At 68.1% G+C, this 57671-nt stretch carries 50 protein-coding genes and 1 pseudogene (2 of these 51 cut by a window edge); 36 read left to right on the top strand and 15 right to left on the bottom strand.

What is annotated here, in order from left to right; translation table 11 throughout:
- Both AC5Y6Y_RS14240 and AC5Y6Y_RS14235 read left to right on the top strand, forming a co-directional pair.
- A protein-coding gene (locus AC5Y6Y_RS14240) for an LLM class F420-dependent oxidoreductase (protein ID WP_473138872.1) crosses the window boundary here: on the top strand, window positions 1–677 show its 3' portion. 244 nt of this gene lie to the left of the window's left edge; only the last 677 of its 921 coding nucleotides appear in the window; the start codon falls outside the window, past its left edge; it ends in the stop codon at window positions 675–677.
- Window positions 678–1844, top strand: coding sequence for an acyl-CoA dehydrogenase family protein (locus tag AC5Y6Y_RS14235; protein ID WP_473138873.1), 1167 nt, complete (start codon window positions 678–680; stop codon window positions 1842–1844). It begins immediately after the preceding gene.
- Here the strand turns inward: AC5Y6Y_RS14235 and AC5Y6Y_RS14230 are convergent.
- Window positions 1814–2470 carry a DUF427 domain-containing protein gene (locus AC5Y6Y_RS14230; protein WP_473138874.1) on the bottom strand — a complete coding sequence of 219 codons (657 nt, stop codon included), beginning with the start codon at window positions 2468–2470 and terminating at the stop codon, window positions 1814–1816. The two genes, AC5Y6Y_RS14235 and AC5Y6Y_RS14230, sit on opposite strands and share 31 nt — an antisense overlap.
- Window positions 2471–2758: 288 nt before the next feature.
- Between AC5Y6Y_RS14230 and AC5Y6Y_RS14225 the strand changes: the two genes are divergently transcribed.
- The 8 genes from AC5Y6Y_RS14225 (at window position 2759) to AC5Y6Y_RS14190 (ending at window position 9792) form a co-directional block, all read left to right on the top strand.
- Window positions 2759–3922: a CaiB/BaiF CoA transferase family protein gene (locus tag AC5Y6Y_RS14225; protein WP_473138875.1), complete on the top strand. Its 1164-nt coding sequence runs from the start codon at window positions 2759–2761 to the stop codon at window positions 3920–3922.
- Window positions 3923–4002: 80 nt separating this feature from the next.
- Window positions 4003–4542, top strand: a complete 540-nt coding sequence (locus AC5Y6Y_RS14220; protein WP_473138876.1) for a hypothetical protein — start codon at window positions 4003–4005, stop codon at window positions 4540–4542.
- Window positions 4543–4548: 6 nt separating this feature from the next.
- On the top strand, window positions 4549–5253 hold the full coding sequence (locus AC5Y6Y_RS14215) for an NIPSNAP family protein (protein ID WP_473138877.1): 705 nt from the start codon (window positions 4549–4551) through the stop codon (window positions 5251–5253).
- A 35-nt stretch (window positions 5254–5288) separates the two neighbouring features.
- The gene (locus tag AC5Y6Y_RS14210) at window positions 5289–6461 is read left to right on the top strand and encodes a cytochrome P450 (RefSeq protein WP_473138946.1); all 1173 of its coding nucleotides are present in this window, start codon (window positions 5289–5291) and stop codon (window positions 6459–6461) included.
- Between the two features lies 1 nt (window position 6462).
- Complete coding sequence (locus tag AC5Y6Y_RS14205) at window positions 6463–7431, top strand: zinc-binding dehydrogenase (protein ID WP_473138878.1); 969 nt, start codon at window positions 6463–6465, stop codon at window positions 7429–7431.
- The gene (locus AC5Y6Y_RS14200) at window positions 7428–8168 is read left to right on the top strand and encodes an HpcH/HpaI aldolase family protein (RefSeq protein WP_473138879.1); all 741 of its coding nucleotides are present in this window, start codon (window positions 7428–7430) and stop codon (window positions 8166–8168) included. The genes AC5Y6Y_RS14205 and AC5Y6Y_RS14200 overlap by 4 nt, the downstream gene beginning before the upstream one ends.
- Window positions 8165–8872, top strand: coding sequence for an SDR family NAD(P)-dependent oxidoreductase (locus tag AC5Y6Y_RS14195; RefSeq protein WP_473138880.1), 708 nt, complete (start codon window positions 8165–8167; stop codon window positions 8870–8872). Before AC5Y6Y_RS14200 ends, AC5Y6Y_RS14195 begins: the two co-directional genes overlap by 4 nt.
- Complete coding sequence (locus tag AC5Y6Y_RS14190) at window positions 8869–9792, top strand: alpha/beta hydrolase (protein WP_473138947.1); 924 nt, start codon at window positions 8869–8871, stop codon at window positions 9790–9792. Before AC5Y6Y_RS14195 ends, AC5Y6Y_RS14190 begins: the two co-directional genes overlap by 4 nt.
- Here AC5Y6Y_RS14190 and AC5Y6Y_RS14185 read toward each other — a convergent pair.
- Both AC5Y6Y_RS14185 and AC5Y6Y_RS14180 read right to left on the bottom strand, forming a co-directional pair.
- A complete protein-coding gene (locus AC5Y6Y_RS14185; RefSeq protein ID WP_463827944.1) occupies window positions 9780–11162 on the bottom strand; it encodes a sensor histidine kinase in 1383 nt (460 codons plus the stop codon). The two genes, AC5Y6Y_RS14190 and AC5Y6Y_RS14185, sit on opposite strands and share 13 nt — an antisense overlap.
- Before the next feature lie 11 nt (window positions 11163–11173).
- Entirely contained in the window at window positions 11174–12280 is a 1107-nt protein-coding gene (locus AC5Y6Y_RS14180; protein WP_463827945.1) for an alcohol dehydrogenase catalytic domain-containing protein, read from the bottom strand.
- Window positions 12281–12294: 14 nt separating this feature from the next.
- On the opposite strand from AC5Y6Y_RS14180, the gene AC5Y6Y_RS14175 reads away from it, so the two are divergent.
- Both AC5Y6Y_RS14175 and AC5Y6Y_RS14170 read left to right on the top strand, forming a co-directional pair.
- Window positions 12295–12762, top strand: coding sequence for an acyl-CoA thioesterase (locus AC5Y6Y_RS14175; RefSeq protein ID WP_473138881.1), 468 nt, complete (start codon window positions 12295–12297; stop codon window positions 12760–12762).
- Window positions 12763–12790: 28 nt separating this feature from the next.
- Window positions 12791–13228, top strand: coding sequence for an SRPBCC family protein (locus AC5Y6Y_RS14170; protein ID WP_463827947.1), 438 nt, complete (start codon window positions 12791–12793; stop codon window positions 13226–13228).
- Here the strand turns inward: AC5Y6Y_RS14170 and AC5Y6Y_RS14165 are convergent.
- Complete coding sequence (locus AC5Y6Y_RS14165) at window positions 13221–13922, bottom strand: GntR family transcriptional regulator (RefSeq protein ID WP_463827948.1); 702 nt, start codon at window positions 13920–13922, stop codon at window positions 13221–13223. The genes AC5Y6Y_RS14170 and AC5Y6Y_RS14165 overlap by 8 nt on opposite strands.
- Window positions 13923–14096: 174 nt before the next feature.
- On the opposite strand from AC5Y6Y_RS14165, the gene fadD5 reads away from it, so the two are divergent.
- From fadD5 to AC5Y6Y_RS14095, 14 genes are all read left to right on the top strand, one after another.
- Entirely contained in the window at window positions 14097–15743 is a 1647-nt protein-coding gene (gene fadD5 / locus AC5Y6Y_RS14160; protein WP_473138882.1) for a fatty-acid--CoA ligase FadD5, read from the top strand.
- Between the two features lie 309 nt (window positions 15744–16052).
- Complete coding sequence (locus AC5Y6Y_RS14155; RefSeq protein ID WP_463828028.1) at window positions 16053–16790, top strand: MlaE family ABC transporter permease; 738 nt, start codon at window positions 16053–16055, stop codon at window positions 16788–16790.
- Between the two features lies 1 nt (window position 16791).
- On the top strand, window positions 16792–17661 hold the full coding sequence (locus AC5Y6Y_RS14150; RefSeq protein WP_473138883.1) for an MlaE family ABC transporter permease: 870 nt from the start codon (window positions 16792–16794) through the stop codon (window positions 17659–17661).
- Window positions 17662–17665: 4 nt separating this feature from the next.
- Window positions 17666–18997: an MCE family protein gene (locus tag AC5Y6Y_RS14145; protein ID WP_499930106.1), complete on the top strand. Its 1332-nt coding sequence runs from the start codon at window positions 17666–17668 to the stop codon at window positions 18995–18997.
- The gene (locus AC5Y6Y_RS14140; protein ID WP_463827952.1) at window positions 18994–20034 is read left to right on the top strand and encodes a virulence factor Mce family protein; all 1041 of its coding nucleotides are present in this window, start codon (window positions 18994–18996) and stop codon (window positions 20032–20034) included. Before AC5Y6Y_RS14145 ends, AC5Y6Y_RS14140 begins: the two co-directional genes overlap by 4 nt.
- Window positions 20031–21593, top strand: coding sequence for a virulence factor Mce family protein (locus tag AC5Y6Y_RS14135; RefSeq protein ID WP_463827953.1), 1563 nt, complete (start codon window positions 20031–20033; stop codon window positions 21591–21593). Before AC5Y6Y_RS14140 ends, AC5Y6Y_RS14135 begins: the two co-directional genes overlap by 4 nt.
- Window positions 21590–23203 carry a virulence factor Mce family protein gene (locus AC5Y6Y_RS14130; RefSeq protein WP_473138884.1) on the top strand — a complete coding sequence of 538 codons (1614 nt, stop codon included), beginning with the start codon at window positions 21590–21592 and terminating at the stop codon, window positions 23201–23203. The genes AC5Y6Y_RS14135 and AC5Y6Y_RS14130 overlap by 4 nt, the downstream gene beginning before the upstream one ends.
- Entirely contained in the window at window positions 23200–24372 is a 1173-nt protein-coding gene (locus AC5Y6Y_RS14125; protein WP_473138885.1) for a virulence factor Mce family protein, read from the top strand. Before AC5Y6Y_RS14130 ends, AC5Y6Y_RS14125 begins: the two co-directional genes overlap by 4 nt.
- Window positions 24366–25925, top strand: a complete 1560-nt coding sequence (locus AC5Y6Y_RS14120) for an MCE family protein (protein ID WP_473138886.1) — start codon at window positions 24366–24368, stop codon at window positions 25923–25925. The genes AC5Y6Y_RS14125 and AC5Y6Y_RS14120 overlap by 7 nt, the downstream gene beginning before the upstream one ends.
- A complete protein-coding gene (locus AC5Y6Y_RS14115; RefSeq protein WP_473138887.1) occupies window positions 25895–26614 on the top strand; it encodes an Rv1363c family protein in 720 nt (239 codons plus the stop codon). The genes AC5Y6Y_RS14120 and AC5Y6Y_RS14115 overlap by 31 nt, the downstream gene beginning before the upstream one ends.
- A complete protein-coding gene (locus AC5Y6Y_RS14110) occupies window positions 26611–27588 on the top strand; it encodes an RDD family protein (RefSeq protein ID WP_463827958.1) in 978 nt (325 codons plus the stop codon). The genes AC5Y6Y_RS14115 and AC5Y6Y_RS14110 overlap by 4 nt, the downstream gene beginning before the upstream one ends.
- Window positions 27585–28136, top strand: coding sequence for an Rv1363c family protein (locus AC5Y6Y_RS14105; protein WP_463827959.1), 552 nt, complete (start codon window positions 27585–27587; stop codon window positions 28134–28136). Before AC5Y6Y_RS14110 ends, AC5Y6Y_RS14105 begins: the two co-directional genes overlap by 4 nt.
- A complete protein-coding gene (locus AC5Y6Y_RS14100) occupies window positions 28103–28834 on the top strand; it encodes a mammalian cell entry protein (protein ID WP_463827960.1) in 732 nt (243 codons plus the stop codon). The genes AC5Y6Y_RS14105 and AC5Y6Y_RS14100 overlap by 34 nt, the downstream gene beginning before the upstream one ends.
- A gap of 9 nt (window positions 28835–28843) precedes the next feature.
- Window positions 28844–29527 carry a YoaK family protein gene (locus tag AC5Y6Y_RS14095; protein WP_473138888.1) on the top strand — a complete coding sequence of 228 codons (684 nt, stop codon included), beginning with the start codon at window positions 28844–28846 and terminating at the stop codon, window positions 29525–29527.
- Here the strand turns inward: AC5Y6Y_RS14095 and AC5Y6Y_RS14090 are convergent.
- The 5 genes and pseudogenes from AC5Y6Y_RS14090 to AC5Y6Y_RS14070 form a co-directional block, all read right to left on the bottom strand.
- Window positions 29520–30642: pseudogene (locus tag AC5Y6Y_RS14090) on the bottom strand (phosphodiester glycosidase family protein). The gene AC5Y6Y_RS14095 and the pseudogene AC5Y6Y_RS14090 sit on opposite strands and share 8 nt — an antisense overlap.
- Window positions 30643–30713: 71 nt before the next feature.
- Window positions 30714–32123, bottom strand: a complete 1410-nt coding sequence (locus AC5Y6Y_RS14085) for a YhgE/Pip domain-containing protein (RefSeq protein ID WP_473138889.1) — start codon at window positions 32121–32123, stop codon at window positions 30714–30716.
- Between the two features lie 45 nt (window positions 32124–32168).
- Complete coding sequence (locus tag AC5Y6Y_RS14080) at window positions 32169–32894, bottom strand: pirin family protein (RefSeq protein ID WP_473138890.1); 726 nt, start codon at window positions 32892–32894, stop codon at window positions 32169–32171.
- Window positions 32895–32949: 55 nt separating this feature from the next.
- Complete coding sequence (locus tag AC5Y6Y_RS14075) at window positions 32950–34368, bottom strand: alpha/beta hydrolase domain-containing protein (RefSeq protein ID WP_473138891.1); 1419 nt, start codon at window positions 34366–34368, stop codon at window positions 32950–32952.
- A complete protein-coding gene (locus tag AC5Y6Y_RS14070; RefSeq protein WP_473138892.1) occupies window positions 34365–35354 on the bottom strand; it encodes a sigma-70 family RNA polymerase sigma factor in 990 nt (329 codons plus the stop codon). Before AC5Y6Y_RS14070 ends, AC5Y6Y_RS14075 begins: the two co-directional genes overlap by 4 nt.
- A gap of 72 nt (window positions 35355–35426) precedes the next feature.
- Here AC5Y6Y_RS14070 and AC5Y6Y_RS14065 point away from each other — a divergent pair, with 72 nt between their 5' ends.
- From AC5Y6Y_RS14065 to AC5Y6Y_RS14050, 4 genes are read left to right on the top strand one after another with little or no spacing between them, the layout of a single operon-like run.
- Window positions 35427–36266, top strand: coding sequence for an alpha/beta hydrolase (locus AC5Y6Y_RS14065; protein WP_473138893.1), 840 nt, complete (start codon window positions 35427–35429; stop codon window positions 36264–36266).
- A gap of 32 nt (window positions 36267–36298) precedes the next feature.
- Window positions 36299–37048: a DUF2786 domain-containing protein gene (locus AC5Y6Y_RS14060; RefSeq protein WP_463827967.1), complete on the top strand. Its 750-nt coding sequence runs from the start codon at window positions 36299–36301 to the stop codon at window positions 37046–37048.
- A complete protein-coding gene (locus AC5Y6Y_RS14055) occupies window positions 37045–37539 on the top strand; it encodes a TIGR04338 family metallohydrolase (protein WP_473138894.1) in 495 nt (164 codons plus the stop codon). Before AC5Y6Y_RS14060 ends, AC5Y6Y_RS14055 begins: the two co-directional genes overlap by 4 nt.
- On the top strand, window positions 37536–39644 hold the full coding sequence (locus AC5Y6Y_RS14050; RefSeq protein ID WP_473138895.1) for a glycoside hydrolase family 3 protein: 2109 nt from the start codon (window positions 37536–37538) through the stop codon (window positions 39642–39644). Before AC5Y6Y_RS14055 ends, AC5Y6Y_RS14050 begins: the two co-directional genes overlap by 4 nt.
- Window positions 39645–39684: 40 nt before the next feature.
- Here the strand turns inward: AC5Y6Y_RS14050 and AC5Y6Y_RS14045 are convergent, their stop codons facing one another.
- On the bottom strand, window positions 39685–42930 hold the full coding sequence (locus tag AC5Y6Y_RS14045; RefSeq protein WP_473138896.1) for a PE family protein: 3246 nt from the start codon (window positions 42928–42930) through the stop codon (window positions 39685–39687).
- 320 nt (window positions 42931–43250) lie between these two features.
- On the opposite strand from AC5Y6Y_RS14045, the gene AC5Y6Y_RS14040 reads away from it, so the two are divergent.
- Window positions 43251–45728, top strand: coding sequence for a PE family protein (locus tag AC5Y6Y_RS14040; RefSeq protein ID WP_473138897.1), 2478 nt, complete (start codon window positions 43251–43253; stop codon window positions 45726–45728).
- A 15-nt stretch (window positions 45729–45743) separates the two neighbouring features.
- Here the strand turns inward: AC5Y6Y_RS14040 and AC5Y6Y_RS14035 are convergent, their stop codons facing one another.
- Window positions 45744–46886 (bottom strand): AI-2E family transporter, encoded by a 1143-nt coding sequence (locus AC5Y6Y_RS14035; protein WP_473138898.1) that lies wholly within the window; start codon window positions 46884–46886, stop codon window positions 45744–45746.
- A gap of 47 nt (window positions 46887–46933) precedes the next feature.
- Window positions 46934–47911 carry a YihY/virulence factor BrkB family protein gene (locus AC5Y6Y_RS14030; protein WP_473138899.1) on the bottom strand — a complete coding sequence of 326 codons (978 nt, stop codon included), beginning with the start codon at window positions 47909–47911 and terminating at the stop codon, window positions 46934–46936.
- A 233-nt stretch (window positions 47912–48144) separates the two neighbouring features.
- Here AC5Y6Y_RS14030 and AC5Y6Y_RS14025 point away from each other — a divergent pair, with 233 nt between their 5' ends.
- Window positions 48145–49347, top strand: coding sequence for a lysylphosphatidylglycerol synthase transmembrane domain-containing protein (locus tag AC5Y6Y_RS14025; protein ID WP_473138900.1), 1203 nt, complete (start codon window positions 48145–48147; stop codon window positions 49345–49347).
- Here the strand turns inward: AC5Y6Y_RS14025 and AC5Y6Y_RS14020 are convergent, their stop codons facing one another.
- Window positions 49348–49851 carry a hemophore gene (locus AC5Y6Y_RS14020; protein ID WP_473138901.1) on the bottom strand — a complete coding sequence of 168 codons (504 nt, stop codon included), beginning with the start codon at window positions 49849–49851 and terminating at the stop codon, window positions 49348–49350. It lies immediately after the preceding gene.
- Between the two features lie 381 nt (window positions 49852–50232).
- Between AC5Y6Y_RS14020 and AC5Y6Y_RS14015 the strand changes: the two genes are divergently transcribed.
- Window positions 50233–53208, top strand: coding sequence for an MMPL family transporter (locus AC5Y6Y_RS14015; RefSeq protein WP_473138902.1), 2976 nt, complete (start codon window positions 50233–50235; stop codon window positions 53206–53208).
- Window positions 53205–53723 carry an XRE family transcriptional regulator gene (locus AC5Y6Y_RS14010; protein WP_463827977.1) on the top strand — a complete coding sequence of 173 codons (519 nt, stop codon included), beginning with the start codon at window positions 53205–53207 and terminating at the stop codon, window positions 53721–53723. Before AC5Y6Y_RS14015 ends, AC5Y6Y_RS14010 begins: the two co-directional genes overlap by 4 nt.
- On the opposite strand, the gene AC5Y6Y_RS14005 is transcribed toward AC5Y6Y_RS14010, so the two are convergent.
- Window positions 53720–54409 carry a hypothetical protein gene (locus tag AC5Y6Y_RS14005; protein ID WP_463827978.1) on the bottom strand — a complete coding sequence of 230 codons (690 nt, stop codon included), beginning with the start codon at window positions 54407–54409 and terminating at the stop codon, window positions 53720–53722. The genes AC5Y6Y_RS14010 and AC5Y6Y_RS14005 overlap by 4 nt on opposite strands.
- Complete coding sequence (locus AC5Y6Y_RS14000; RefSeq protein ID WP_473138903.1) at window positions 54406–55026, bottom strand: hypothetical protein; 621 nt, start codon at window positions 55024–55026, stop codon at window positions 54406–54408. Before AC5Y6Y_RS14000 ends, AC5Y6Y_RS14005 begins: the two co-directional genes overlap by 4 nt.
- 42 nt (window positions 55027–55068) lie before the next feature.
- Between AC5Y6Y_RS14000 and AC5Y6Y_RS13995 the strand changes: the two genes are divergently transcribed.
- The gene (locus AC5Y6Y_RS13995; protein WP_473138904.1) at window positions 55069–57054 is read left to right on the top strand and encodes a M13 family metallopeptidase; all 1986 of its coding nucleotides are present in this window, start codon (window positions 55069–55071) and stop codon (window positions 57052–57054) included.
- 124 nt (window positions 57055–57178) lie between these two features.
- A protein-coding gene (locus tag AC5Y6Y_RS13990) for a serine acetyltransferase (protein ID WP_463827981.1) crosses the window boundary here: on the top strand, window positions 57179–57671 show its 5' portion. Its footprint extends 80 nt past the window's final position; the window shows 493 of its 573 coding nt (coding positions 1–493); its start codon is at window positions 57179–57181; the stop codon falls past the right edge of the window.

The following is a 57671-nucleotide window of genomic DNA, read 5'->3' as shown; positions in this document are numbered from 1 at the left end:
TCGTGGTGCTGCCCTACCGGAATCCGTTCGTGGTGGCCAAGTCCGGGGCGACGCTCGACGTGCTGTCGGGGGGTCGTTTCACGCTGGCGGTGGGGGTCGGTTACCTCAGGAAGGAGTTCGCCGCGCTGGGTGTGGATTACGACGAGCGTGCGGCATTGTTCGAAGAAGCGCTCGATGTCATCCGCACCGTCTGGACCTCCGACGATATCTCCTACGAGGGTAGGCATTTCACCGCCCGGGGCATCACCGCGCATCCGCGCCCGGTCAGTCATCCGCACCCACCGATCTGGGTGGGCGGCAATACCACCACGGCCCGCCAGCGGGTGGCTCAGTACGGCGATGGCTGGTGTCCGTTCCCGGCACCGGCGGGTCTGGCCCGCACCGCGGGCACCGCCTCCATCGACTCCGTGGACAAGCTCGCCGCGGGCATCGACGATTTGCGGCGCAGGTGCGAATCCCTGGGCCGCGACTGGTCGACGGTGGACGTGACCTTCACCAACTTCGACGGCGGCAATCCGGCCACCGATGACTTCAATGCCGACGCCTACCTTGCCGGTCTGGAAAAGCTTGCCGCACTGGGCGTTACCTGGACCACGGTGCACCTGCCCGGCGACAGCCTGACGCACATCCTGGAAACCATCGACCGGTTCCGCTCTTCGGTGATAGATGTGATCTGAATGGACTTCTCCCGGGTAGCGCTGTCTGACGACGACCAGGCCTTCTACGACCGGACGCGTGCCCTGGTGACTTCGCTGGTCACCGACGAGGTGTTGCGCCGCAATCGTGAATTCGGCGAAAACTTCGACGAGAAGGTACATCTGGCGCTCGGCGAGGCGGGGTATCTGGCCGCTGACTGGAACGAGGAGTCCGACGGGGGATTCAGCCCGGTCCGCAGGCGGATCTTCAACCTGGAGATCGCGCGGGCGCACACCCCGTGGTACCACTGGGGCACCACCTCGGTGGTCGCTCACCTGGTGCAGCAGTTCGGAGCCCCGGAACTCGCCGAAAAGGTCTTGCCCGGTGTGCTTTCCGGCCACATCCGGTTGTGTCTGGGTTACACCGAGCCCGAAGGTGGTTCGGACGTCGCCACCTGTAAAACCCGCGCGGTGCGGGACGGCGAGGGTTGGATCATCAACGGCTCCAAGATGTTCACCTCGAACGCGCAGAACGCGAAATACGTCTTCCTGCTCACCAACACCGACCCGCAAGCGCCGAAACACCAGAGCCTGACCATGTTTCTGGTGCCGCTGGACACCCCGGGCATCGAGATCCAGGGCATCCGGACCCTGGACGGCGACCGCACCAACATCGTCTACTACAGCGATGTGCGGGTCGATGACGTCTACCGGATCGGCGAGGTGAACGGCGGCTGGACGGTGATGCGGGCCGCCCTCGACTCCGAACACGGCCTGACCGAGGCAGGGGACCACGGCCTGCAGGATGTCGCGGCGATGGTGATGCAGGGCATGCTGATGGCCGAAGCGCTGGACGGCGTTGCGGCGCACGTGGATGTGGACGACGACGCGGTGGCATACCGGCTCGGACGCAGTTGCGCCCAGATAGAGGCGGCGCTGTCCACCCCGGGGATGTACGGACGGGTGGCGATCGCGCAGACCATGCGGGACGTCTCCCGGGATCTGATGGAGCTGCTGGGCCCGGCGTCGGTACTGCCGACCGGCACTAAAGGGTCGCCCGATGACGGCGCGACCGAACAGGTTGCGCGGCTGGCGGTGCCGGTCGGGATCTACGGCGGATCCCTGGAGGTGTTCCGCAACATGATCGCCCAGCACGAACTCCGGCTGGGCCGGCCTGCCTACGGGAGTTCGGCTTCGACGTCGGCCTGAGTGGCGTCAAAGCTGAAAAATCCCTTGATGGGCGAGGTTTCGGGCATCGGGTCCTCGTAGCTCCACGCTAGTTCTTTGCCGGCCGCTGCCCAGTACGTCGCGAACCCTTTGTAATTGCAGTAGGTGGACGTGTCGGTCTTGTGCAGCAGGTCGGTGCGCACATGCTGTGGCGCCACGTAAAGCCGTGGCGGCAAAGCTGTTTCGAAGACCACAGTCGTATCGTCGGTATCGGCCAGGACGGTGTCGTCGATGGATACGGTGAGGCGCCGTTTGGTCGGACGGCAGTCGACACGGTGGTACGGGTTCGGCGGGTAATGGACCAGTTTGCGTCCTTCTTCGAACCAGGCGTCGACGGCGTCCCACGGCACGCGCCGGTAACCCGGCGCGTCAGGTTCGGGTTCGCTGGGCAGGTCGGTGACCGCGTCGGCGGGGAAGGCGTAACTGAGCGGGCGGTCGGGCCGGTGCACCAGCAGGGCCTGCTCGGTGTCGATGACGGTGCGGCTGTGCTTGATCGCCAGGATCCGACGCGGATGTGGCTCGATATAAACGACATTGGCGGGAATCGGGGGAACGAAACGTCCGGCCGGATCGCTGCTCAACGGCCCGCGGCCGGTTACCAGACTCATCGGTACAGCGTAGTAACAGGCGCAGCGGGATAACCCGTCCGCGTCGGGGTGCCCGTACTCGTCTGCACCGAGACAGCACACGAGAGATTGTCGGACTGATGCGGCATAATCGAAAGTATGTTCGACGAGCTGCTGGAGATGGGTCCCGATGCCCAGCACCAGCCCGTTCTGCACCTGGGTCAACGACCCCCGCGAACCCGAGGACCTCCCCCCGGCCTGGGCACCACCACCCCGAGCACCACTGCCCGACGAACCACCGTTCTGACGCAGCCGATTAAGGTCCCAGTCATGGCAGGACCGGTAGCAGGCATCAACGTCGTCGAACTCGGAGTGTGGGTCGCTGGGCCCGCGACCGCAGGCATCTTGGCCGACTGGGGTGCCGACGTCATCAAGATCGAACCACCGACCGGCGACCCCGGGCGGCTGTTCGGCCGGATGCTGGGCTGCGACCTCGGCGTGAACCCACCGTTCGAAATGGACAACAGGTCCAAACGGAGCATCGTCCTGGACCTGACGACTGACGCCGGCCGCGACACGGCATTCGAATTACTCGCCGCCGCAGACGTTTTCGTCACCAACGTCCGAACCGCGACGTTGCAGCGGCTGGGACTGGACTACGAGTCGGTGTCGGCGCGCAACCCGAAGTTGGTCTACGGCCTCATCACCGGCTACGGCGAAACCGGGCCGGACGCCGACCGCGCCGCCTTCGACGTGGCCGCGTTCTGGTCGCGCGGCGGTATCGCCCACCTGCTGACCCGGCCCGGCGACACGCCGCCGTTCCAGCGCGGCGGCATGGGTGACCACTCGGCCGGCATGACCCTGGCGGCGGCCGTGTGCGCAGCGTTGGTGGCCCGCGCCCGCACCGGTGAGGGCCAACTGGTCACCACGTCGCTGTACCGCCAGGGCGCCTACACGGTGAGCTTCGACCTCAACACCTATCTGCTCACCGGTCAGCCGATCGCGATCGGACAACGCGCCACCATGGGCAACCCGTGCATGAACAACTACGCCGCAGGCGACGGGCGCCGGTTCTGGATCGTCGGACTGGAAGTCGAGCGGCACTGGCCGGCGCTGTGCCGCGTGGTCGGCAAGGCGGAGTGGCTCACGCAATACCCCAATGCCCGCGCCCGCGCCGACAACGCGGTACAACTCATTGCCGAACTCGACGACATCTTCGCGACCAGGACGCTGGACGAATGGGCCGAACCCTTCGCCGGCGAACCGGACTTCTTCTGGTCGCCGATCAACTCCCTGGAAGACATCGTCGCCGACGACCAGTTCCATGCCGCGGGCGGAATCGTCGACGTGCCGGATGGAGAGGCGACCGTGCCGATGGTGGCCACGCCGGCGGACTTCCACGGTACCCCCTGGTCACCGCGCTGGACGGCCCCTGAGCTGGGGCAGCACACCGCCGAGGTGCTCGCCGAGCTGGCGGTTCGCCGCGACTCCTGAGCCCCACCGGGCGCTTTACAAAACTATGCAAAACTGTCACGCTGTCCACAGCCCATGATTAGCGCGACAGGTACGGATTGATGGTCATCTCAACAATCGATGTGACGAGTGCGGCGCGGCGCCCGCGCGACGACGGCCAGGTCCTGCGGCACCGGCTCGACGTATTGGCCGCCGACGCCAACGATGTGGTGCAGACGGCCGGCGGTTGGCTGTTCGACCGGGTGATGGCCGGTTGGGAAGTCAATGTGATGCTGCCCCAGGGCTACGATTCCCGGCCGCTGCGCATTCTGGGAGTCGAGGTACTGGACCTGGAATCGGACTTCGACATGGCGGGTATGGGTCACGGTCTGGCGGCCAGCGTGGCAGCTCTGACTGCCTACGACTGCGTCCGTGAGGTGGTTCGCCGCGCCCTGGACAAGCAACGCAACCGGGGCACCGAGGTCGCCCTGTGGGGTGAGGGCTGGCCGCTGGGGGTCACTCGTGGGCTGACCAGCACCAGCTATCGGCTCAGCGCCGCTGCCCGCGCGTTCAAGGGGCAGGCGTTACGTGCCGCCGGAATCCCTTGTCTCTCAATAGCTCCCACGGAAAAGTTGCTGACCGACTCGGCCTGGCTGGGTTAGTCGGGGATGAAGAAGTACTACCGGCACACGCTGCTGTACCTGCACGAGACGATCGACCTGGGCTCCGGACGCAGCGACCGCTTCACCGAGGTGTTCACCGACACCTACCAGCCGATGATGCAGGACCTCGGTGCCCGGTTGTTCGCGATCTGGGAATCCACCCCCTTCAACGGCCACTGGCCGCAGGTCACCGTGATCTGGGAGCTCGACGGGTTCTCCGACTACGCACGCATCGGCGCCGCGCAGGCCCGCGGCGGCAGCCACGAGGCGGCGGCCGGCACATGGTCGGCGTTCCTGTCCGACATCGGTGCCAAGGGGGAGGGACGCATCATGTACGCGGGCCCGAGCAACCGGAGTCTGGCGCAACTCACCGAAGCCAATTTCAGTGCATCGCTGGTGATTCAGGAGATCATGCAGACCAAGCCTGGCCGTCAGGACGACTACATCCGCGAACTGGAGCGGCTCTACGTCCCGTGGTCGGAAAGCACCGGCAAACACTGGCTCGGTTCCTTCACCACCACCTTCCGGTTCAACGAGGTGATCCATTACTGGGCGCTCGAAGGCGGCTGGGCGTGCTTCGCCAACCACTACCCGTCGTGGAAGGACAGCCCACCGGCGGAGATCGTCACCTGGATGAGTGTGGCGCCCGCACTGCGCGACGGCTGGGAGGATTCGATCCTGCAGGCGCTACCACCGTCGCCGTTGCGGTGAAGGACTTCCGCTACGACCCCTTCGACCCGCAGGTGATGGCCAACCCTCCCGCCTACTACCGCATCCTGCGCGACGAATACCCGGTGTACTACCTGCCGCAGTGGGATACCTTCGCGCTCTCCCGGTTCGACGACATCTGGCGGGTGCTGGAAGTCAACGACGGCACCTTTGTCGCGTCGGAGGGAACGTTGCCGCCGGCATCGGTGCTGGCCAGGCACAACGACGGGCCGGTCGCCGATCCACCGTTGCATCCCATGCCTTTTCACGCCGTGTTCGACGCCGATCTGTACGGCGAGATCCGCCGTGCGCACTCTGCGCCGTTCCGGCCGCGGTCGGTCACCGCCTTGCAGGACCGCATCCGCGCGCTGGCCAACGAACGCCTCGACCTGCTGCTGCCCCGGGGTGGGTTCGATCTCACCCAGGAGTACGGCGGCATCGTCGCGGCGTCGATGGTGTGCGACTTACTCGGCATCCCAACAGAACTCGCGGCGCAGGTACTGGCGGCGGTCAACGCCGGAAGCCTGGCCCAGCCCGGTGAAGGTGTCGACACCGCCGAATCCCGGCCGAATTACCTGCAATTCCTGGTCCCGGTGGTCGAACGTCACCGCGCCGGCACCCCACAAGCCCTGCCGATCGTCGACGGGCTGCTCGGTTACCGGCTGCCCGACGGCAGCGGGCTCAGCGATGTCGAGGTCGCCACCCAGATGTTGTGCGTCTTCATCGGCGGCACCGAGACCGTGCCCAAGATCGTGGCGACCGGCCTCTGGGAGCTCAGCCGCCGGCCCGACCAGATGGCCGCGGTGCGCGCCGACCTGGCCACCAACGTGCAGATAGCCCGCGAGGAGATACTGCGCTACTGTGCACCCGCACAATGGTTTGCCCGCACCGCGCGCAAACCCTTCACCATCCACGGCCAGACCATCGAGCCCGGGCAACGCGTCATCACCCTGCTCGCGTCGGCGAACCGGGACGAGCGGGAATTCCCTGACCCCGACGAATTCATCTGGGACCGGCCGATCAAACGTTCGCTGGTGTTCGGTCGGGGTCAGCACTTCTGCCTCGGTTTCCACCTCGCCCGGCTGGAAGTGGCTGTGCTGCTGGAGGAATGGCTGCGCCGGGTGCCGGACTTCGCGATCCAGGACGACAAAGCGACCCGGCTGCCGTCGAGCTTCCAGTGGGGCTGGAACAACGTCCCGGTGGAGGTCTGACGTGTGGTCCTATCGGATCATCGCCCCCTACCTGTTCGAAAGAACCGACATCCCCGACAAGACGGCGGCCGACCTCACGCGAGGTCACGTGCTGCTGCGATTTCTGGCCGCCGGCGTGTGCGGCAGTGATCTGCCCGCGTTCCGCGGCGTCCGTGGCCGCCTGCCCGGTGACGACGGGCGCAGTGCGGCGGAGAAGGACGGCTTTCCCATCCACGAAGTCGCGGGGGAGGTGATCGCCAGCCGCCACCCCGATCATCGTCCGGGTGACCTGGTGGTGGGCTGGGCATCCGGCTTCGACGGGCTGATGGAACGCGTCATCAGCAACGGCGACGGCCTGGCACCCTACGACCCGGCCCTGAAACCCGCGCAGGCAGTCGGCCTGCAACCGCTGGCCTGTGTGCTGTACGCCTGCGAACAGCTGCCGGACCTCACCGGCCGGCACGTCGCGGTCATCGGGCAGGGCTCGATCGGGCTGCTGTTCTCCTACGTCGCCAAAGCGGCCGGAGCGCGGCGCGTCACCGGCGTCGACCCGGTCGATCGCGAAAACGTCTCCCGCACTTTTGGAGTCGACGACGCGGTACGGGCCACCAGCGACCGGTGGGCGAGCCGGCTCACCGCCGCCGACCGTGCCGACGTGGTGATCGAGGCGGTCGGACACCAGGTGGCCACCCTGAACCACGCCATCAGTGCCACCGCGCCGGGAGGCACCGTGTTCTACTTCGGTGTGGCCGACGACGACGCTTACCCGATCAACATGCGCGCCATGCTGCGCAACAATCTGACCTTGAAATCCGGTGTGACACTGGATCGTCGGCGGGTCCTGGGCGACGCCGGTAAGTTCGCCGCTCGGCATCCGGAGCTGCTCGAGGCGTACCTGACGCACACCTTCGCGGTCGAGGATGTGCAGGCCGCGTTCGACCTCGCGTGCCGCCCGGTCCCCGAGCGGGTCAAGATCGCGATCGCCCGATGAGCATCTTCCAGACCGGCCTGCACCGGCCCATCTGGGGTGGCTGGGTCACCGGGCCCACCCTGATCGGACCCGAGGAATTCGCGAAGGCCGGATACGACTACGTCGGATTCGACACCCAGCACGGCTATCTCGACGACGCCGACGTCGCACGGATGCTGCGCCGCCTCGAGCATGTCCCGATCGGCACGGCGGTGCGGTTGCCCAACGCCGACCCGGCGCCGATCGGCCGGGTGCTGGACGCGGGGGCGGACGCGGTGATCATCGCGATGATCGAATCGGCGGACCAGGCCGCCGCGGCGGTCGCAGCGACCCGGTTTCCGCCCGCCGGGGTGCGCAGCTTCGGGCCGCTGCGGGCCAGCCTCGGCCACGACCCGGCCGCGCTGGAATCCCGGGCGAGTGTGTTCGCCATGATCGAGACCGCGTCCGCGGTGGCCGACATCGACGAAATCTGCGCCGTCGACGGCTTGGCCGGAATCTATGTGGGACCGGCCGATTTGGCGATCTCGATGGGCCTCGACGTGGTCGGCGCCGTCGGGAACCGGCAGGTGCAGGATGCGATCACGCGGATTCAGCGCGCGGCCATCGCCGCCGGCCTGGTCACCGGCATCCATGGCAGTGACGGCCCGACGGGTAATACGCTGTCCAGGATGGGATTTCAGATGATTACCCTGGCGGCCGAATCGCAGGCCCTGCGCCGCGGCGCAGCCGAGCACCTGCGTGAGGCGACCGCGCCATGACCCGCGTCGCGTTGGTCACCGGCGCCGCCGGCGGGCAGGGGTCGGCGATCGTGCAAAAGCTCAGTGCGCAAGGGTATTCCGTGGCGGCCTGCGATCTGCGAGCCGTCGGCACTGACACCGATGCCGCGGTGCTGGCGATCCCGCTCGATATCACCGACCCGGTCCAGTGGGAGACCGCCGTCGCCGCCACCGTCGACCGGTTCGGCGCACTGACCACGCTGGTCAACAACGCCGGGGTGTTGCATCGCGCCGCGCTGGGCGACGAAACAGTCGAAGACTTCGAAAACTCCTGGCGGGTCAACTGTATGGGTGCGTTCCTCGGCATCCGTGCCGCACTGGCGGCGTTGCGTGTGGCTGACGGCGCCGCGATCGTCAACATCTGCAGCACCGGAGCGATCCGGCCGTTCCCACAGCACTGTGCCTACGGCTCGGCCAAGTGGGCGCTGCGCGGGTTGACCCAGACCGCGGCGGCCGAGCTGGCACCGGACGGGATCCGGGTCAACGCGGTGTTCCCCGGCCCGATCGCCACCCCGATGCTGGACCAGGACATCCAGCAGCGGCTGGCCGCGGTCGCGATGTTCGGCCGGCTCGGCCGGCCGGCCGAGATCGCCGACGCGGTAGCTTTTCTGGTGTCCGAGGAGGCGTCCTTCATCACCGGGTCGGAACTCGTCGTCGACGGTGGCCAGTGTCTGCAGATCCGATGAGCACCAGGCAATTACAGGCCGTCGAGCGGCTGCATCCCGTCCTGCGCGCCGTGGCGGTCACCCGGACTGTCTTCACCGCCGAGGCGATCCCGCTGATCCGCGACTCGATGAATCAACGCCGCGCCGAAATCGCGCAGGGCGCGCCCGGGGTGGACATCGAGAACGCGGTCGCCGGCACCGTGCCGGTGCGCATCTACCGGGGTGGCCCGCGGCCGGCGCCGGCTGTGGTCTACTGCCACGCAGGCGGTTTCGCGCTGGGCAACCTCGACACCGACCATCGCCAGTGCATCGAACTCGCCCGTCGCGCACGGTGTTCGGTGGTGTCGGTCGACTACCGGCTGGCGCCGGAGGATCCCTTTCCGGCGGCGCTCGAGGACGCCGTCACGGTGCTGCGGTGGGTGGCCGGCAGTGCGACGCAACTGGAGGTCGACCCGGCTCGGCTGGCCGTCGCGGGCAGCAGCGCCGGCGCCGCGCTGGCTGCCTGCCTGGCGCACGGCGCGGCCGACGGATGGTTGCCGCCGTTGGTTTTTCAGCTGCTGCACCAGCCGGTCCTGGACGACCGCCGGACCGCGTCCATGACAGAATTCCGCGCCACCCCGGCCTTCGACGGCGAGGGTGCGCAGCTGATGTGGCGGCATTATCTGGGCGGGCAGGCGCCGTCGGCGATCTCGGTTCCCGCCCGCCGCGACGAACTGGCCGGTCTGCCACCGGCATTGATCACCTGCGCCGAGATCGACCCGTTCCGGGACGAGGCGGTCGAATACGCGCTGCGGATGCTGCGCGCGCGGGTCGGCACCGGACTGCACGTATTTCCCGGCGCATGTCACGGATTCGACTCGCTGCTGCCCGAATGGTCCTCCAGTCAAAGGCTTTTCGCGCTGCAGGGCGAGGCCCTGGCCAAAGTCTTCTACCCGGACTGAGCCGTCTCGCCGGGCGGGCGTGGGCCGGGCAGCCGCAACAGCAGCCGCGCGCCGCCGAGCGGACTGGCGTGCAGAGATGCGGTGCCGCCGTGCAATTCGGCTTGTTGTGCCACCAGGGCCAGGCCCAGACCGGATCCCGAGTGCGACGCCGTCGACCCCCGGGAGAACCGGTCGAAGACGGTCTCGCGCTCGTGCTCGGGTACACCGGTGCCGTCGTCGTCGATCGCGATCTCCACGCCCGCCCGGGAGCTGACCGCCGATAGCTGCACCCGTTCGGCGTGGCCGTGCTTGACCGCATTGGCGATCGCGTTGTCCACCGCCAGCCGCAGACCGGTGGGCAGGCCCAGCATCAGCAGCGTCGGGGACGGCAACAGCGACACCGTCAACCCGGGGTAGCTGCGCTCCGCGTCGTGCGCGGCGCGGTCCAGCAACTCGGTGATGTCCACCGGCACGAAGTCGTCGGTGGTGATCGTCTGGCCCTGGGCGAGGCGTTCCAGCGCGGACAGGGTGGCCTCGATGCGACTCTGGGTGCGCATCACATCAGCCATCACCTCTTCGCGCTGCCGGGCGGGCAACTCCAGCGTGGCCAGCACCTCCAGGTTGGTCCGCATCGCGGTCAGCGGGGTGCGCAACTCGTGGGAGGCGACGGAGGCGAAGTCGCGGGCCGAGTCCAGGGCGTCCTTGGTGCGCTGTTGTTCGTCGCCGATGCGCGCCAGCATGCCTTCGACGGCCTCGGCGATCTCCACTGCCTCCCACACCCCGCGGACCTGCACCTCGTCCGGCTTGGATTGCGCGTTGATCGCCCGGGCCTGCTGAGCCAGCAGCCGGAACGGGTTGATCATGATCAACCACATCACGCTGCCCACCAGGAAGGTGCCGACGATGACGCTGCCGCAGATCAGCAGCACCCGCAGGTGTAGCCGGTCGATCCGGTCCTCGGCCTGGGCCAGCGGCGCACCCAGGGCGACAGTGGCGTCGCCGGCGGTGAAGGTGCGCACCCGGTAGGGGACGCCGTCGATCGTGGTGGTGACGTAACCGGGTGGCAGCGCGGGCAGCACGACTCCGCTGGGCACCGACCGAATCTCGCCGCCCACCCGCACCGTGCGGGCCACCCGGTCGTCGGGCGCCGGCTGGTCGTCGTCCGGGCGTGGTGGGCTGAGCAGCGTGCTCACGTCGCCCAGACTGCTCACCGAGTCCAGCCGGCGATCCAGCTGGCTGTACTGATCGTTGGTGACGCCGACCCACACCCAGGTGCCCAGAATGATGACCAGCGCGATCACCGACATCGCCGCGACGATCACGATGGTGCGCAACGACACCAGCGGCAGCGGCAACCGCAGCAACCGGGACACCCGATCGTTGATTGACATGTCCCGCCCCGTCAGAAGGTGATGAGTTGACGCACGGCGGTGCCGTCGGCCAAATGGTCCATCGCCTCGTTGATGTCGTCCAGCCGGATCGTCGAGGACACCAGCGCTTCCACCGGCAACCGGCCCGACTGCCACAACGAGACGAACCGGGGAATGTCACGGCTGGGCACCGCCGAACCCAGATAGCTGCCGATCAGCGACCGGCCTTCGGCGACAAACCCCAACGGCGACACACTGATTCGAGCATCCGGTGGCGGCAGTCCGACGGTGACGGTGCGTCCGCCCGGCGCGGTCAGCCCGATCGCGGTCTGCAGCGCCGCGGGATGGCCGACGGCCTCGACGACTACATCGGCCTTGACCGCGGCGTCCTCGGCCCGCTGCGGTGTGTAGGTCTCATGTGCACCCAAAGCTGTTGCCGCCGAAAGCTTTTCGTCCAGTTGATCGACACCGATGACGCGCACGTCGGGAAAGGTCAACGCAGTGAGCACCGCCGCCATGCCGACACCGCCGAGTCCGACCACGGCGACCGACTGTCCCGGCCGGGGGTTGCCCACATTGAGCACCGCGCCGCCACCGGTCAGCACCGCACACCCCAGCAGCGCGGCGACCCCGGCCGGCACGTCGGGCGGCACCGCGACCGCACTGGCCGCGTTGACCACCGCGTACGTCGCGAAACCCGAGACGCCGAGATGGTGGTAGACCGGGTGACCGCTGCGGGCGAGGCGGATGCCACCGCCCAGCAGCGTGCCGGCGTTGTTGGCCGCGCTGCCCGGTTCGCACGGCGTCAGCCCCTGTGTGGCGCAGGCCGGGCAGTGTCCGCAGCGCGGCAGGAACACCAGCACCACCCGCTGGCCGACGGTCAACCCGCTGACGCCGGCACCGAGCGATTCGACGATGCCCGCGGCTTCGTGCCCGAGCAACATCGGCACCGGCCGGACCCGGTTGCCGTCCACCACCGACAGATCGGAGTGGCACACTCCGGCGGCTTCGATGCGGACCAGCACCTCGCCGGCACCCGGACCGGCGAGGTTCAATTCGGTGACGCTGATCGGCCGGGATTGCGCATACGGCCGGGGTGCACCGATCCGCTCGAGCACCGCGCCCCGGATCGCAGACATGTTGGAATACAACCATGAGTTCCGCTACGCCCGGTGTTCCGTCCGGGCGGGGAGACCTGACCAGCAGCGACTTCCCGGTGCTGTGGCCGGTGCTCACCCGCTGGGCCGACAACGACATGTTCGGTCACCTCAACAACGCTGTGTACTACCAACTGTTCGACACCGCGATCAACGGGTGGATCGCGAACGAGGCCGGCGTCGACCCGCTGACCATCCCCGAACTGGGCATCGTCGCGGAGTCGGGCTGCCGGTATTTCGCCGAACTCGCCTTCCCCGACGAGCTGTCGGTGGGTCTGGCGGTCACCCGGTTGGGCCGCAGCAGCGTCACGTACCGGTTGGGGGTGTTCCGGGCGACGGAAGCCCCGCAACCGATCGCCGCGCTGGGCCACTGGGTGCACGTCTACGTGGACCGGAGCACCCGCAGACCCGTCCCGATCCCCGAGACGATCCGGCCGTTACTGGCGACCGCCTGCACCGATTGAGCACCGCGGCCACCAGTACACTTCGCCAATGCCAGTTATGAGCAAGACCGTCGAGGTCAGCGCCGATGCCGACGCCATCATGGGCATCGTCTCCGACATCGAGCGTTACCCGGAGTGGAACGAAGGGGTCAAGGGCGCGTGGGTGCTGGCCCGCTATGACGACGGCCGCGCCAGCCAGGTGCGCCTGGACACCTCCGTGCAAGGCATCGACGGTGTCTACATCCACGCCGTGTACTACCCGGGTGAGAACCAGATTCAGACCGTGATGCAGCAGGGCGACCTGTTCACCAAGCAGGAGCAGCTGTTCAGCGTGGTGGCCACCGGACCCAGCAGCCTGTTGACCGTGGACATCGACGTCGAGCCGAGCATGCCGGTGCCGCCGCCGATGGTGAAGATGCTGCTGAACAACGTGTTGGATCAGCTCGCCGAAAACGTCAAACAGCGCGCCGAGCAGCTGGCTAGCTGAAAATCCCGGTCCGGTCCAGCACCTCGGTCAACCGCTGGGCCGCGTCGGTGAACTGCCATACCGTGTGGTCGACGACCGCAGTGGCGTCCCGGCGGCGCAGCGCGGCGATCAAGTGCAGGTGGTTGCTCACCGCGGCCTCGCCCCACTGCGGATCGGCGGCATACATCCGCGCCGGCATGTAGCGCGCGGCGTTGAGCAGGAACCAGGCCAGCTTGATCCGTCCGCTGGCCTGGTTGAACACCCGGTGGAACGCGAATTCGTAGGTCGCGATGGCCTCGGCGTCAGCCGCGCCGACGGCCGAGCCCAGCAGGTCGTTGATGCGTTCAAGTTCGGCGATCTCGAGCTCGGTGATGCGGTCGGTGGCGGTGACCGCCAGTTCCCGGGCGATGGTGGCCTGCAGCCAGAAGATGTCCTTGATGTCCTGCCGGGTCAACGGCAGCACCACATGGCCGCGGTGCGGCTCGAGCTGCACCATGCCTTCGCCGCGCAACTTCACCAGCGCTTCCCGCACCGGGGTGATGCTGACCCCGAGCTCGGCAGCGGTCTCGTCCAGCCGGATGAAGGTCCCCGGCCGCAGACTGCCGGACATGATCGCGGCGCGTAGGTGGCCGGCAACCTCGTCGGACAGCTGTGACCGACGTAGCGGCCGACGGCGTCGAGCCTTGGACGACGCTGCCGGCAAGGGTGGGTTCACGTGGGCCTGCCAGGCCTTTCAGGCGCTTATCGGTCTCGTCTCGGGTGTGTTGCCGGGCCTTGTTAACGGCTCTTGTGCCCGTTAATGTGACCCACACAACACATGTTTTATCAAATATCAGCATGACGCAAGCGGTGCTTGAGTGACCAGACAAAAGGCAGTGAAAGGAATGAGTTGACCGCGCAACTCGCCGGCCACGCTACCCAGGCCCTCGCCTACGAGCAGCCGTACCTGGCTCGTCGGCAGAACTGGGTCAACCAACTCGAGCGGCACGCCATGATGCAGCCGCGAGCCACCGCGCTGCGTTTTCTGGGCAACACCATCACCTGGGCTGACCTGCGGCACCGTGTCGGAACCCTGGCCGGGGCGCTGAGTCGGCGCGGGGTGGGTTTCGGCGACCGGGTGATGGTGCTGATGCTCAACCGCACCGAATTCGTGGAGTCGATGCTGGCGGCCAACATGCTGGGGGCCATCGCCGTTCCGCTGAACTTCCGGCTGACGCCCACCGAGATCGCCTTCCTGGTCGAGGACAGCGGAGCCCGGGTGATCGTCACCGAAGCGGTGCTGGCGTCGGTCGCCCTCGGGGTCCGCGACATCGCCCCGCTGCTCCAGACGGTGGTGGTGGCGGGGGGCGCAGCGGGCGCGGGCACCGACGACCGCGCCCTTTTATATGAAGACCTTATGAGTGAGGCGGGCGAGCCGCCGGGCCTGATCGACATCCCGAACGAATCGCCGGCCCTGATCATGTACACCTCGGGCACCACCGGACGACCCAAAGGGGCGGTGCTCACCCACACCAATCTGACCGGTCAGACGATGACCATGCTCTACACGAACAGGGTTGACCTCAATAACGATGTCGGCTTCGTCGGCGTCCCGCTCTTCCACATCGCCGGAATCGGCAACCTGCTCGGCGGGATGCTGCTCGGCCTGCCCACCGTGATCTATCCGCTCGGCGCCTTCGACCCCGGGCAACTGCTCGACGTGCTGCAGGCCGAGCGGGTCACGGGCATCTTCCTGGTTCCCGCGCAGTGGCAGGCGGTGTGCACAGAGCAGCGGGCCAGGCCGCGCGACCTGTGTTTGCGGGTGATGTCATGGGGCGCCGCGCCGGCGCCGGATGTGTTGCTGCGTCAGATGTCTGAGATGTTTCCCGGCACCCAGATACTCGCCGCGTTCGGGCAGACCGAGATGTCACCGGTGACGTGCATGCTGCTCGGCGACGACGCGATCCGCAAACGGGGTTCGGTGGGCAAGGTGATCCCGACCGTCGCCGCCCGCGTGGTCGACGACGACATGAACGACGTGCCCGTCGGTGCGGTAGGCGAAATCGTTTATCGCGCACCGACATTGATGAGCGGCTACTGGAACAACCCGGAGGCCACCGCGGAGGCGTTCGCCGGCGGCTGGTTCCATTCCGGGGACTTGGTGCGGATGGACGCCGACGGCTACGTCTGGGTGGTCGACCGCAAGAAGGACATGATCATCTCCGGCGGGGAGAACATCTACTGCGCCGAGGTGGAGAACGTCCTGGCGGGTCATCCGCGCATCGTCGAGGTCGCCGTGATCGGACGGACCGACGCGAAGTGGGGTGAGGTGCCGATCGCGGTGGCCGCTGTAACGGAAGGCCACCTTTATATCGAAGAGCTGAATGAGTACCTGACCGAGCGGCTGGCGCGGTACAAGCACCCCAAGGCGCTCGAGATCGTGGACGCACTGCCCCGCAACCCCGCCGGGAAGGTGCTCAAAACTGAGCTGCGGGTTCGGTATGGGGGTCATGGTGGCACTGAAAAGGTCTCTGCGACAAGAGATTCAACGACATGAGGGGAAATTCGACGGGCTCAAAATGTTTGCCAGGTGCTGACGAAATGTCAATTGTCGAGTTGCGGTACCCACCCGGGCGACCATCGGGTACATTCCTGTGGTCTCCGTTACTACCTGCGGGTAGGGAGCGCTGGGTCACTTTCGTAGGGTCGGGGCAAGGAGGAGGCGTGCACCACCATCCGCCGCACTGCCGCGACGTGAGCGGCCCCAGTTTGATGGGGATTTCGCTGTGAGGGAGCAGTCGTGACGACATCTTCGCGTCCACACCTGGTGGGCTATGTCCGCGACCAGCTGGAAACGCCGCTGACGATGATCGGCGGATTCTTCCGCATGTGCGTGCTCACCGGCCGCGCCCTGTTCCGTCGGCCGTTCCAGTGGCGCGAGCTGATCCAGCAGTGCTGGTTCATCATGCGCGTCGCCCTGCTGCCGACGATCATGGTCTCCATCCCGCTGACCGTGCTGCTGATCTTCACGCTCAACGTCCTGCTCGCCCAGTTCGGCGCCGCCGACCTCTCCGGCGCCGGCGCGGCGATCGGTGCGGTGACCCAGCTCGGACCGCTGACCACGGTGCTCGTGGTCGCCGGGGCCGGTTCCACCGCCATCTGCGCCGACCTCGGCGCCCGCACCATCCGCGAGGAGATCGACGCGATGGAGGTGCTCGGCATCGACCCGATCCACCGCCTGGTGGTTCCCCGGGTGATCGCCGCGACCGTGGTCGCCACCCTGCTCAACGCTCTGGTGATCACCGTCGGGCTGGTCGGCGGCTACCTCTTCGGCGTCTATCTGCAGAACGTGTCCGGCGGCGCCTACCTGGCCACGCTGACCACCATCACCGGCCTGCCCGAGGTGATCATCGCCATGGTCAAGGCGGCGACCTTCGGACTGATCGCCGGCCTGGTCGGCTGCTACCGCGGGCTGACGGTCAGCGGCGGTTCCAAGGGGCTCGGGACGGCGGTGAACGAGACCGTGGTGCTGTGCGTGGTGGCGCTGTACGCCGTCAACGTCATCTTGACCACGATCGGTGTGCGATTCGGGACGGGGCGCTGACATGTCGACATCAGCGGTAGTGCGGTCCCGGTTCCCCCGGACGGTCGCCAACTTCAACAAGACCGTCGGCAGCGTCGGTCGGGGCATCGGCACCACGGGTGAACTGGCCTGGTTCATCTTGAAGAGCATCGGCCAGATTCCGCACGCGATCCACGTGTACCGCAAGGAGACGCTGCGCCTGATCGCCCAGATCGGGATGGGCACCGGTGCGATGGCCGTGGTCGGCGGCACCGCCGCGATCGTCGGATTCGTGACTCTCTCGGGTAGCTCGCTGGTGGCCATCCAGGGTTTCGCGTCGCTGGGCAACATCGGTGTCGAGGCCTTCACCGGGTTCTTCTCCGCGCTGATCAACGTGCGTATCGCGGGGCCGGTGGTCACCGGCATCGCGCTGGCGGCCACGGTCGGCGCCGGCGCGACCGCGGAACTGGGCGCCATGCGTATCGCCGAGGAGATCGACGCCCTCGAAGTGATGGGCATCAACTCGATCTCGTTCCTGACCAGTACCCGGGTGGTCGCCGGCCTGGTGGTGATCATCCCGCTCTATGCGCTGGCCATGATCATGTCGTTCGTGTCCCCGCAGATCGTCACCACTGCGCTGTACGGGCAGTCGACCGGCACCTACGAGCACTATTTCCGAACGTTCCTGCGGCCCGAGGACGTGTTCTGGTCCTTCCTGGAGGCGATCATCATCGCCGCGATCGTGATGGTGACGCACTGCTACTACGGATACAACGCCGGCGGTGGTCCCGTCGGCGTCGGCGAGGCCGTCGGCCGATCCATGCGGTTCTCGCTGGTGTCGGTCCAGATAGTCGTCCTGTCCGCCGCGTTGGCGCTCTACGGCGTCAACCCCAACTTCGCACTGACGGTGTAGCGACATGACTGGTCCAGGCAAGGTCAACAAGATCTCCAGCCCGCCCTATAAAACTGTAGGCATCGCCTCGATGCTGGTGCTGGCGCTGATCCTGACGCTGGTCTACATCCAGTTCCGCGGCGGGTTCACGTCCAAAGACAAAGTGACGATGTACTCCGAGCGGGCCGGCTTGGTGATGGACCCCGGCTCCAAGGTCACCTATAACGGCGTGCAGATCGGCCGGGTCGGCAGCATTTCGGAGGAGACCCGCGACGGCAAGCCGGTCGCGAAGTTCGTCCTGGAGATCTACCCGCAGTACCTCGGGCCCAAAGGCGTGGTCCCGGAGAACGTGGACACCCAGATCAAGGCCACCACCGTGTTCGGCGGCAAGTACGTGTCGCTGACCACGCCCAAGGACGCCAAGGGCAAGGACATCTCCCGCGGCCATCTCTCGCCCAAGAGCACCATCCGGGCCTCAGCGGTCACCACCGAGATCAACACGGTGTTCCAGACGCTGACCTCGATCTCGGAGAAGGTCGACCCGGTCAAGCTGAACCTGACGCTGAGCGCGGCCGCGCAGGCGCTGACCGGGCTGGGCGACCGGTTCGGCCAGTCCATCGTCAACGGCAACGCGATCCTTGAAGACATCAACCCGCAGATGCCCCAGGCTCGCCGGGACATCCAGGGGCTGGCGGCTCTCGGTGACACCTACGCGAACGCCGCGCCCGACCTGCTGGACTTCCTCAACAACGCGGTGCCCACCGCGCGAACCATCAACGCGCAGCAGCGGGACCTGGACCAGGCGCTGCTGGCGGCGGCCGGATTCGGCAACACCGGCGCCGACGTCTTCGAGCGCGGCGGCCCGTACCTGGCCCGCGGCGCCCACGACCTGAAGCCCACGGCGGAGTTGCTGGACACCTACAGCCCCGAGCTGTACTGCACGTTGCGCAACTACCACGACGTGGAACCGCAGCTGGTCCGCAGCTTCCTGGGCGGCAACGGCTACTCGCTGAACACCCACTCGGAGATCCTCTCCGCTCTGGGTGCGCTGCTGAACCCCGTGTCGCTGGTGCCGCTGCTGCTCTCCCAGGTCGGCGGGCTGGCCGCGGGGCTGGTCGGTGGCGCACCGAACCCCTACATGTGGCCGGAGAACCTGCCGCGGGTGAACGCACACGGCGGCCCCGGCGGTGCCCCGGGTTGCTGGCAGCAGATCACCCGTCAGCTCTGGCCGGCACCGGAACTTGTGATGGACAGCGGAAACAGCATCGCGCCGTACAACCACCTGGAAACCGGTTCGCCCTATGTCCTTGAGTACGTCTGGGGCCGTCAAGTAGGGGACAACACGATCAACCCATGAAAATCACCGGTACTTTAGTCAAGCTCAGCATCTTCGCCTTCGTGCTGCTGATGTTCAGCGTCATGATCATCATCGTGTTCGGTCAGATCCGCTTTGACCGGACAAGTAGTTACTCCGCGGAGTTCAGCAACGTCAGCGGGCTGCGGTCGGGCCAGTTCGTGCGGGCCTCCGGAGTGGAGATCGGCAAGGTCAAGAACATTCAGCTGCTCGACGGCGGCCGGCGGGTGCGGGTGGACTTCGACGTCGACCGCGCCATACCTCTCTACCAGTCGACGACGGCCCAGATCCGCTACCTCGACCTGATCGGGAACCGCTACCTCGAGCTGCGGCGCGGGGAAGGGGACGGTGTCGACAAGGTCATGTCGGCGGGCGGGTTGATCCCGCTGTCGCGCACGTCGCCGGCCCTGGACCTGGACGCGTTGATCGGTGGTTTCAAGCCGGTGTTCCGGGCGCTGGACCCGGGCAAGGTGAACACCATCGCCAAAGAGCTGGTCATGGCGTTCCAGGGGCAGGGCGGCACGATCAACAACATCCTGACCCAGACCTCGCAGCTCACGTCCCAGCTGGCCGAGCGTGACCAGGCCATCGGTGAGGTGATCAACAACCTGAACAAGGTCCTGGACACCACCGTCCGGCACCGCAAGGACTTCGACCAGACCGTCAACAACCTCGAGGTGCTGATCACCGGGTTGAAGGATCACAGTGACGGACTGGCCGGCGGGACGGCGAACATCAGCAACGCTGCGGGGACGGTCGCCGATCTGCTGGCTGAGGACCGCGCGCTGTTGCACCGGACCGTCAACTACCTCGACGCGGTGCAGCAGCCGCTGATCGACCAGCGTCAGCAGCTCAACGACTTCCTGCACAGCGTGCCCAGTGCGTTGAACCACATCGGACGTGCGATCGGGTCCTACGGCGACTTCGTGAACTTCTATTCCTGCGACATCAGCCTCCGTATCAACGGTCTGCAGGCCGGTGGTCCGGTTCGTACCGTCCGGCTCTTCCACCAGCCGACAGGAAGGTGCGCGCCGCAATGAGAACGCTGGAGCCCCCCAATCGGCTGAAGATCGGGCTGATGGGCATCCTGGTGACGCTGTTGGTCATCGGGGTCGGCCAGAGCTTCACCAGTGTGCCGATGTTGATGGCCAAGCCCTACTACTACGGGCAGTTCACCGACACCGGCGGCATGAACAAGGGTGACAAGGTGCGCATCGCCGGCATGGACGCCGGCAAGATCGAGGCCATCAAGATCGACGGCGACCACATCGTGATGAAGTTCTCGATCGGTGTCGAGAAGATCGGCACCGAGAGCCGGCTGCAGATCCGCACCGACACACTGCTCGGCAAGAAGGTCCTCGAGATCGAGGCGCGCGGCAACCAGCCGCTGCGGCCCAACGGCGTCCTGCCGCTGGGACAGAGCACCACGCCCTACCAGATCTACGACGCCTTCCTGGACGTCACCAAAGCGGCCCGCGGCTGGGAGATCGACAGCGTGAAGCAGTCGCTGCACGTGCTCTCGGAAACCATCGATCAGACCTACCCGCAGCTGAGCCCGGCGCTGGAAGGGGTGTCCAAGTTCTCCGACACCCTCGGTAAGCGCGACGAGGAGCTCAAGCACCTGCTGGCCCAGGCCAACCAGGTGGCCAGCGTGCTCGGCGACCGCAGCCAGCAGGTGGACCGGTTGCTGGTCAACGCCAAGACGCTGCTGGCCGCCTTCAACGATCGCGGCCGCGCGATCGACAACCTGTTGGGCAACGTCGCCGCGTTCTCCACCCAGGTGCAGGGCCTGATCAACGACAACCCGAACCTCAACCACGTGCTGGAACAGTTGCGGATCGTCAGCGACACGCTGCGCGAGCGCAAGCAGGACGTGGCCGACGGCCTGCAGATGGTCGGTGGATTCCTCCCGTCGTTGAACGAGTCGATCGGATCGGGGCCTTTCTTCAAGGTCGTCATCCACAACCTGGTCCCGGGCCAGATCATTCAGCCGTTCATCGACGCCGCCTTCAAGAAGCGCGGCCTGGACCCGGAGAACTTCTGGCGCAGCGCCGGGCTCCCGGCCTACCGGTTCCCCGACCCCAACGGCACCCGGTTCCCCAATGGCGCGCCGCCGCCGGGACCGCTGGTGCTGGAAGGCACCCCGGAGCACCCGGGGCCGGCCGTGCCGCCCGGATCGCCGTGCTCGTACACGCCGCCGCCCGACGGCATCCCGACGCCGCAGAACCCGCTGCCCTGCATGGGGCTCAATGTCGGTCCGTTCGGCGGGATGGGCTTCCCGGCGCCGTTCGACGTACAGTCCTCGCCGCCCAACCCGAACGGGGTGCCGTACGTGCCGGGTCTGCCCATCGCCGGACGACCGGGTGAACCGGCGCCGGATGTGCCCGGGACGCCCGTGCCGATTCCGCCGAACAGCCCGCCGGGCTCGCGCACCGAACCGCTGGGGCCGGCGGGACCGGTCGGACCACCGTCGACGTTCGCACCCGGACTGCCACCCGGTCCGCCGGCGCAGCCCGGACCTGGGAACCAGTTGCCGGCGCCGTTCATCAATCCAGGCGGAGCCGGTGGCAGTGGCGCAGCGGGAGGTAGCCAGAATTGAGCACCATCTTTGACATCCGCAACATCCGGCTACCGAAGATGAACCGGGCGACGGTGATCATCGGTGCGTTGGCCGTGATCATTGCGCTCGTCCTGGCGGTCGTCGGCTGGAAGCTGTACCAGAAGTTGACCAACAACACGGTGACGGCCTACTTCAGCGCGGCGAACGCGCTGTATCCAGGTGACAAAGTCCAGATCATGGGCCTGAAGGTGGGCCGGATCGACAAGATCGAGCCGGCCGGTGACCAGATGAAGGTCACGTTCCACTATGAGAACCAGTACAAGGTGCCGGCCGACGCGCACGCCATGATCCTCAACCCCACCCTGGTGGCGTCGCGGGCGATCCAGCTGGAGCCGGCGTACAAGGGTGGACCGGTGCTGGCCAACAATGCGGTGATTCCGATGAGCCGCACGCAGGTGCCGGTGGAGTGGGACGACCTGCGCAACAGCATCACCGACATCATCTCGAAGCTGGGCCCCACCGAGGCGCAGCCGACCGGCCCGTTCGGCGAGGTGATCAACTCGTTCGCCAACGGTTTGTCGGGTAAGGGCCGCCAGCTCAACTCCACGCTGGACAACCTGTCCAAGGCGCTGACGGCGCTGAACGAGGGCCGCACCGACTTCTTCGCGGTGGTCAAGAGTTTGGCGCTGTTCGTCAACGCCCTGCATCAGGACGACAAGCAGTTCGTCGCGCTGAACCAGAACCTGGCGGACGTCACCGGCCGGCTGGCCAGCACCGACGGGGCACTGGCCGCGGCGGTCCGGCAGTTCGACGAGCTGCTGACCACGATCCGGCCGTTCCTGGACAAGAACCATGAGGTGTTGACCCACGACGTCAACAACCTGGCCGACGTAACCAACACCCTGCTGCAACCGGAATCGTTGAACGGTCTGGAGACCGCGCTGCACGTCCTGCCGACGGCCGCAGCAAATGTGAACCAGATCTATCACCCGTCACACGGTTCGGTGGTCTCCGTTCCGGAGATCACCAGCTTCGCCAACCCGATGCAGTTCATCTGCAGCTCGGTGCAGGCGGGTAGCCGGCTGGGATATCAGGAGTCCGCGGAACTGTGTGCGCAGTACCTGGCGCCGATCCTGGACTCGATCAAGTTCAACTACTTCCCGTTCGGGTTGAACACCTTCAACACCGCCGAGGTGTTGCCCAAGATGGTCGCCTACTCCGAAGAGCGGCTGCGGCCGCCGCCCGGGTACAAGGACACGACGGTGCCCGGTATCTGGGTGCCCGACACCCCGTTGTCACACCGCAACACCCAGCAGGGTTGGGTGGTGGCCCCGGGCATGCAGGGCGTGCAGGTGGGACCGATCACCGCGGGTCTGATGACCCCGGAGTCGCTGGCCGAGCTGATGGGCGGACCCGACATCGGGCCGATCCAGTCCACGCTGCAGACCCCGCCGGGACCGCCGAACGCCTATGACGAGTACCCGGTGGTGCCACCGGTGGCGTTGAACGCCCCGGTGCCGGTGCAGCCGCCACCACCCGGACCCAACGTGATCCCGGGACCGGTCGCACCGACTCCCGCGGCTCCCGGGCCCGCGTTGAATGCGCCGGTCGGCGCGCCGCTGCCGGCTGAAGCAGGAGGGGGCCAGTGACCGCGTCGGGGATATTGCCCAGGTTCCGACGCGGAACCTGGCGGGCAGCGGTGCTGCTGGTGGCGGCACTGATGCTGAGTTCGTGTGGTTGGAAGGGCATCTCCCAGGTCGCCCTGCCCGGTGCGCCGGGCAGCGGGGAAGGGGCGTTCACCGTCTATGCCCAGGTGCCGGACACCCTGGCGATCAACGGCAACAGCAAGGTGATGGTCGCCGACGTCGAGGTGGGTTCGATTCGCAAGATCGAGCTCAAGAACTGGATAGCCACGCTGACCCTCGGCCTGAACAAGGGCGTCAAGCTGCCGCGCAACGCCCAGCTCAAAATCGGCCAGACCAGCTTGTTGGGTTCGCAGCACGTGGAGTTGCTCGCCCCGGAGAACCCGTCCAAGGAACTGCTGAAAAACGGCGACCGGATCGATCTGAAGAACTCGTCGGTGTATCCCAACATCGAACAGACGCTGGCCGTGGTCTCCCTGATCCTGCGCGGTGGCGGCATTCCCAACCTCGAAGTGCTGCAGAACGAGGTCTACGCGATCCTCAAGGGCCGGGGCACCCAGATCAAGGAATTCTTCGGCAAACTCGACACCTTCACCCGCCAGCTCAACGAGCAGCGCAACGACATCACCCACGCCATCGATTCCACGAACCGGCTGCTCGGGTACGTGGGTAATCGCAACGACGTGCTGGAACGGGTGCTGACCGATTTCCCGCCGTTGCTCAAGCACTTCGCCGACACCAGGAACCTGCTGATCAACGCGGTGGACTCGGTCGGCAGGCTGAGTCGGGTCACCGACCAGTACCTGTCCGAGGCGCGCAGCGACCTGCACAGCGACCTGCAATCGCTGCAGTGCCCGCTGCGGGAACTGGGCAAGGGCTCGCCGTACCTGATCGGCGCGTTGAAGATCATCCTGACCCAGCCGTTCGACATCGACTCGGTGCCGGCAGTGTTCCGCGGCGACTACTTAAACGTCAACGCCACGCTGGATGTGACGCTGAGCTCGGTGGACAACGCGGTGCTCACCGGTACCGGGTTCTCCGGTCTGCTGCGTGCGATCGAGCAGTCGTTCGGGCGTGACCCGGAGTCGATGATCCCGGACGTTCGGTACACGTCGAACCCGAACGACGCGCCAGGCGGACCGCTGGTGGAAAGGGCGGAGCGAGGCCAATGCTGACTCCCTTTGTCAAACGCCAACTGATGATCTTCACGGCCCTGACCGTGGTGGCACTGTCGGTGCTGGGCATCTATTACCTGCAGATCCCCACCCTGGTGGGCATCGGGCGCTACGAACTCACCGCGGAGTTGCCGGCCTCCGGTGGTCTGTACCCGACGTCCAACGTGACGTACCGCGGCATCACGATCGGCAAAGTCGAAGACGTGGTGCCGACCGCGAAGGGCGCCGAGGCCAAGTTGAGCATCGACAGTCGCTACAAGATCCCGGTCGACGCCGTGGCCAACGTGCATTCCGTCTCCGCGGTCGGTGAGCAGTATCTGGACCTGGTGTCCGACGGCAACCCGGGGAAGTTCTTCGCGGCGGGCCAGACCATCACCAAGGGCACCGTGCCCAGCGAGATCGGACCGGCACTGGACACCGCCAACCGCGGGCTGGCGGTGTTGCCCAAGGAGAAGATCCCGCAGCTGCTCGACGAGACCGCACTGGCGGTAGGCGGGTTGGGTCCGGCGCTGCAGCGGTTGGTCGACGCCACTCAGGCGATCGTGGGCGACTTCCGCACCAACATCACCGACATCAACGACATCATCCAGCACTCGGGACCGGTCCTGGACAGTCAGGTGACCTCGGGTAGTGCGATCGAACGCTGGTCGCGCAACCTCAACGTGCTGGCCGCCCAGACCGCGGCGGAAGATCAGCATCTGCGCAGCGTGCTGACCCAGGCCGCGCCGACCGCCGACCAGGTGAACCAGGTGTTCACCGACGTGCGGGATTCGCTGCCGCAGACCCTGGCGAACCTCGAGGTGGTGTTCGACCTGCTCAAGCGCTACCACAAGGGTCTCGAACAGGTGGTGGTGTTCCTGCCGCAGGGCGCTTCGATCGCCCAGACAGTGGGGGCGCCGTTCCCGAACCAGGCCGCGCTGGACCTGGCGCTGGCGATCAACCAGCCGCCGCCGTGCCTGACCGGGTTCATCCCGGCGTCGCAGTGGCGGTCGTTCGCCGACACCAGTGACCAACCCTTGCCGGTCGGAACGTATTGCAAGATTCCGATGGACACGCCGGCGAACAGCGTGCGCGGATCGCGCAACATTCCGTGTGTCGACGTGCCCGGCAAGCGGGCCGCCACGCCGAGGGAGTGCCGCAGCACCAAGCCGTACGAGCCGGCGGGTACCAACCCCTGGTACGGCGACCCGAACCAGCTGCTGAGCTGCCCGGCGCCGGGAGCGCGGTGCGACCAGCCGGTCAAGCCCGGCCTGGTGGTGCCGGCGCCGTCGGTGAACAACGGCCTGAACCCGATGCCTGCGGACCGACTGCCGCCGGGAGGGTTGACGCCGCCGCCGAAGAGCGACCCGCTGACGCGACCCGGCACGGGCGCGGTCAACTGCAACGGGCAACAGCCCAACCCGTGCGTCTACACTCCGGGCGGGCCCCCGTCCGCTGTGTACAGCCCGCAGAGTGGTCAGCTGGTAGGGCCCGACGGGGTGACATACTCCGTCGAGAACTCAACCAAAACAGGAGACGACGGATGGAAGGAGATGCTGGCACCGGCCGGCTGAACCCCATCGACGAGGACGATTCGCCGGGTACCCAGGCAGAGACCACGGATGCGAAGGTATCCCTGGTCAAAGGCGACCCGACAGACTCTGAGGCGCAGACCGCGGATACAGACGTGTCGTCGGTCGACGAGTCGACCGACGGGAACGACGGATCCCGGGATGCGGCTGACGCGGCTCCCGAGCGGCGCCCGTCGCGGCTGAATCGCGGCTGGCTGATCGGCATCGCCGCGGTGTTGGTCATCCTCACCGGCGCCGTCGCGGCCGGCGGTTACGTCGCACTGCGCTATCACAAAGACTTCCAGGCCGACGCGCGCAACGACGCGACCGCACTGCGCATCGCCAAGGAATGCGTCGCTGCGACCCAGGCCCCCGACACCGACAGCATGGCCGCCAGCGAACAGAAGATCATCGACTGCGGAACCGACCAGTACCGCACCCAGGCGCTGCTGTACAGCAGCATGCTCGTCCAGGCGTACCAGGCCGCCAATGTGCACCTGAAGGTGGCCAATCTGCGGGCGGCCGTCGAGCGGCACAATCCGGACAGTTCGGTTGACGTCCTGGTCGCTCTGCAAGTCAAGGTGTCCAACGCGCAGGCGCAGGACCAACTGTCGGGCTACCGGTTGCGGGTGCGGATGGAACCGACTGACGGCACCTACAAGATCTCCAAACTCGAAGTGGTGACGAAGTGACGATGGTGGTCGAGGACATCCAGACCACGACGATCGCCCAGGACCTGCCCGAGAAAGCGTTGGCGCCCTGGCACCTTCGCGCCGCCGCATTCTCGGTGGATGTGCTGCCGGGTCTTGCGGCGGCGGTCTCGCTGGCGGTGGTGTCCTTCTCCTTGCCGGCCCGCGACGCCTGGTGGTGGGTCTGTATCGCCGCGCTGGGCGCGGTGGTGCTCGCGGTGTTGGTCAACCGACTGCTGCTGCCGACGCTCACCGGCTGGAGTCTGGGCCGGGCGTTGTTCGGTATCGCGGTGTCGCGGCGGGACGGCGCCGAACTGAGCCCGTGGTGGTTGCTGGTCCGCGAGGTGGCTCACCTGCTCGATACGGCGGCGCTGCTGCTCGGCTGGCTGTGGCCGTTGTGGGATTCCGAACGCCGCACATTCGCCGACATGCTCACCCGTACCGAGGTGCTGCGCGTGGTACCGCACGAGCATCACGAGAAGGTGCGGCAATGGACGGTCGTGGCACTGCTCGTCGCGGCCACGGTGTGTATGGATGCCGTCGGCGTGGGCTATGAGGCGAGCTATCAGCCGGCCCGCGCGATCGACCAGACCCGCGCCGAGATCTCCATCCAGGGGCCGAAGCTCGTCGCCCAGATGTTGACCTACGATCCGGCCACCCTGCGCGACGACTTCGCCCGCGCCCTCTCCTTGACCACGGACAGGTACCGTCCCGAATTGGCCGCTCAGCAGCAGTCGGTGGAGAAGGGCCATCCGGTCGTCAACGAGTACTGGGTGACGGCGAGCTCGGTGCTCTCGGCTGCCGGGGACCGCGCGACGATGCTGCTGTTCATGCAAGGCCGGCGCGGGTCGGGTCCGGAGACGCGCTACATCTCCGCCAGCGTGCGGGTGAAGTTCTTCAAGGGTCGCGACAATCGTTGGCGCGTCGACGATCTCACCGTGCTGGCCAAGCCGAAACCGCCGGGAGGCGGCAAATGAGCCCCCGCCGCAAGTTCGCGCCCGGCGAGCTGTCGCTGCTGGTCGCGCAGCCGGTGCCGCCGCGGCGCCGGGACCTGCGGATCGTCGCGACCGCCGCGACGTTGCTGATGGTCGCCGCGGTCACACTGTCCACCCTGATGCTGATCGACCACGTCCGCCGGGACCGCACCGCCGAACGGGAGACATCGGCGGTCAACTACGTCAAATGGTTCATGACCGGCTTCACGTCCATCGATCCGTTCCACGCCAACGACTACGTCGACCGGGTTCTGGCCCAGGCGACCGGCGACTTCCACAAGCAGTACGAAGAAAAGGCGAACGACATCCTGCTGCAGGTCGCGCGTGCCGAGCGCGCCACCGGGACGGTCCTGGAGGCGGGGGTGGAACGGTGGAACGACGACGGCAGCGTCACCGTCCTGGTGGCTACCGACGTGACGTCCAAGACGCCGGACGGCAAGCAGGTCCTGGAGAACACCAACCGTTGGTCGGCAACGGCGAAGCAGGAAGGGAATCAGTGGAAGATCAGCAACCTGCTGCAGGTGATCTGACCGTCGCGGCCGATGACGACACTCGCACGGCAGACGACACGGTAGCCACTGCCGCGCCGGACACGTCGGCTGAGGCTGAGGCTGAGGCTGACGCTGAGACTGAGCAGACCCCCGACACCGCGGAAGATGCGCAGGCGGGCAGCGCCGAGCCGGCGGCTCCGGAGAAAGCTGCCAAGAAGAAGCGGCCCGGCCGGTGGGTCGCGGCGGTGGTCGCACTGCTAGCTGCCGCCTTCGTGGGGTCGGCAGCGTTCGCCGGAGCCACCGTGCAGCCCTACCTCGCCGAGCGCGCTACGGTGGACATCAAGTTGAAAGTGGCTCGCGCGGCGGTGAACACGGTCACCACGCTGTGGAGCTACACCCCGGAGAACATGGACAGCCTGTCCGATCGCGCGTCCAACTACCTGACCGGTGATTTCCAGGCGCAGTACCGCAAGATGATCGATCAGATCTCCGCACCCAGCAAGCAAACCAAGATCACCAACTCCACCGAGGTCACCGGGGTGGCCGTGGAGTCGCTCAACGGCCCCAACGCCACGGTCATCGTGTACACCAACACCTCCACCACCAGCCCGAAGACCAAGAACATCCCGACCCTGCAGTATCTGGCGTACCTGCTCACCATGAAGCTCGTCGACGACCACTGGAAGGTGACCAGGATGAACACCGTCACCTCGCTGGATGTGAAACCCAACCTGTAGCGGTCGTCGTTGGCTGCCGCCGCGGTTGTCTCGTCCCCGGTCTCGCATCGGCTGACCGTCACGGCCCTGCTGCTGCTGACCTTCTCGACGGGGCTGGCCGATGCGATCAGTGTCCTGGTGCTCGGCCACGTGTTCGTGGCGAACATGACCGGCAACGTGATTTTCCTGGGTTTCTGGTTCGCCCCCGACGCCAACGTGGACCTGACCGCGGCCCTGGTTGCGTTCCCGTCCTTCGTCGCCGGGACCATTCTTGGGGGCAGGATGATGCGTTATTTCGGCGATCGGATCAGGACCTGGCTCACCACCGCGCTGGGCACCGAAGCGGCCCTGCTGGCGGCGTTGTCGATCGCCGCGGGCACCGGCGTCTGCGGCTACCACGACAACAGCAAGCTGTTTCTGATCGCCGGGTTGTCGATCGCCTACGGACTGCAGCATGCCACCGCCCGCCAGTTCGGCGTCCAGGAGCTCACCACCACGGTGCTGACGTCGACGATCGTCGGCCTCGGGGTGGACAGCCGGCTGGCCGGGGGCACCGGCAGTCGCGAAAAGCTCCGCTACAGCGTGGTTTTGACGATGTGCGCCGGGGCGGTGCTGGGTGCGACGCTGACGCGGTTGGTGGTCGCTCCGGTGCTCGCGCTGGCCGCAGGCATCACCGTGGTCAGCATGCTGATCTTCCGGTTCGGGCCTAGTTGAACGCGAGCCAGCTGGGCAGTGCCCGTTCGTGGGAGTCACACAGCACCTGACGGGTGTCGCAGGAGCCTTTGGGGCTCCCCGCACCGGCCCACATGCCGCCGGTGTCGCGGCGCAGCACGATCGCCGACGAGCCGCCACCGTCGAGCAACACCGCGGTGTCGCTGCCCAGGCCGCGGAACAGGTCCTGGATGTTGTCGGGGGTGTAGTTGCCACCCTCGAAGATGTACATCTCGTCCTTCTGCTTGTTGTAGGCCAGCGCAGTGCGCGCCGCACTGGGTCCACCGTCGTTGAGCTGGCCGGTGCTGCCGGGCGACAGCAGACCGATGCCGGCCACCGCCACGAACTTCGCGTTCTTGTTCAGCAGATCCTGGATCACTGGCGTGGCGAGGTCGTAGTCTTCTCTGCCCTTGGGCCGCAACACATATGGCGCTCCGCCGACCGGAATGATCATCGTCGTCAGCGACGTCCAGGACTCGTTGCCACCGGAGAGGCCCTGTTTACCCGGATAGGCGACGGTGCCGGTGACGGCCTGGTTGGCGCGGCCCTGCCCGTGGGTGTTGTCCACGAAGGCGCCCAGCGGCGAACTGCAGCCGGTGTCGCGCCACGACCCGCCCTTCTGGCCGCGCACGTCGAAGAAGTTCGCGTTGATCGCGACGGTCGGCTGTCCCATCCGGGCCCAGGCCTGCAGCGGGGCATAGGTCTCCGAGGCCTGCCAGAGGCCTTCACCGGTGCGCGCGCCGGGGTTGTTCTCGCACTTGGCCTGGTCGCCGGTGTGGCTGTCGACCAGCAGGTGCGGCTGCAGGCGCGACGACGCGCTCTTGATGATCACCAGATGCCCGCCGTTGTTCATCTCGTATGCGCGACCCGAGCCGTCGAGCAGTGGCATCGGGTGACCGCCGCCGAAGTTGTAGACCAGATAGGTTCCCTTGGTGGTGGCGATGGCCTGTTCCAGCAACTCGCGCGCATCGGCAGCGCGGGCCAGCGGTTGCCCGGCGGTGCTTGCGAGGCCGACGCACACCGCGAGGGTGGCGCAACTCGCCGTCAGCCTGCGCAACACGGCAGATGGCGTCAGCACGGGAAACCCTTTCGGCCCGGTTCGGGTGAACAGGAACCATCCCAGGATTAGTCACATCTGTCACACTGTCAACTTATGTCACAGGTGCGTGACGGTTCGGCCGCGCCGGAATTACGTTTGCTCGCTTGGGGTTTCGGCTTTCTCGTTCGGGTCGTCTTCGGTGGGGGGCGCGGCCTCGGCGTTGCGCGCCTTCTCGGTGCGCGCCTGGTGCTGTGCCTGATGTTCCGCGGCGATCGCGAGCTCGACCGCGCCCGGGATCCGGTGAAAACCCTTGCGGTCGTACAGGTGTGTGACGATGCCGCCCAGCAGCAGCCCGATCACCAGCCCGATGGCGGTCATCAGCAGCGCCTGGGACAGGCCGGTTTCCGGGTGGCCGTCGAGGTAGAGCAGCGAACGCACACCCAGAAAAACCTGGTGCATAGGTTCGAACTCGGCCAGCCAGCGGAACAACGGCGGCACGGCTTCCAGCGGCACCGTCGCCCCGGCCGAGGGCAGGCCCAGGATCACAAAGATCAGCATGCTGAACAACAGGCCCATCGAACCCAGCACGGCGATCAGCGAACTGGACGTGATGCCCACCGCGCAGATGGCGAACACGCCGTAGAGCCAGAGGTGCCAGACCGACGGGATGGGCATGCCGAGCTTGTGCGCGATGGCGATGTACACCCCCGACGTCAGCAACGCCAGCACCACCATCAGCATCCACTTGATCAGCAGGGTGCGGAACCGCGAGATGCGGACCTGTTCGGCGAAGCGGTAGACCGGGCCGAATTCGGCTGGCACGTAACCCAGCATCGAATCCACCAGGGTGCTGACCACGATGCTGCCGGTGAAACCGGCCAGCAACAGCAGCAGCGCATAGTAAAAGGCCGACAACCCGTTTCCGGTGCCATTGGGTAGCGGGTTGTACACGGCCGACTTGATCTCTATCGGACTCTGCACGGCGAGGATGGTCGCGCCGGCCAGCGGCGTACCCGCGGCCTGGGCCTGGACTTCGGCCGAAAGACGTTCGCCGATCTTGGCATTCGCCGTGGTCGCCACCTGGGTCAGCGCCTGACCGGCGATGCTCGACCCGAGGGTGCCGGCCCGCGGGTTGGTCGAGATTGTGATGGTCGCCCGTTGCCCGCGGCTGGGCGACAACGCACTCTCGCCGAGCTCATGCAGCGTCGACGAGAACGACACCGGGATGACCAGCTCGCCGTACACCTGGGCTCGGTCGAGCAACTGTCTGGCTTCGGCCTGAGTCACGACGCGGACGTCGAACTTGTCCTTGTCCGCGTTGGCCAGCAGACCGTCCACCACCTGTTTGCCATACGGCCCGGCGTCCTGGTTGACGACGGCGACCGGGAAATGCCGCAGGTTGGTGGTCGGATTCAGGATGCCGCCCAGATACAGCGCGGACAACGCGGACAGCAACGCCAACGTGATGACGATGGGCGCCGCCCAGAACCGCACCGTGCGAAGGGACTTGGTGTTCCGGTCGGGCTTGGGCAGCGCGTGCCGAGCCTGCTTCTGAGACATGGGGCTCCTGTCTGTCGTGCCCACTGTATCGGCTCGAACCGACCGTCAGCCGCCCAGTTTCGCGTGCATCTCCCACACCAGCACCTCGCAGTTCCGCAGCGCGGTCAACCGCCGGCCGCAGGTGTCGGTGAGCCGGGCGGCGTCACCGACCGCGAGTTCGCCGGCGTCCTCGAGTCGCACTTCGCCGCGTGTGACGAACGCGTGCAGATACGGTGCCGCGGGTAGCTCCACCGAGTCGCCGCTGCCCAGCCGCGCGACGTGCAGTGCGGCCGAGCGGTTGTGCAGTGTCAGGGCCCCGTCGTGTCCGGGGATGCCCGAGGCGATGGTGAGAAGACCGCCGCGGGACAGTTGGTCGTCGACATCGACCTGCTGGTGGCCGGGGGTGATGCCGGTCTGATCCGGCGCGATCCACATCTGGATGAAATGCACTGGCTTGAAAGAGGATTCGTTCTTCTCCGAATGGACAATGCCACTGCCGGCCGACATCCGTTGTGCCAGGCCGGGATAGATGACACCCTGGTTGCCGGCCGAATCCCGGTGAGTGAGTTCGCCGTCCAGTACCCAGGTGACGATCTCCATGTCCCGGTGTGGATGGCTGTCGAATCCGGTGGCCGGCTGCACGCGGTCGTCGTTGTTGACCAGCAGCAGTCCGTGGTGGGTGTTGTCGGGGTCGTAGTGATCGCCGAACGAGAAAGAATGCCGGGACTGCAGCCAATCTGTCCTGGTGACAGCGCGATCCACGGCTCGCCGGATGTCCACGGTGGCAGGCACGGGCGCTACCGTCGTGCGGTCGGCAGGGCTCGGGCGTGCGCGTCATCGAGCCCGGTCACGGTCGGGCGTCCTGATGGCCGGGGTACGTCGCGGCGGCCAGTTGCAGGATCTCGTCGCGATCGGCCGCCAGGATGAAACCGGACTGAATCGCCTCGTCCAGCGCGAGGGTGAACCCGGCCAGGTAATCCGGCGCGCCCCCCGGGTAGAGCCGGCGCAGGGTGTCCTCGTCGAATGGTTCGCCGGAACCGAAGATCGCCGACATGATGTTTGCGTCGTCGCTGACCCCCGACGTCCGGGCGATCGGAATGTCCACCCACGGGGTGCGCACGCCACCCGCGGCGATGCCATGGGCGTCCAGCACCGGCGCGGGCGGGTCGTCCTCATGCACCTCCAGCAATGGCGCGCTGGGCGGCGGCGCGCCGGTGCGCACCCAGTTGTGCAGTGCGGCAAGCGCAGCCTGCACCACGTAGTGGTGTTGCGGCCCGAAGTTGATGTAGTGGTCGAGCTGCTGGCCCATCAGGCTGCGGGTGGGGGTGTAGGCCGCCGCGAGGTCCTCGATGGACGCCGACCCGGAGTCGATGGCTGCGACCTGGATCGTGTAATTGTCGGCGTGCGCGGCGCCGGCGATCTCCCACACCCGCAGCAGCTCGTTGTCGGGTTGCCTGGCGAAGTAGTACCCCTGCGGCGTGGCGCCGAAGAGATCGGTTTCGGTGATGACCGTGACGAGCGGCACGCGCAGGTCCGGCCGGAACCTGACCGGCGTTGAGGGGGCGTTGAGCAGCTCGAAAATGGACCGGCTGTCCACCGGCGCGGCGGGGCCGAAGCGGGAGTGCACCAGAAAACCGTCGTACACCTCAGCCAGCGGATCCACGGCATTGATGTAGCTGGTCAAGAACATCGCGGACTGCGATTCACCGAGGGCGATGACGTGCTCGGCGGTCAGCCCGTCCAGGACGGCCGGGCCGGAGTCGGTGACCAGCCGGCCGGCCTGGGAGAAGATGTCGTAGGCGAACGCATCGCCGGGGTGCTCCAGGCTCGCATACCGTTGCGGGCTTTGACTTTTCAGCGACATATCCATGCCCAGCAGATTCATTCCGCCGTCGATGCCGACCTTCTGGACCGAGACCATGACGTAGGCGTAGCCCGCGCGGATCACCTCGCGGTGAGCCATCATCCAGACGGCCGGCGCATCGATGCCACCGCTGACATTGAGCCATTCGACCAGCACGGAGCCGTTGAACCTGGTGTGATCGGCAGGAGTCAGCACCACCATCCGGGTGATGTAATCCGCTGTCTGCGAAGGGATTACCGTCCACCGGCCGCCCGGGTCCAGCTCGCCTTCGGGGGTGTAGGACCGCGCGGTGCCGGAGATGAAGAACTCGTGCGCGACGTAGCCCACCTCGCCGATGTCGAAGGCGCCCAACAGCAGCAGCGGCTGACCTGGCACAGGTGTGGCGGTAGGCGAATCTGTCACAGCGACTCCGGCAGTCCGAATGTGGTGAACAACGACCCGTCCAGAAACGCGACGACATGCGACACACCGTCGCTGCGGATGTCCAGGACGTGCAGCTGGAACGGCACATGCCGCTCGCCCATCCGCAGGTACATCGCCGCCGCCGGCTGTCCGTTGGCCAGCAACGGGACCATTCGCATGTCACCCGGCAGCTCGGCGGGGCATTTCTGGTGAATGAGCGCGATGATGTCGCGCGCGCCCCGGTACCAGCCGGTGTAGGGCGGCATCTCCCAGATGGCCTCGGCGGTGAACACGTCGACCAGCTGGTCGATGTCGTAGGACTCGAACGCGGCGATGTAGCGGGCCAGCAGATCCTGGGCCTGGGCCGAGTCGGGGTCCGCGAGCCGGTCTTCCGTGCTGGGCCCGACAGCTTCCAACTGGGTGCGGGCCCGCTGCAGCAGACTGTTGACGGCGACGGTGGTGGTGCCGATGGCCTCGGCCACCTCGGCGGCCTTCCACTGCAACACATCCCGCAGCAGCAACACCGCCCGCTGCCGCGCCGACAGGTGCTGCAGGGCGGCCACGAACGCCAGCCGCACCGATTCGCGCCGGCCGACCACCTCCGCGGGATCGTGCGGGTCTGCCTGCGGCAGGGGCTCCAGCCAGGGCACCTCGGCCCGCTCGACGAGCTCCGCCGTCGGGTCCGAGCTGGAGGTACCCAGCCCGGTCGGCAGCGGCCGGCGCTGCTGACCCTCCAGGGCCGTCAGGCAGGTGTTGGTGGCGATGCGGTACAGCCAGGTGCGCACCGAGGATCTGCCCTCGAACCGGTCATAGGATTTCCAGGCCCGCAGCAGGGTCTCCTGCACCAGATCCTCGGCGTCGTGCAGGGAGCCGGTCATCCGGTAGCAGTGTGCGAGCAGTTCACGCCGATAAGGCTCGGCGTGGGCGGCGAAATCGGAGGCCGAAGCACCCTCGCCACCGGCCGTGTTTTCGGTGAGCACACTCACCCGGTCGAGACTACGCAGACGCTGTGACAACTCATAGGCAGGAGACGCCTTCCGTCGCCTAAGCTGCCCTCAATGACTACCACCCGCACGGAACGGACCTTCGACGGTGTCGGCGGAGTGCGCATCGTCTACGACGTGTGGTCGCCGGATGTCGCACCGCGCGCGGTAGTGGTCCTGGCCCACGGATTCGGCGAACACGCCCGCCGCTACGACCACGTCACGACGCGGTTGGGGGAGGCCGGGCTGGTCACCTACGCCCTGGACCATCGCGGCCACGGCCGTTCCGGCGGCAAACGGGTGCAGGTGAAGAACATCGCGGAGTACACCGCCGACCTGGACACCCTCGTCGGCATCGCCACCCGGGAATACCCGGGTCTCAAGCGCATCGTGCTGGGACACAGCATGGGCGGCGCGATCGTGTTCGCCTACGGCGTGGAACGTCCCGACAACTACGACCTGATGGTGCTCTCGGCCCCGGCGATAGCCGCGCAGGAGATGGTGCCCGCGGTGGTCGCGCTGGCCGCCAAGGTGCTGGGCGCGCTGGCCCCCGGCTTGCCGGTGCAGCCGCTGGACACCGACGCGATCTCGCGGGACCCCGAGGTGGTCAAGGCCTACTACGACGATCCCCTGGTGTACCACGGCAAGGTCCCGGCCGGGATCGGCCGCGCGTTGCTGGCGGTCGGCGAGACGATGTCCCAGCGGGCGCCGGCGGTGACGGCTCCGCTGCTGGTGCTGCATGGCACCGAGGACCGGCTGACCCCGATCCAGGGCAGCCGACAGGTCATCAGATGCGTGGGTTCCGGCGATGTCCAGCTCAAGGAGTACCCAGGGCTGTACCACGAGGTCTTCAACGAGCCCGAGCGGGATCAGGTGCTGGGCGACGTGGTGTCGTGGATCAACCTGCGGCTGTGAAGCGTGTCGGACCGCCGGATTAGTTTGGCCCCATGACCGACGACAAGATGCTGTCCCGTATCGCGGCACTGCTACGCCAGGCGGAGGGTACCGACAATACCCACGAAGCCGACGCGTTTCTGAGTGCCGCACAGCGGTTGGCGACGGCCGCGTCCATCGACCTGGCGGTGGCGCGTTCGCATTCCTCCAACCGATCCGCCGCGCAGATCCCCACCCAGCGCACCATTACCATCGGCAACGCGGGCACGCGCGGGTTGCGCACGTACGCACAGCTTTTCGTGCTGATCGCCGCGGCGAACGACGTGCGCTGCGACATCGCGTCCAACTCCACGTTCATCTACGCCTACGGGTTCGCCGAGGACATCGACGCCACCCACGCGTTGTACGCCAGCCTGGTGGTGCAGATGGTGCGCGCCTCGGATGCCTACCTGGCGTCCGGCGCGCACCGTCCCACGCCGACCATCACCGCCCGGCTCAACTTCCAGCTCGCGTTCGGGGCGCGGGTCGGTCAGCGGCTGGCCGAAGCGCGCGAGCAGGCCCGTCAGGAAGTGACCAGGGACCGCAGTCGCGCGCCGGGGACGGCGATCGCGTTGCGGGACAAAGAAGTCGAGCTGCGTGATCACTACCGGAGCGCATCGAGGGCGCGGGGCACCTGGCAGGCCAGCCGGGCCACGGCCGGGTACTCGTCGGCTGCCCGACGCGCGGGTGACCGGGCCGGTCGACGGGCCCGGCTGGGCAACAGTCCCGAGTTACCGGGCGCCCGGACCGCGCTGGGCCGGTGACGCGAGATACCCAGCGCGCCAAGGTCTATGGGGCCGAAGTCTTCGTCCGGGCGATGTTCGACCGCGCCCGGGAGCACGGGTTGCCGAGCGTGGAGTTCTTCGGTACGCAGCTGACGCTGCCGCCCGAGGCCCGGTTCGCGTCCGTCGAGTCGGTGCAGCGCTACGTCGACGACGTGTTGGCGCTGCCCGCCGTGCGGTTGCAGTGGCCGGCGGTGTCACCGCTGCGGGTCCGGGCGCGACGCGCGGCCAGCGCCGCGCACTACGAAAACCGCGGCGGCGCCGGCACTATCGCTGTTCCGGACCGGGTCAGCGCCGACTGGGCGATGCGTGAATTGGTGGTGCTGCACGAGGTGGCGCACCATCTGAGCCAGGTCGCCCCGGCACACGGGCCGGAGTTCGTGGCGACGATGTGCACGTTGACGGAGTTGGTGATGGGTCCCGAAGTAGGGCATGTGCTGCGGGTGGTGTACGCCAAAGAGGGAGTGCGATGAACGACCACGAAGCCGATGCGCGCGCACACGAAGTCGAAGCGCAGCTGACCGACGACGAGCGGTTCGCCCTGTTGGTGGGCGTCATGGGTGCCGGGGACATGTGGCCGCTGCGCGACGAGCGCATCCCGCCGGAGGTACCGATGAGCGCCGGATATGTGCCGGGCATCGCCCGCCTCGGCGTGCCGGCACTGCGGATGAGCGACGCCGGACTCGGGGTGACCAATCCCGGTTTCCGCCCGGGTGACACCGCCACCGCCCTGCCCGCCGGGCTGGCGCTGGCGGCCAGTTTCAACCCGGAGCTGGCCCGCGCCGCGGGATCGGTGATCGGCGCGGAGGCACGCGGCCGCGGACTGAACGTACAACTGGCCGGTGCGATGAACCTGGCCCGCGACCCGCGCAACGGCCGCAACTTCGAATACTTCTCCGAAGATCCGCTGCTGAGTGGGGTGCTGGCCGCCGAACAGATCCTCGGCATCCAGCAGCACGGTGTCATCAGCACGGTGAAGCATTTCGCGCTGAACTGCAACGAGACCAATCGGCACTGGCTCGACGCGGTCATCGACCCCGACGCACACCGCGAATCCGACCTGCTGGCTTTCCAGATTGCGATCGAGCGGGGCCGCCCCGGGGCGGTGATGGCTGCCTACAACAAGGTCAACGGCGCCTACTGCGCGGCCAACGCAGTCCTGCTCACCGAGATACTCAAAGGCGGGTGGGGATACCGCGGCTGGGTCATGTCGGACTGGGGCGGCACACCGGGTTGGGAGTGTGCGCTGGCCGGGCTCGACCAGGAATGCGGCGCGCAGATCGATGCGTTGCTCTGGCAGGCAGAGACCTTCGGCGAGCCGCTGCGCGCGGCGTACGCCGATGGACGGTTGCCCGCCGAGCGGCTGTCCGACATGGTGCGCCGCATCCTGCGGTCCATCTTCGCCGTCGGGGCGGACCGATGGGGGCCGGTGCCGGAGCCGGATATGCACGCGCACAACGCTATTGCGACCGAAGTCGCGCGTCAGGGCATCGTGCTGCTGCACAACCGGGGAGTCCTTCCGGTGACGTCCGCAGCCCGGATCGCGGTGATCGGCGGCCACGCTCAGCTCGGTGTGCCGGCCGGATACGGCTCCAGCACCGTGCTGCCGCCCGGCGGCTATGCGGGTGTAATCCCGATCGGGGGCGCCGGGCTGGAAGCCGGGATGCGCAATCTGTATCTACTGCCGTCGAGCCCGCTCGAGGAACTCAGAAAGCAATTCCCGCACGCCGAAATCTACTTCGACCCCGGCATCAACCCCGCCGAGGCGGTCCCGGTGGCCCGCCGGGCTGACGTCGCGATCGTGTTCGCAACCCGGGCCGAAGGGGAGGGATTCGACGGCGCGGACCTGTCGCTGCCGTGGGGCCAGGATGCGCTGATCGCCGCAGTCGCGGCGGTCAACCCGAACACGGTGGTGGTGCTCGAGACCGGCAACCCGGTGGCGATGCCGTGGCGCGCTGCGGTGAACGCAATCCTGCAGGCCTGGTATCCCGGGCAGCGGGGCGGTCAGGCCATCGCGGAAGTCCTTGCCGGACAGGTCAATCCGTCGGGACGGCTGCCGGTCACCTTTCCGGCGGATCTCGGCCAGACGCCGCGCCCGCAACTGCCCGAGGTCGCGGGGCTGGGGACGCCGAGCACGATCCACTACACCGAGGGCGCCGAGGTCGGTTACCGGTGGTTCGCGTCCACCGAGCAGGAACCGTTGTTCGCGTTCGGCCACGGGTTGTCCTACACCAGCTTCGAGTACCGCGATCTCGAGGCGTCCGGCGGCGAAACGGTGGCCGTCACCTGCACCGTGGTCAACACCGGCGAGCGGACCGGCACCGAAGTGCCGCAGCTGTATCTGACCGCAGCGCCCGACGGAAAGCGGTTGCGGCTGTTGGGTTTCGACAGGGTGGAACTGCTGCCCGGGGAGTCCCGCCGGGTACACATCCACGCCGAGCCGCGGCTGCTGGCCCGCTTCGAGGCGGGGAGCTGGCGGATCGCGGCGGGCCGGCACGCGGTGGCCGTCGGCGCGTCGGCGGTGGACCTGAGGCTGACCGGCGAGGTCGAGTTAACCGGCCGCACGTTCGGGTGCTGAGGGACGCCCCGAACGTACGACCCGCGGGCACCGGGGTGACTCAGCCGGTTCCGCCGTCCAATCCATCCAGTCCGGGGTCGCCGGCGGAGCCGTCGACACCACCAGGCGGGGTGCCGTGGCCACCGGCGCCACCGGTGCCGCCGGTTCCGCCGGTGCCTCCCGGCGCAGCCTCGCCGTCGCCACCGGCGCCGCCCGGACCGCCGTCGCCGCCGTCGCCGCCGTCGGCACCCTTCCCGCCGCCGGTGGGGACCCCGCCGCCTCCTCCGCCGCCGCCTTTGCCGCCGTGCCCGCCGTGTGCGCCGGCCTGGCCGGAAGTCGTTGCGTCGCCGCCATTTCCGCCCGTGCCGCCGATGCCACCGATACCGCCCGCACCCGCGTCACCGCCACCGGCTGCCGGCCCGCCGCCGCCACCGATACCGCCGTTACCGCCGGTTCCACCGGCCTGGCCCGGCAGGCCGGGTGCTCCGGAACCGCCCTGACCGCCTGCACCTCCCACGCCGCCGACCGCGCCGTCATAGCCGCTGCCGCCCACGCCACCGGTACCGCCGATGCCGCCGGTACCCGCTCCGCCGACCGCACCGGACTTACCGGTCCCCGACCCGGGTTGTCCGCCACCGCCACCGTCGCCGCCGAGTCCGCCCGTACCGCCGACGCCCGCCGGCAACGGCGAGGTGTTGTCCCCGTTGCCGCCGAGGCCGCCGTCGCCACCCTGGCCGCCCGTGCCGCCGAGGCCACCGTTGCCGTTGGTGCCACCCAGTCCGGCCGAGCCGCCGAGGCCGCCCTGTCCGCCCTGTCCGCCGATTCCGCCTTGGTATCCCTGCTGGTTGGGTCCGCCGACGGCGCCCTCGCCACCCTGGCCGCCCAATCCGCCCTCGCCACCGTTGCCGGCGGTGCCACCGGGGCCGGGAAGCCCGCCGGTGCCACCCATGCCGCCGTTGCCACCGGCATAGCCCGGTCGTCCGACACCTCCGTCGCCGTCACCGCCCCAGCCGCCTTGTCCGCCGTCGCCACCGTTCCCGGCGGTGCCGCCGGTCCCCGGGTTGCCGCCGTTGCCGCCGGTGCCCCCGGTGGCACCGGGCAGACCTGCCGCGTTGCTGCCGGCGCCGCCCCAGCCGCCCTCGCCACCGGCGCCCCCGTTGCCGCCTCTGCCGCCGGTCGCGGCGGCGCCACCTGTTCCCGGATCGCCGCCGTCGCCGCCATTGCCACCGGTGCCGCCGATCAGGCCGGGCTGGCCGGTGGTGCCGTCCCCGCCGCCGTCGCCGCCTTCCCCGCCCTCTCCACCGTCGCCGCCGGTGCCCGCGGTGCCGCCGGTGCCGCTGTTACCGCCGAGTCCGCCGTGACCGCCGTGTCCGCCCTCTGGTCCGGCCTGCCCGAGTGCGGCGTTGCCGCCGTTGCCGCCGTTGCCGCCGTCGCCGCCGGTGCCGGCGGCACCCCAGCTGTTGCGCGTTCCGTCCCCGTGGAGTCCGCCGGCGGCCGAGTCGCCGCCCTTGCCGCCGTTGCCACCGTCGCCGCCGGCACCGATTTCACCGCCGCCGCCGGATCCGCCGTATCCGCCGAAACCGCCATAGCCGCCATAGCCGCCGTAACGCTGGGAACCTGCCGTCGCGTCGCCACCGACAGCGCCTCCCCCTCCGGTGCCGCCGTCGCCACCGGCGGCGGCCTTGCCGACGGCGCCGTCACCGTGGCCGTCGGCACCGCCGACGCCGCCGTTACCGCCATTGCCGCCGTTGCCGCCGTTCTGGCCGCCGCTGCCGCTGTCGGCGGCACCACTGCCACCGACACCGCCGTTGCCCCCGCGGCCGCCCACGCCGCCGTCGCCATTGGTACCGCCGGCCGGACTGTTTCCGCCATTGCCGCCGTCGCCGGCGTGGCCGCCGTGGCCGCCCAGGTGCCCGGATCCCGCCAGGCCGGCCGCCCCTTGGCCACCGTTGCCCCCGGTACCGCCCCTACCGGCGGTACCACCAGTTCCGCCGCTGCCGCCGGTACCGGCGATGCCGCTGGTTCCGCCGGTGCCGCCGTCGCCGCCGCTGCCACCGTCACCAGCGCCGCTGCCGGTGTCGGCGGCGCCGTCCGCACCGTCGGCACCGACGCCTCCAACGCCGCCGTCACCGCCATCTCCGTTGCGACCACCGGCGCCGCTGTCGCCGCCGGATCCGCCCTGCCCACCTGGACCGCCCTTGCCGCCGTTGGGACTGCCGGTCGTTGTCGCGTGCGTGCCGGCTCCGCCTTCGCCACCGGTGCCACCCTTACCGCCGTCGCCGTAAGCGCCCGAGGATCCGCCGCTGCCGCCGGTCCCGGCGGCACCGCCGGCGCCGGCATTCCCGCCATCGCCGCCGACACCTCCGGCACTGCCGCCGAAGGCATCTGAGGAGTCAGGAGCCCCGAGACCGCCGATTCCACCAGTCCCGCCGTGGCCGCCGCGCCCGCCGCTGCCATTGGTGCCGAACGGGCCCGCATTGCCACCGGCTCCGGCATCGCCGCCGGTACCGGCTTGGCCGCCGTTGCCGCCGTCGGAATAGTTCGCGCTGCCGGTCACTCCCTTGCCGCCGGCGCCACCGTCGCCGCCCCGACCACCGTCGCCACCGGTACCCCCGGCGCCGAACAGGCCGGCGGTGCCACCGACTCCGCCGCGGCCGCCACTCCCACCGTCGCCGCCCTGCTGGCCACCCGGGCCGGTGGTCCCGGCCAGTCCGGCCCCACCTGTGCCCCCTGCGCCACCGTTGCCGAGCAGCCATCCGCCGCTGCCGCCTGCGCCGCCGGTCCCGCCCGCGCCACCCAGGCCGCCGGCACCGCCGTTGCCGATGAGTCCGGCGGCCCCGCCGGCTCCACCGGTCGCCCCGGCTTTGGTGCTGGTGCCGCCCCTGCCGCCGTTGCCGTACAGGATCCCGCCTGCGCCGCCGGCGGTGCCGACGCCGTCGACGGTGGCACCGTTGGCGCCGTTGCCGATCAGCGGCCGGCCGAGCAGAACGTTGCTGGGACCGTTCAGCAGCCCGAGCAGGCCGGTGTTCGCCGCCTCATTCGACAGGTAGCTGTCCGCGCCGGACAGCAGGTTGCCGACGAACTGGCTGTGGAACGCCGAGGCATCGGCGGCCAGCCTCTGGTAGTTGGCGGCGTGCTGGGAGAAAAGCTCAGCGACGGCGAGGGATATCTCGTCGGCGGCCGCGCTGCCCACCTGGGTCGTGACGGTGGCCGCAGCGGCGTTGCCAGCCGCGACACCGGTGCCGATTCGGCGTAGGTCGGCAGCCGCGGAGGCCACCACATCGGGCGATAAACGCAGAAACGACACGGCGATACCTCAGTGGTGTGTGGGCAAGCGGGAAGGTTGATCCGGCACGACGCCGGACACCGCGGGCGACATTAGTTGAAGTTTCTGATCGCCGACGGGTAATGAAGTTTATTTGAAAAACATAGGTGTACAACAACGCTGAGCGCAGCAACCAGAATGCACTTGTGAATGGGAATGCATCTGTGTATGCGATATCCGGAAAGCGGTACCGGCGTGCTGATCAGCATAAATCTACGTAAAAACCAGTTCATACCGAACTGTTCCGGACTACGCTCCCGAGGCGAAAATTCAATCGGTCTCAGGAAAGGCACACCGGCCCGATGACGCACGTAATTGCGGTACCAGAAACAATGATTTCCGCTTCGCAGCAACTCGCTGGAATCCAGTCATCGGTGACGCAAGCCAATTCAGCGGCCGCACGTTCCACTACAGCTGTCCTCAGCGCCGCCAGCGATGAAGTATCCCTGGCTATTGCCGAACTTTTCGGTAATTACGCCCGTGAGTATCAGGCGCTGAGTGGCCGAGCGGCGCAGTTCCATGCACAGTTCGTCCAGGCCACGGCCACCGCAGCCGGCGCCTATGTCGCCGCCGATGCCGCCAGTGCCTCCCCCTTGGTGCTTCTCGAGCACCTCGTTCTGGATGTCATCAACGCGCCGACCAATCTGCTGCTCGGGCGCCCGTTGATCGGCAACGGTGTCAACGGTGCCCCGGGAACCGGACAAGCGGGCGGAGCTGGCGGTCTGCTGTGGGGTAACGGTGGCGACGGCGGGTCCGGGGCACCCGGACAGACCGGCGGCCGGGGTGGCGACGCCGGCCTCATCGGACACGGGGGCGCCGGCGGTACCGGCGGAACCGGTGTCACAGGATCGATCGGCGCCCAGGGCGCAGTCGGCGGTAGCGGCGGTGCCGGCGGTACGGGCGGCGCCGGCGGCACCGGAGGTCTGCTCTGGGGCAATGGCGGCCCGGGCGGAGCCGGTGGCGTCGGCGGAACAGGCGGTACCGGAGGCACCGGCATCAATGGCATTGCTGGCGGCGGCCCGGGCGGCATCGGCGAGCAGGGCGGTCAGGGCGGTCAAGGTGGCATCGGTGGTAATGGCGCTGGGGGAGGCGCTGGCGGGCGAGCCCCGGGTCTGTTCGGTGGAACGCAGGGTGCCCATGGCGGGGGCGGTGCCGGCGGAGTTGGTGGCACTGGCGGAATGGGCGGTCAGGGCGGCGAAGGACTGGCCGACACCGGTTCCGGGGCCACCAACGGCGGTCAGGGTGGCACCGGCGGAACTGCCGGCATCGGCGGAGCCGGCGCTGACGGCGCAGCACCCGGGGCTATCGGCACCGGGGGCAAAGGCGGCACCGGCGGCACCGGGGGTGCGGGCATGCAAGGGATCGCGGGCGTCGGCCTCCTCGGCGAAGGTGGCAATGGCACGTCCGGCGCCCAGGGCGGCACCGGAGGTACCGGCGGCGCGGGCAACGGTGGCATCAACGGCAACGGCGGGACCGGCGGTACCGGCGGTGAAGGCGGCCAGGGTGGCAACGGGTCCGCAAAGGACGGCGACGGTGGCAACGGCGGCACCGGAGGTGCCGGAGGCACGCCGGGCACCGGCGGTACCGGTGGCAGCACGGGCCCCGGCGGCACCGGAGGACGAGGCGGCGACGGCAGCGACGGCGGCGACGGGGGAGCCGGAGGTACCGCCACCACCGCGGGCGACGACAACGTGTTCGGTGGGACCGGCGGCGCCGGCGGCACCGGAACTGCCGACGACACCGGTGTCGGCGGACGCGGCGGTGACGGTGGCGTTGCGACAAGCACCGGCAACGGAACCGCCCACGGAGGCGCCGGTGGTTCCGGCGGCGAGGGACCGTGGGGCGGCACCGGAGGGAACGGCGGTGCGGCGGTGAGCGGCGGCACGGCGAACGCGATCTCCGGGAACGGCGGCACAGGCGGTACCGGGACCACTCATCTCGGCGGCACCGGCGGTGGCGGTGGTTTCGCGACGCTGAACAATGGTCCGGGAAACGTCACCGGTGGTCAGGGTGGTGACGGCGGTGCCGGCGCGGCCGGCGGCGGCGATGGAGGAGGCGGGGGCACGGCCATCGCCGGCGGCACCGGGAATGCCACCGGGGGCGCCGGCGGGGCCGGTGCCGACGGTGGGACCGCCGTGGCCGGTGGCAACGGCGGCCGCGGCGGGAACGCCTACTCCGTCGGCGGGCAAGCTTCGGTCGCCGGCGCCGGCGGGCAGGGCGGCACCGGCACCACCGGCGGAAAGGGCGGTGATGGTGGAATCACGCGTGGCAACGTCACCGACATACTGACCGCCGGCACCGGAGGTGCGGGCGGCAATGGCACCGCCGGCGCGGGTGGCGCGGGCGGGAACGGCGGTGCGGCGGTGAACTCCGGCACCTCGTTGACGGACGCGGTCGGCGGCGCCGGCGGGGCCGGCGGCGCAGCGACCGGTGGTCACGCCGGAATCGGGGGACGCGGTGGTGACGCGAGTGTCACTGAGCCAGGTTCCGCAGCGGATGCTGTTGGGGGGCGCGGCGGGGCGGGCGGCGCGGGCATCGCCGGCGACGGCGGAAACGGCGGTCGGGGCGGCGACGGAACCAACGCGGGAACCGGCAATAGTCTGGGCGGTCGCGGCGGGGACGGCGGCAACGCAGCCAGCCCACTCACCGACGGGGGCGACGGCGGAGACGGCGGAAACGCGGTGGGTGGTGCGCATGCTCAAGGAGGTCTCGGCGGAGCCGCCGGGGCCGGCGGTCCCGGCGGTCAGCCCGGTGCCCCCGGCACCAATGGCTCTCCGTAACGGGCCGGTCGGCTACTACGGGTCGCTGTCGTCCGGCTGGTCCGGCCGAGCCGACACGATCGCGCCCGTCTCGCCTTCGGCCTGTTCCTCGGCCTCCACCTCGGGATCCTTGGCCAGCAACACCTGCATGGCGTTGTTCAGGAACGCCACCGTCGGCACCGCCAGCAACGCGCCGACGATCCCGGCCAATACCCCACCGGTGGAGATGGCCAGCACCACCGCCAACGGATGGATCGAGACCGCGCGTCCCATCACCACGGGCTGCAGCACGTGCGCTTCGAGCTGGTTCACCACGATCAGCAGGCCGAGGGTGAGCAGCGCGTAGACCATGCCCTTGGCCAGCAGCGCCACCACCACCGCCAGCAGGCCAGAGACCAGTGCGCCGATCAGCGGTATGAAGGCGCCCAGAAACACGATGGAGGCCAGCGGCAACGCCAGCGGTACGCCCATGATCGCCAGACCGGCGCCCACCCCGGCCGCATCGGTCAGCGCGACCAGGAACGTGGCGCGGATGTAGCCGGTCAGGGCGCCGTATCCGGCCTTGCCGGCCTCGTGGACGCGGTCGCGGACATGGGTCGGGAAGATCTGCTGAACGTACTGCCAGATGTTGCGGCCACCGTAGAGGAAGAAGATCAGGGTGAACAGCACCAACACCGCGGCGGTAGCCAGCTCGGTGATGGTGGCCGCGGTAGACAGCGCCCCGCTGGTCAGCTTCGCTTGGTTGTTCCGCAGCGCTTCGATCGCGGAGTTGCCGGCGTTGTCGATCTGTTCGCGGCGCACGTGCGCCGGCCCCTCGATGAGCCAGCGGCGCAGGGAGTCGATGCTGTGCTCGACCTGGGTGACGAGGTCCGGGACGCCGACGATGAACTGGGTGACCACGAACGTCAGAATGCCGCCGAGGATCGCGAATCCGGCCAGCAGCACCAGCGCCACCGCGAAGCCGCGCGGCAGACCCCGCATGTCCAGCCAGTCCACCAGCGGCATCAGCAGCGCGCTGAACATCAGGGCCAGCAGCACCGGCACCACGATGACTTCGAGTTTCTCGACCACCCACAGCAGCGCCACCGCGGCCACCACGATGACCACCAGCCGCCACGACCATGCGGCGGTCTTGCGGACCAGCGGGCTTACCGCATCGTCATCGATAGTTGCTGACATCGGATCAGCGTAGCTGGACGCCGGTGCGGTGGGTCGCACGCGCTTCCTCACGACACGTCGGTGGTCGTGGAATCGGCATCGTCGAACCGGACACTGACCCGCTGAAAGCGTTTGACCCGTTCGGCTTTCGCCCGCCTGGTGTAGGTCTTGCGGTCAGCGGGGGTCAGGTCCACGTCGTCAGTGAACGGCGTCAGCAGGGCACGCGGGTGGAGTTGCTCCACCAGCACCACGTTGATCTCGGCGCACAACACCAACGTCGACGACACCAGGAACAGGAACGCGAGCATGCCCAGCACCAGCGCGAACACGCTGTTGGTCGCGCTGGCCGATTTCACGACGTGGCCGACGTAACCGGCGCCGAACCACTGCAGGACCTGCCAGATGAACGCCGCGGCCAGGGCCCCCGGCAGCACCTGGCGATAGCTGAGGTCGCGCGCGGTGGTGAGGCGGAAGGCCACCAGGCAGATCGACGCATTGATGCCGATGGCGACCAGCGCGATGCCGATTTTCCCGAACACGCCGAGCGATCCCGTCGCGTGCCCGACGCCGGACAGCAGGGTCGACGCGATGGCCGCCGAACCCAGCACGAACAGCAGCAGCAGGCTGAATGCCCGGGAACGGAACGGGTCGCGGCGCTGGTCCCGCGGCACCGCCCACACCGAATCCATCGCGTTCTGCACCGCCTGGCCCACACCCAGGCCCCCGTAGAGCGCGCCCAGTATGCCGACCACCACAGCGACCGTCCCGCCGCTGAGTCCCTCCGGCTGCTGCAGCTGGCTACCGATCACCGGGAACTGACTCAGGGTGCTCTGCAGCACCTTCGCCTTGAGATCCGGCCGGTCGGCGAGCAACACTCCCAGGCCGGTGGTCAACAGCAACAGCATGGGAAACAGCGACACGAACGCGTAGTAGGTGATCAGGGCGGCCAGGTAACTGCCTTGGTCGTCGAGGTACTTGTAGATGACGGCGACGGCCACCCCGACGCCGCGGTTACGCCGTTGCAGCCTGTCCAACCAGCCGACCATCGCCGATCACTTCATTCCCACGCCGAGATATCACGCCGACCCGACCCCCTGCCCGCAGGGTTGCGCCCGGTCATACCCCGATTTGCCGGTGGTCAATCGCGCCGGTCATCGGTGTCATTCCCCCAAAACCGCCGACGCGGGCCGCCACGGTTCGGTTACGACCCTGGAACGACCCCGACACGCTCGGCGACGTGCAGGTATGGTGTCGCCACCTGCGCGGTTACCCTAGTTCGATGTCACCGGACGCCGCTGCCCGCAAACCGGTGGGCGGGTGGTTGGAGACGCTCTCCCGCCCAGCAGACGCGCCCCCGCGCGGCAAGTACTGGTGGCTGCGGTGGGTGGGACTGTCCCTCGTGGTGCTCGTGCTCGGCGTCGAGATCGTGTTGGTGCGCGATCAACTGGCCAAGGCCTGGATGAGCTTGTTCGACGCCAAGTGGTGGTGGTTGGTCGCGGCGATGATCGCCGCGGCGGCGTCGATGCACAGTTTCGCTCAGATCCAGCGCACCCTGCTGGCGTCGGCCGGTGTACAGGTGAAGCAACTGCGTTCGGAAGCAGCGTTCTACGCCGCGAACTCGTTGAGTACCACGCTGCCCGGCGGGCCGGTGATCTCGGCGACGTTCCTGCTGCGCCAGCAGCGCCTGTGGGGCGCATCCACGGTGGTGGCGTCGTGGCAGCTGGTCATGTCGGGCGCGCTGCAGGCGGTCGGGCTGGCGGTGCTGGGTTTGGGTGGGGCGTTTCTGCTGGGCGCGAAGAACAACCCGTTTTCGCTGCTGTTCACGCTGGGCGGGTTCGTCGCGTTGTTGTTGCTGGCGCAGGCGGTGGCGTCGCGGCCGGAGTTGATCGAAGGCATCGGCATCAAGGTGCTGTCCTGGGTGAACTCCATTCGCGGCAAACCCGCCGAGACCGGTGTGGAGAAGTGGCGCGAGATCTTGATGCAGCTCGAGTCGGTGAGCCTGAGCCGACGCGACCTGGGGGCGGCGTTCAGCTGGTCACTGTTCAACTGGGTCGCCGACGTCGCGTGCCTGGCCTTTGCGGCCTACGCCGCGGGAGATCATGCCTCACTGGCAGGGTTGACGGTCGCCTACGCCGCGGCGCGCGCGGTGGGGACGATCCCGCTGATGCCGGGTGGTCTGCTGGTGGTGGAGGCAGTGCTGGTCCCCGGTCTGGTGTCCAGCGGAATGTCGTTGCCCAACGCCATCTCGGCGATGCTGATCTACCGGCTGATCAGCTGGCTGTTCATCGCCGCGGTCGGCTGGGTGGTGTTCTTCTTCATGTTCCGCCGGGTCACCGACAGCGACTCCGACGACCCGCCCACCGATCCAGGTGTCCGCGGCCGCGGGCTGAACGCTGTTGTCGATCCGTCCGACAGCGCGCTGCAGGGTCCGTTGCCGCCGCCGGAGCATGAGCCGGCGGCCGACGCCAACCAGCGAGGCTGATCAGCCGGCGGCGCGTGCCGGACCGGGACGGGGACCGGGCCCGGGGCCCGCGAGCGGGGCCGGCTGGCCGCCCACCGCGGCGGCGCCCGGCAGGCCCGGCAGCGCGCCGCCCGCGCCTTGGGCCGCCTGGAACAGGCTCAGTGCCTGCGGCAACGTGATCGGCAGTCTGCACTGGGTGCCCAGCTTGTTCAGCGGGTTGGCGAGGCCTTGCAGATCCAGCGCGACCTTCGGGTGGGTCTCGAAGTAGCTCTTGAGCGTGGTGGCCGACTGCGGGCCCGCGGGTTCCTGCAAGGCCGACGTCAGGGCCTGGTTGGTGTCCGGATGCGAATCCAGGTAATCACCGGTCTGCTTTGCGACGGTGCCCACGGTGCGGGCCACTTCGCTGGCCGCGCACGGGTCCGTCGAACCTGTTGCTGCGGGTGCCGCGACAGATGCGCTGCCGGCGCCGGTCAGACCGGCTGCGATCACTACTGCGAAAAGCCCGCGACGCGTGCTTGCTTGCATGGGTAACTCCTCGGTGGTTCGCCTCGCGATGTCTGCCGACCCGCGGGCCTCGACCATCCTGCCATCGGCGGCCGATACGTCGCCAACGCAACCTGAACGATTGCGCGGTGGCTGCGACGGCGCTGCGACTCCGCGTCCCGGTAACCCGCTGCGATCGCGGCTACGAGGGGATCCGCAAGCATTGCGGATCACAGACCGAACCGTTGTTCTGACGCTGTGGTCGGCAGATGACCGTCACGACTTAACAACGATCCCGGGGAACCGCTGTCACCGCAGCTCAGGAACCGATAAGCAAACTTCGGGCACAACGTCCTCCGGTAGGCTCGCGGGCGCGCTGCGTACGAAATCACGGAATACGGGGAGTGGGAAATCCAGCAGTTCATGATGCGGCTGAGCCGCAACCTGCGCCGATTTCGCTGGCTCGTCTTCGCCGGCTGGTTGCTCGCGCTGGTTCCGGCGGTGTATCTGGCGATGTCGCAGTCGGGGAATCTGACCGGCGGCGGATTCGAGGTCGCCGGCTCCCAGTCGCTCAACGTGCACGACCAACTCGTCGCGCAGTACCCCGAACTCGGCGCCTCCCCGCTGGCGCTGGTGGCCGCCCCCCGCGCCGACGCCACCTACCAGGACATCAACGACGCCGTCGCGCAACTGAAGAAGATCGCCGCCGACCTGCCCGGCGTCACCGTCGCACCCAATCCCACCCAGCGCCCACCGCAACCCGACCGGCCCTACGTCGTGACCCTGCACCTGGACGCCCGCAATCCCGGCACCAGCGACGTCGCCAAGAAACTGCGCCAACGGATCGGCGTGGAAGACGATCGCTCCGGGGAGACCGCCAACGGCCACGTGCGCCTCTACGTCATCGGTCAGGGCGCCCTGTCCGCCGCCGCGGCAGCCAACACCAAGCACGACATCGCCAAAGCCGAAGAGTGGAACCTGCCGATCATCCTGATCGTGCTGCTGGCGGTGTTCGGATCGCTGGCGGCCGCGGCGATCCCGCTGGCACTGGGCGTGTGCACGGTCGTGGTGACCATGGGACTGGTCTATCTGCTGTCCATGCACACCACCATGTCGGTATTCGTGACGTCGACGGTGTCGATGTTCGGCATTGCGCTGGCCGTGGACTATTCGCTGTTCATCCTGATGCGCTTCCGCGAGGAACTGCGCACCGGACGGCAGCCGCAGGAGGCGGTGGACGCCGCCATGGCCACGTCCGGGCTCGCGGTGGTGCTGTCCGGCATGACGGTCATCGCCTCGCTCACCGGTATCTACCTGATCAACACCCCGGCGCTGCAGTCGATGGCCACCGGCGCGATCCTGGCGGTCGCGGTCGCGATGCTCACCTCCGCCACGCTGACGCCGGCGCTGCTGGCCACCTTCTCCCGCGCAGCGGCCAAACGGTCGGTGCTGCTGCACTGGTCCAGGCGACCGGAGAGCACCGTCTCGCGGTTCTGGACGCGCTGGGTCGGCTGGGTGATGCGCCGGCCCTGGATTTCGGCGCTGGCGGCGTCGGCGGTGCTGCTGCTGATGGCGGCGCCGGCGACGGCGATGGTGCTGGGCAACAGCCTGCTGCGGCAGTTCGACTCGTCGCACGAGATCCGCGCCGGGGTGGCCGCGGCATCGCAGGCCCTCGGCCCGGGCTCGATGGGTCCGGTCCAGGTGCTGGTCACCTTCCCCGACTGGCCGGAGGGACCGGACGCCCCGCCCGCGCACGCCCAGATCATGGCGGCGCTGCGCGAGCAGATGGCCAAGGCGCCCGACGTCGCGTCGGTGCCACCCCCGGTCTACAGCGAAGACAAGAAGAGCGCGCTGCTCAGTGCGGTGTTGTCGGTCGACCCCGAAGACATGCGGGCCCGGCACACGGTGGACTGGATGCGCAGCCAGCTGCCGCGAACCGCCGGGGACGCGAAGGTGGCGGTCGGCGGGTCGACGGCGCTGATCAAGGACTTCGACGATCGGGTCGCCGAAACCCAGCCGCTGGTGCTGGGCTTCGTGGCGCTGATCGCCTTCCTGATGCTGCTGCTCTCGGTCCACTCGGTGCTGCTGGCGCTCAAGGGCGTGCTGATGACGTTGCTGTCGGTGGCGGCCGCCTACGGATCGCTGGTGATGGTCTTCCAGTGGGGGTGGGCCGCACCGCTCGGCTTCCCGCACCTGACCTCGATCGACAGCACCGTGCCCCCGTTGGTCCTGGCGATGACGTTCGGGTTGTCCATGGACTACGAGATCTTCCTGCTCACCCGGATCCGGGAGCGTTTCCTGCAGACCGGGCACACCCGCGACGCCGTCGCCTACGGGGTGAGCACCAGCGCCCGCACCATCACCAGCGCCGCGCTGATCATGATCGCGGTGTTCTGCGGGTTCGCGTTTGCCGGTATGCCGCTGGTCGCCGAGATCGGGGTGGCATGTGCGGTCGCGATCGCCGTCGACGCCAGCATCGTCCGGCTGGTCCTGGTGCCCGCCTTGATGGCGGTGTTCGCCAAGTGGAATTGGTGGATACCGGGTTGGCTGGGCCGGGTCCTGCCATCGGTGGACTTCGACCGTCCGCTGCCCGACGTCGACCTGGGCGGCGTCGTCGTGATCCCTGAGGACATCACCGCCGCGATCGCGCCCAGCGCCGATCTGCGCATGGTGATCAAGTCGGCCGCTAAGCTCAAAACCCTTGCCCCCGATGCCATTTGCGTGACCGACCCGCTGGCTTTCACCGGCTGCGGGCGCACCGAGCCGGACCGGGACCCGGCGACGGCCGAAGACACCGACTCGGTGACGCTGACGCTCGCCACCGGCCCGGTGGGGCAGGCCACCGCACGCAAAGTCGGGCTGTCCTACCGCTCCAGCATCGCCCGGGCCATGCCGTGGACCGACCGGCCGGTGCACCCCGTCACCCTGTGGCGCGGACGGTTGGCCGTTGCCCTCGACGCCCTGCAGAGCCGGGAGCCCAGGTCGGCACGGCCCCGGTACCGGCGGCAGAGCCCGGTGGAGACCACGAATGTCCAGCTGCCCACCGGCGATCGCCTGCAGGTGCCCACCGGCGCCGAAACGCTGCGGCTCAAGGGCTACCTGATCATGAGCCGTAACAGCAGCCGCGATTATGCCGACTTTGCTGACATGGTGGAGGTGATGGAACCGGAGACCGCAGCGGTGGTGCTGTCCGGGATGGATAGGTATTACTGTTGTCAGCCTCCCGGCTCGTCTCCCCGGCGGTACTGGGTCGCCAGCCAGCTGGTCCGCCGGCTGGCCGATCCCGATCCGTGCGACCTCGACGACGTGTCGACAGATTCCGGTGTCAAGGCAAACTGGGAGGAGGTCCGGCAGCGCTGTCTGTCGGTGGCCGTCGCGATGTTGGAGGAGGCGAGGTGACGTTGGCAGCCGACCAGCGCAGACCGGCGCCTGCCCGCGGCGCCAGGTCCAGGCCCGAGGCGGCCGGGCACCCCGACCCGGATCAGCCGGTCGAATTCTGGTCCACCGCCGCTATCCGCTCGTCGTTGGAGGGTGGCGACATCGCCACCTGGAAGCGCATTGCCAGCGCGCTCAAACGGGACCCGTACGGCCGCACCGCCCGTCAGGTCGAGGAGATCCTCGGCGGTGCGCGCCCGGCCGGCATCGCCAAGGCGCTGTGGGAGGTGCTGGAGCGGGCTCGTGCGCACCTGGAGGCCAATGAGCGCGCCGAGGTCGCCCGCCACGTGAAGCTGCTGATGGACCGCTCCGGCCTGGTGCAGCAGGAGTTCGCCTCGCGTATCGGCGTCACCGCCGAAGACCTGGCCGACTACCTGGACGGTCGCGTCAGCCCGTCGGCTTCCCTGATGATCCGGATGCGCCGGTTGTCCGACCGGTTCGTGCGGGTCAAGAACGAACGCTCGCCGCACGCCAACTAGCGGGCACTGATCGGCGCGATGTCCTGTACCAGCCAGTCGTTGCCGCGCTTGGTCAACGTCACCCGCACCGCCGGGGCCGCCTGACTGGTGGGCTGGCCGGGCGAGTTCTGCGTCACCCGCATGATCACCGCAACGCTGGCCGCCGACGGCCCGATGGCCTCGACCCCGGCCGCCAAGGTCGACGCCTGCGCCGTCACCTTGCGCTGCAACAGGTCCGCGCTGGTCCTGGTGTACTCCTCTTTGAACTTGCCGGCCTGCTCCGGCACCATCAGCGAGGCAGCACGGTCGATATTCACCCCCGGAGCCGTCGGCGAGAACGACGCCACCGCCTCGGCGGCGCCGGTGGCGACCTGCACCACCGTCACCGAGTCCCGCTTGAACTGGTCGTCGTTGGCGGTCCAATGCGTGTAGCCGGTCAGCACCGCCGCGCAGACGGCCGCCGTGGCCAGAAATGCCACCGCGAGCCGCAGCCGGGGCGCGTCGTCGTCGGTGCCGAGGGTGACCGCATCGCGGCGCATCAACCAGAAGTTGACGGCTACGCCCTCGACGATCAGCAGCACCAGCGCGGTGCCGACCGCCACCCACCACCGCGGCCAGGCCAGCACCACGCCGATCGCCGCCAGCGCGGCGATCGCCACCAGCGGCGCCAGGATGTCGAACGCCGCGAACCGCCAGGCGTTCCTCATTTGATCAGCTCCAGCTTGGAGATCATCAGCTTGCCGTCGATCTGCGAGACGTCCAACCGCAGGCTCCAGCGCACCACCTGCGGTTGTCCGCCGGACTTCTCGGCCACCGAAGCGGCCACCAGCATCACCGAGTCGGTTCGGGTGGCGAAGGCGGGCAGCTTGGTGGGTACCACCTGTCGCGGCGATCCGGGGACGGTATCGAGGTCGCGGTGCATGGTGTCGATGGCCACCGACTCCACCCGGCCGACGCTCTGTGCCTGTAGCTTCGCGGCCACCTGCCGGTAGCCCTGCATGGTGGCCTCGAAGTCGGTGTTGAGTTCGCCGACCGTCCCGTCGTGCAGCCGTTGCAGGCTGGCGTCGATGTTGCTGCTGTTCATGTTGATCAGCACGTTGGACCACTCGTAGGCCGTTTGCATGACCTTGGACAGGTAGATGCGCTCGCCGGAGTCGTCTTTGTGGTTGGTCCAGATGAGCACGCCGAGCACCACCGCCGCGACGCAGACCAGGCCCAGCACCGCCGACGCGATGCCGTAGGGGGAGAACACCCCGCTGCCGTACTCGGCGTCGTCGGCGTCTGCGGTCTCGCTGTCCGCCTCAGTTTTCTCCTGGTCAGGCATGGCCCGATCGTTGCACCCGAAACCAGATGGAAGGATGGCGGGGTGACAGTAGAGGCCATCCGCTCGGGTATCGATCTGAGCTACGTCGACCCAGCCGCCCGACCGCAGGACGACCTTTTCGGTCATGTGAACGGCCGCTGGCTGACCGAGTACGACATTCCCGCCGACCGCGCCACCGACGGCGCCTTCCGCACCCTGTTCGACCGCGCCGAGGAGCAGGTGCGCGACCTGATCGTGGAGGCGAGCCGCAGCCAGGCCGCGCACGGGACCGACGAGCAGCGCATCGGCGACCTCTACGCCAGCTTCCTCGACGAGGAGACCGTGCAGCGCCGGGGGCTGCAACCGTTGCACGACGAACTGCAGGTCATCGACAGCGCCGCCGATCGTGCTGCGCTGGCCGCAGCGGTCGGGGCCCTGCAGCGCACCGGGGTGGGCGGCGGTGTCGGGTTCTACGTGGACACCGACTCCAAGAACTCCACCCGCTACCTGGTGCACTTCAGCCAGTCCGGGATCGGCCTGCCCGACGAGTCCTACTACCGCGACGAGCAGCACGCCGCCGTGCTCGCGGCCTACCCGGGCCACATCGCGACGATGTTCGGGCTGGTCTTTGGCGGCCCCGCCGACGAGCACGCCGACACCGCGGCCCGCATCGTGGCGCTGGAGCGCAAACTCGCCGCCGCGCACTGGGACGTGGTCAAGCGCCGCGACGCCGACCTCACCTACAACCTGCGCAGTTTCGCCGACCTGCAGACCGAGGGCGGCGGCTTCGACTGGGCCGGATGGACGGCAGGGCTGGGCACCACGCCGGAACGTGTCGCGGAAGTCGTTGTCCGGCAACCGGATTACCTCACCACCTTCGCCGAGCTGTGGAGCAGTGCGGATTTCGAGGACTGGAAGAGCTGGGCGCGCTGGCGGTTGATTCGTGCCCGATCCCCGTGGCTGACCAGTGAATTGGTGGACGCGGACTTCGATTTCTACGGCCGCCGGCTCACCGGCACCGAGCAGATCCGGGACCGCTGGAAGCGGGCGGTTTCGCTGGTGGAGACCCTGATGGGCGACGCCGTCGGGAAACTGTATGTGCAGCAACACTTTCCGCCGGGCGCCAAGGACCGCATCGACGCGCTGGTGGAAAATCTGCAGGAGGCCTACCGGATCAGCATCAGCGACCTGGACTGGATGACGCCGCAGACCCGCGAGCGTGCGCTGACCAAGCTGGCCAAGTTCACCGCCAAGGTCGGCTATCCGGTCAGCTGGCGGGACTACTCGGCGCTGGTGATCCGCCGCGACGACCTGTACGGCAACTACCAGCGCGGCTACGCCGTCAACCACGATCGGGAACTGGCCAAGCTGGGTGGCCCGGTGGACCGGGACGAATGGTTCATGACACCGCAGACCGTCAACGCCTACTACAACCCCGGGATGAACGAAATCGTCTTTCCCGCCGCCATTCTGCAGCCGCCGTTCTTCGACGCCGACGCCGACGACGCCGCCAACTACGGTGGCATCGGTGCGGTGATCGGCCACGAGATCGGGCACGGTTTCGACGACCAGGGCGCCAAGTACGACGGTGACGGCAACCTGGTGGACTGGTGGACCGACGACGACCGCACCGAGTTCGGCGCCCGCACCAAGGCCCTGATCGAGCAGTACGAGGCGTATGTCCCGCGCGACCTGGACGGTGGGCACCACGTCAACGGCGCATTCACCGTCGGCGAGAACATCGGCGACCTCGGCGGACTGTCGATCGCGCTGCTGGCGTATCAGTTGTCGCTGAACGGCCGGCCGGCGCCGGTGATCGACGGTCTCACCGGCGTGCAGCGCGTCTTCTTCGGCTGGGCTCAGGTGTGGCGCACCAAATCCCGTGCCGCCGAAGCGATCCGGCGCCTGGCGGTGGACCCGCACTCGCCGCCGGAGTTTCGCTGCAACGGCGTGATCCGCAACGTGGATGCGTTCTACGAGGCGTTCGACGTGTCCGAGGAGGACCAACTGTTCCTCGACCCGGGCAGCCGCGTCCGCATCTGGAACTAGGCGCACCCCCGGGCCCGCACCAAACCATAAGGTGACTCACTAGTAACTTTTCAGTACCTCAAGTATGGTTTAACCTAAGTTGTCGTGGTCAACAGACACTGAAAACCACGACACGGGGGTACACGTGATCGAATCTCGGGACGACTTGACGTTCTATCTGGCGGCGGACCTCAAGGCCCAGGGGCTGGAACGCTGGCGGCTGCGGTACCGGCTGACGCAGCGCCCGACACATTTCCAGCGGCTGCTGCGCAAATCGGAATACTGGACCAACACCGCGCGCACGCCGGTAGGACGCCTCATCGCCGGTTATTTCCAGCTACGGACCAAGCTGCTCGGCGAGCGACTCGGCTTCGTCGTCTCGCGCAACGTCTTCGGCCCGGGGTTGTCGATCGCCCACGTGGGCCCGCTGCACGTGCACTACCGGGCGAAGATCGGCGCCAATTGCCGTATCCACCAAGGGGTTTCAATCGGAGAGGGGCTCCCCGGCCAGTATCCCGTCATCGGCGACGACGTGTTCATCTCTCCTGGCGCCATCATCCTCGGCGTCGACGTCGGCAATCGCGCGAGCATTCGTGCCGGAGCGGTGGTGACCAAGCCGGTTCCCGACGATGTCGAGG

The sequence above is a fragment of the Mycobacterium sp. NGS24 genome, assembly GCF_059813065.1.
Note: the sequence above shows the minus strand (reverse complement) of the source record. Positions and strands in the feature narration are given on the sequence as shown.

Coding starts and splice junctions, on each gene's coding strand:
- AC5Y6Y_RS14235 (WP_473138873.1), top strand. CDS start 678: ATGGACTTCTCCCGGGTAGCGCTGTCTGACGACGACCAGGCCTTCTAC.
- AC5Y6Y_RS14230 (WP_473138874.1), bottom strand. CDS start 2,470: ATGAGTCTGGTAACCGGCCGCGGGCCGTTGAGCAGCGATCCGGCCGGA.
- AC5Y6Y_RS14225 (WP_473138875.1), top strand. CDS start 2,759: ATGGCAGGACCGGTAGCAGGCATCAACGTCGTCGAACTCGGAGTGTGG.
- AC5Y6Y_RS14220 (WP_473138876.1), top strand. CDS start 4,003: ATGGTCATCTCAACAATCGATGTGACGAGTGCGGCGCGGCGCCCGCGC.
- AC5Y6Y_RS14215 (WP_473138877.1), top strand. CDS start 4,549: ATGAAGAAGTACTACCGGCACACGCTGCTGTACCTGCACGAGACGATC.
- AC5Y6Y_RS14210 (WP_473138946.1), top strand. CDS start 5,289: ATGGCCAACCCTCCCGCCTACTACCGCATCCTGCGCGACGAATACCCG.
- AC5Y6Y_RS14200 (WP_473138879.1), top strand. CDS start 7,428: ATGAGCATCTTCCAGACCGGCCTGCACCGGCCCATCTGGGGTGGCTGG.
- AC5Y6Y_RS14195 (WP_473138880.1), top strand. CDS start 8,165: ATGACCCGCGTCGCGTTGGTCACCGGCGCCGCCGGCGGGCAGGGGTCG.
- AC5Y6Y_RS14190 (WP_473138947.1), top strand. CDS start 8,869: ATGAGCACCAGGCAATTACAGGCCGTCGAGCGGCTGCATCCCGTCCTG.
- AC5Y6Y_RS14185 (WP_463827944.1), bottom strand. CDS start 11,162: ATGTCAATCAACGATCGGGTGTCCCGGTTGCTGCGGTTGCCGCTGCCG.
- AC5Y6Y_RS14180 (WP_463827945.1), bottom strand. CDS start 12,280: ATGTCTGCGATCCGGGGCGCGGTGCTCGAGCGGATCGGTGCACCCCGG.
- AC5Y6Y_RS14175 (WP_473138881.1), top strand. CDS start 12,295: ATGAGTTCCGCTACGCCCGGTGTTCCGTCCGGGCGGGGAGACCTGACC.
- AC5Y6Y_RS14170 (WP_463827947.1), top strand. CDS start 12,791: ATGCCAGTTATGAGCAAGACCGTCGAGGTCAGCGCCGATGCCGACGCC.
- AC5Y6Y_RS14155 (WP_463828028.1), top strand. CDS start 16,053: ATGATCGGCGGATTCTTCCGCATGTGCGTGCTCACCGGCCGCGCCCTG.
- AC5Y6Y_RS14150 (WP_473138883.1), top strand. CDS start 16,792: ATGTCGACATCAGCGGTAGTGCGGTCCCGGTTCCCCCGGACGGTCGCC.
- AC5Y6Y_RS14145 (WP_499930106.1), top strand. CDS start 17,666: ATGACTGGTCCAGGCAAGGTCAACAAGATCTCCAGCCCGCCCTATAAA.
- AC5Y6Y_RS14140 (WP_463827952.1), top strand. CDS start 18,994: ATGAAAATCACCGGTACTTTAGTCAAGCTCAGCATCTTCGCCTTCGTG.
- AC5Y6Y_RS14135 (WP_463827953.1), top strand. CDS start 20,031: ATGAGAACGCTGGAGCCCCCCAATCGGCTGAAGATCGGGCTGATGGGC.
- AC5Y6Y_RS14120 (WP_473138886.1), top strand. CDS start 24,366: ATGCTGACTCCCTTTGTCAAACGCCAACTGATGATCTTCACGGCCCTG.
- AC5Y6Y_RS14115 (WP_473138887.1), top strand. CDS start 25,895: ATGGAAGGAGATGCTGGCACCGGCCGGCTGAACCCCATCGACGAGGAC.
- AC5Y6Y_RS14105 (WP_463827959.1), top strand. CDS start 27,585: ATGAGCCCCCGCCGCAAGTTCGCGCCCGGCGAGCTGTCGCTGCTGGTC.
- AC5Y6Y_RS14085 (WP_473138889.1), bottom strand. CDS start 32,123: ATGTCTCAGAAGCAGGCTCGGCACGCGCTGCCCAAGCCCGACCGGAAC.
- AC5Y6Y_RS14065 (WP_473138893.1), top strand. CDS start 35,427: ATGACTACCACCCGCACGGAACGGACCTTCGACGGTGTCGGCGGAGTG.
- AC5Y6Y_RS14060 (WP_463827967.1), top strand. CDS start 36,299: ATGACCGACGACAAGATGCTGTCCCGTATCGCGGCACTGCTACGCCAG.
- AC5Y6Y_RS14050 (WP_473138895.1), top strand. CDS start 37,536: ATGAACGACCACGAAGCCGATGCGCGCGCACACGAAGTCGAAGCGCAG.
- AC5Y6Y_RS14040 (WP_473138897.1), top strand. CDS start 43,251: ATGACGCACGTAATTGCGGTACCAGAAACAATGATTTCCGCTTCGCAG.
- AC5Y6Y_RS14035 (WP_473138898.1), bottom strand. CDS start 46,886: ATGTCAGCAACTATCGATGACGATGCGGTAAGCCCGCTGGTCCGCAAG.
- AC5Y6Y_RS14030 (WP_473138899.1), bottom strand. CDS start 47,911: ATGGTCGGCTGGTTGGACAGGCTGCAACGGCGTAACCGCGGCGTCGGG.
- AC5Y6Y_RS14025 (WP_473138900.1), top strand. CDS start 48,145: ATGTCACCGGACGCCGCTGCCCGCAAACCGGTGGGCGGGTGGTTGGAG.
- AC5Y6Y_RS14020 (WP_473138901.1), bottom strand. CDS start 49,851: ATGCAAGCAAGCACGCGTCGCGGGCTTTTCGCAGTAGTGATCGCAGCC.
- AC5Y6Y_RS14015 (WP_473138902.1), top strand. CDS start 50,233: ATGATGCGGCTGAGCCGCAACCTGCGCCGATTTCGCTGGCTCGTCTTC.
- AC5Y6Y_RS14005 (WP_463827978.1), bottom strand. CDS start 54,409: ATGAGGAACGCCTGGCGGTTCGCGGCGTTCGACATCCTGGCGCCGCTG.
- AC5Y6Y_RS14000 (WP_473138903.1), bottom strand. CDS start 55,026: ATGCCTGACCAGGAGAAAACTGAGGCGGACAGCGAGACCGCAGACGCC.